This window comes from Nocardioides panaciterrulae (assembly GCF_013409645.1).
GTDB lineage: Bacteria > Actinomycetota > Actinomycetes > Propionibacteriales > Nocardioidaceae > Nocardioides > Nocardioides panaciterrulae.
In genome coordinates this window covers 280,802-336,535 of the sequence record NZ_JACCBG010000001.1, presented here as the reverse complement: position 1 = coordinate 336,535, position 55,734 = coordinate 280,802, and the positions used below count along the sequence as shown (strand labels likewise).

At 73.5% G+C, this 55,734-nt stretch carries 52 protein-coding genes and 1 pseudogene (2 of these 53 only partly in view); 28 read left to right on the top strand and 25 right to left on the bottom strand.

Translation table 11 applies throughout. The annotated features are described in order from the left end of the window. On the top strand, nt 1-358 hold the end of the coding sequence (locus tag BJZ21_RS01605) for an MBL fold metallo-hydrolase (RefSeq protein WP_218851225.1). The gene continues 554 nt to the left of window position 1, outside the view; the window shows 358 of its 912 coding nt (coding positions 555-912); its start codon lies beyond the left edge, outside the window; it ends in the stop codon at nt 356-358. A 28-nt stretch (nt 359-386) separates the two neighbouring features. Here the strand turns inward: BJZ21_RS01605 and BJZ21_RS01600 are convergent, their stop codons facing one another. Next, a complete protein-coding gene (locus BJZ21_RS01600) occupies nt 387-794 on the bottom strand; it encodes a hypothetical protein (protein ID WP_179662157.1) in 408 nt (135 codons plus the stop codon). Further along, nucleotides 791-1,576, bottom strand: coding sequence for a heavy metal-binding domain-containing protein (locus tag BJZ21_RS01595; RefSeq protein ID WP_179662156.1), 786 nt, complete (start codon nt 1,574-1,576; stop codon nt 791-793). The genes BJZ21_RS01600 and BJZ21_RS01595 overlap by 4 nt, the downstream gene beginning before the upstream one ends. 243 nt (nt 1,577-1,819) lie before the next feature. Here BJZ21_RS01595 and BJZ21_RS01590 point away from each other — a divergent pair, with 243 nt between their 5' ends. Next, on the top strand, nt 1,820-3,250 hold the full coding sequence (locus tag BJZ21_RS01590; protein WP_218851223.1) for a short-chain fatty acid transporter: 1,431 nt from the start codon (nt 1,820-1,822) through the stop codon (nt 3,248-3,250). On the opposite strand, the gene BJZ21_RS01585 is transcribed toward BJZ21_RS01590, so the two are convergent. After that, nucleotides 3,178-4,146: a LysR family transcriptional regulator gene (locus BJZ21_RS01585; protein ID WP_179662155.1), complete on the bottom strand. Its 969-nt coding sequence runs from the start codon at nt 4,144-4,146 to the stop codon at nt 3,178-3,180. The genes BJZ21_RS01590 and BJZ21_RS01585 overlap by 73 nt on opposite strands. An 84-nt stretch (nt 4,147-4,230) precedes the next feature. Here BJZ21_RS01585 and BJZ21_RS20715 point away from each other — a divergent pair. Continuing rightward, nucleotides 4,231-4,998: pseudogene (locus BJZ21_RS20715) on the top strand (EamA family transporter); the annotation flags it as partial. Between the two features lie 102 nt (nt 4,999-5,100). On the opposite strand, the gene BJZ21_RS01575 reads toward BJZ21_RS20715, so the two are convergent. Both BJZ21_RS01575 and BJZ21_RS01570 read right to left on the bottom strand, forming a co-directional pair. Further along, complete coding sequence (locus BJZ21_RS01575) at nt 5,101-5,772, bottom strand: response regulator (RefSeq protein WP_425490498.1); 672 nt, start codon at nt 5,770-5,772, stop codon at nt 5,101-5,103. Continuing rightward, the gene (locus BJZ21_RS01570) at nt 5,769-7,646 is read right to left on the bottom strand and encodes a histidine kinase (RefSeq protein ID WP_179662154.1); all 1,878 of its coding nucleotides are present in this window, start codon (nt 7,644-7,646) and stop codon (nt 5,769-5,771) included. The genes BJZ21_RS01575 and BJZ21_RS01570 overlap by 4 nt, the downstream gene beginning before the upstream one ends. A 161-nt stretch (nt 7,647-7,807) precedes the next feature. Between BJZ21_RS01570 and BJZ21_RS01565 the strand changes: the two genes are divergently transcribed. Together BJZ21_RS01565 and BJZ21_RS01560 are read left to right on the top strand one after the other, a co-directional pair. Beyond that, nucleotides 7,808-8,392, top strand: coding sequence for a hypothetical protein (locus tag BJZ21_RS01565; RefSeq protein WP_179662153.1), 585 nt, complete (start codon nt 7,808-7,810; stop codon nt 8,390-8,392). A 324-nt stretch (nt 8,393-8,716) separates the two neighbouring features. Beyond that, nucleotides 8,717-8,995 (top strand): YrhK family protein, encoded by a 279-nt coding sequence (locus tag BJZ21_RS01560; protein ID WP_179662152.1) that lies wholly within the window; start codon nt 8,717-8,719, stop codon nt 8,993-8,995. Nucleotides 8,996-9,011: 16 nt separating this feature from the next. Here the strand turns inward: BJZ21_RS01560 and BJZ21_RS01555 are convergent, their stop codons facing one another. The 4 genes from BJZ21_RS01555 to BJZ21_RS01545 all read right to left on the bottom strand — a co-directional run bounded on the left by BJZ21_RS01555 (nt 9,012) and on the right by BJZ21_RS01545 (nt 15,804). Beyond that, complete coding sequence (locus BJZ21_RS01555) at nt 9,012-10,154, bottom strand: Rossmann-fold NAD(P)-binding domain-containing protein (RefSeq protein ID WP_179662151.1); 1,143 nt, start codon at nt 10,152-10,154, stop codon at nt 9,012-9,014. After that, nucleotides 10,151-10,285: a hypothetical protein gene (locus BJZ21_RS21305; RefSeq protein WP_281380810.1), complete on the bottom strand. Its 135-nt coding sequence runs from the start codon at nt 10,283-10,285 to the stop codon at nt 10,151-10,153. The genes BJZ21_RS01555 and BJZ21_RS21305 overlap by 4 nt, the downstream gene beginning before the upstream one ends. 127 nt (nt 10,286-10,412) lie before the next feature. Further along, entirely contained in the window at nt 10,413-12,071 is a 1,659-nt protein-coding gene (locus BJZ21_RS01550; RefSeq protein WP_179662150.1) for an ABC-F family ATP-binding cassette domain-containing protein, read from the bottom strand. Nucleotides 12,072-12,360: 289 nt separating this feature from the next. Continuing rightward, on the bottom strand, nt 12,361-15,804 hold the full coding sequence (locus BJZ21_RS01545) for a bifunctional proline dehydrogenase/L-glutamate gamma-semialdehyde dehydrogenase (RefSeq protein WP_179662149.1): 3,444 nt from the start codon (nt 15,802-15,804) through the stop codon (nt 12,361-12,363). Between the two features lie 241 nt (nt 15,805-16,045). On the opposite strand from BJZ21_RS01545, the gene BJZ21_RS01540 reads away from it, so the two are divergent. From BJZ21_RS01540 to BJZ21_RS01500, 9 genes are all read left to right on the top strand, one after another. Next, the gene (locus tag BJZ21_RS01540) at nt 16,046-17,203 is read left to right on the top strand and encodes a branched-chain amino acid ABC transporter substrate-binding protein (RefSeq protein WP_179662148.1); all 1,158 of its coding nucleotides are present in this window, start codon (nt 16,046-16,048) and stop codon (nt 17,201-17,203) included. 47 nt (nt 17,204-17,250) lie between these two features. Then, nucleotides 17,251-18,144, top strand: a complete 894-nt coding sequence (locus BJZ21_RS01535) for a branched-chain amino acid ABC transporter permease (protein WP_179662147.1) — start codon at nt 17,251-17,253, stop codon at nt 18,142-18,144. Beyond that, nucleotides 18,144-19,187 carry a branched-chain amino acid ABC transporter permease gene (locus BJZ21_RS01530; RefSeq protein WP_179662146.1) on the top strand — a complete coding sequence of 348 codons (1,044 nt, stop codon included), beginning with the start codon at nt 18,144-18,146 and terminating at the stop codon, nt 19,185-19,187. The genes BJZ21_RS01535 and BJZ21_RS01530 overlap by 1 nt, the downstream gene beginning before the upstream one ends. Then, on the top strand, nt 19,184-20,011 hold the full coding sequence (locus BJZ21_RS01525; RefSeq protein ID WP_179662145.1) for an ATP-binding cassette domain-containing protein: 828 nt from the start codon (nt 19,184-19,186) through the stop codon (nt 20,009-20,011). Before BJZ21_RS01530 ends, BJZ21_RS01525 begins: the two co-directional genes overlap by 4 nt. Continuing rightward, nucleotides 19,998-20,708 carry an ABC transporter ATP-binding protein gene (locus BJZ21_RS01520; RefSeq protein ID WP_343051899.1) on the top strand — a complete coding sequence of 237 codons (711 nt, stop codon included), beginning with the start codon at nt 19,998-20,000 and terminating at the stop codon, nt 20,706-20,708. Before BJZ21_RS01525 ends, BJZ21_RS01520 begins: the two co-directional genes overlap by 14 nt. 125 nt (nt 20,709-20,833) lie before the next feature. After that, nucleotides 20,834-21,556, top strand: a complete 723-nt coding sequence (locus tag BJZ21_RS01515) for a GntR family transcriptional regulator (RefSeq protein WP_343051898.1) — start codon at nt 20,834-20,836, stop codon at nt 21,554-21,556. A gap of 181 nt (nt 21,557-21,737) precedes the next feature. Beyond that, nucleotides 21,738-22,394, top strand: a complete 657-nt coding sequence (locus BJZ21_RS01510) for a DUF222 domain-containing protein (RefSeq protein WP_179662144.1) — start codon at nt 21,738-21,740, stop codon at nt 22,392-22,394. Continuing rightward, the gene (locus BJZ21_RS01505; RefSeq protein ID WP_179662143.1) at nt 22,391-22,657 is read left to right on the top strand and encodes a hypothetical protein; all 267 of its coding nucleotides are present in this window, start codon (nt 22,391-22,393) and stop codon (nt 22,655-22,657) included. The genes BJZ21_RS01510 and BJZ21_RS01505 overlap by 4 nt, the downstream gene beginning before the upstream one ends. Before the next feature lie 54 nt (nt 22,658-22,711). After that, nucleotides 22,712-23,638, top strand: a complete 927-nt coding sequence (locus tag BJZ21_RS01500; protein ID WP_179662142.1) for an NAD-dependent epimerase/dehydratase family protein — start codon at nt 22,712-22,714, stop codon at nt 23,636-23,638. Nucleotides 23,639-23,650: 12 nt separating this feature from the next. Here BJZ21_RS01500 and BJZ21_RS01495 read toward each other — a convergent pair whose 3' ends face one another. The 3 genes from BJZ21_RS01495 to BJZ21_RS01485 form a co-directional block, all read right to left on the bottom strand. Next, nucleotides 23,651-25,171 (bottom strand): hypothetical protein, encoded by a 1,521-nt coding sequence (locus BJZ21_RS01495; RefSeq protein ID WP_179662141.1) that lies wholly within the window; start codon nt 25,169-25,171, stop codon nt 23,651-23,653. A gap of 68 nt (nt 25,172-25,239) precedes the next feature. Continuing rightward, entirely contained in the window at nt 25,240-25,992 is a 753-nt protein-coding gene (locus BJZ21_RS01490) for an ABC transporter permease (protein WP_179662140.1), read from the bottom strand. A gap of 21 nt (nt 25,993-26,013) precedes the next feature. After that, a complete protein-coding gene (locus BJZ21_RS01485; RefSeq protein ID WP_179662139.1) occupies nt 26,014-26,298 on the bottom strand; it encodes a DUF2218 domain-containing protein in 285 nt (94 codons plus the stop codon). Between the two features lie 199 nt (nt 26,299-26,497). On the opposite strand from BJZ21_RS01485, the gene pgm reads away from it, so the two are divergent. Further along, the gene (gene pgm, locus BJZ21_RS01480) at nt 26,498-28,138 is read left to right on the top strand and encodes a phosphoglucomutase (alpha-D-glucose-1,6-bisphosphate-dependent) (protein ID WP_179662138.1); all 1,641 of its coding nucleotides are present in this window, start codon (nt 26,498-26,500) and stop codon (nt 28,136-28,138) included. A 115-nt stretch (nt 28,139-28,253) separates the two neighbouring features. On the opposite strand, the gene BJZ21_RS01475 is transcribed toward pgm, so the two are convergent. Beyond that, complete coding sequence (locus BJZ21_RS01475; RefSeq protein ID WP_179662137.1) at nt 28,254-29,786, bottom strand: M20/M25/M40 family metallo-hydrolase; 1,533 nt, start codon at nt 29,784-29,786, stop codon at nt 28,254-28,256. Nucleotides 29,787-30,024: 238 nt separating this feature from the next. Between BJZ21_RS01475 and BJZ21_RS01470 the strand changes: the two genes are divergently transcribed. Further along, a complete protein-coding gene (locus tag BJZ21_RS01470; RefSeq protein WP_179662136.1) occupies nt 30,025-30,378 on the top strand; it encodes a hypothetical protein in 354 nt (117 codons plus the stop codon). Nucleotides 30,379-30,387: 9 nt separating this feature from the next. On the opposite strand, the gene BJZ21_RS01465 is transcribed toward BJZ21_RS01470, so the two are convergent. Further along, a complete protein-coding gene (locus BJZ21_RS01465) occupies nt 30,388-30,741 on the bottom strand; it encodes a DUF488 domain-containing protein (RefSeq protein ID WP_343051897.1) in 354 nt (117 codons plus the stop codon). Nucleotides 30,742-30,820: 79 nt separating this feature from the next. On the opposite strand from BJZ21_RS01465, the gene BJZ21_RS01460 reads away from it, so the two are divergent. Then, nucleotides 30,821-31,597: an SDR family oxidoreductase gene (locus tag BJZ21_RS01460; RefSeq protein WP_179662134.1), complete on the top strand. Its 777-nt coding sequence runs from the start codon at nt 30,821-30,823 to the stop codon at nt 31,595-31,597. A gap of 3 nt (nt 31,598-31,600) precedes the next feature. Here BJZ21_RS01460 and BJZ21_RS01455 read toward each other — a convergent pair whose 3' ends face one another. The 3 genes from BJZ21_RS01455 to BJZ21_RS01445 all read right to left on the bottom strand — a co-directional run bounded on the left by BJZ21_RS01455 (nt 31,601) and on the right by BJZ21_RS01445 (nt 33,368). Further along, entirely contained in the window at nt 31,601-32,068 is a 468-nt protein-coding gene (locus BJZ21_RS01455) for an allene oxide cyclase family protein (RefSeq protein WP_179662133.1), read from the bottom strand. Nucleotides 32,069-32,184: 116 nt separating this feature from the next. Next, on the bottom strand, nt 32,185-32,439 hold the full coding sequence (locus BJZ21_RS01450) for a hypothetical protein (RefSeq protein ID WP_179662132.1): 255 nt from the start codon (nt 32,437-32,439) through the stop codon (nt 32,185-32,187). Beyond that, nucleotides 32,436-33,368 (bottom strand): MmyB family transcriptional regulator, encoded by a 933-nt coding sequence (locus BJZ21_RS01445; protein WP_179662131.1) that lies wholly within the window; start codon nt 33,366-33,368, stop codon nt 32,436-32,438. Before BJZ21_RS01445 ends, BJZ21_RS01450 begins: the two co-directional genes overlap by 4 nt. Nucleotides 33,369-33,502: 134 nt before the next feature. Between BJZ21_RS01445 and BJZ21_RS01440 the strand changes: the two genes are divergently transcribed. Then, nucleotides 33,503-34,369, top strand: a complete 867-nt coding sequence (locus BJZ21_RS01440; RefSeq protein ID WP_179662130.1) for an oxidoreductase — start codon at nt 33,503-33,505, stop codon at nt 34,367-34,369. Nucleotides 34,370-34,444: 75 nt separating this feature from the next. Here the strand turns inward: BJZ21_RS01440 and BJZ21_RS01435 are convergent, their stop codons facing one another. Both BJZ21_RS01435 and BJZ21_RS01430 read right to left on the bottom strand, forming a co-directional pair. Then, nucleotides 34,445-35,689, bottom strand: a complete 1,245-nt coding sequence (locus tag BJZ21_RS01435) for a fatty acid desaturase family protein (protein ID WP_179662129.1) — start codon at nt 35,687-35,689, stop codon at nt 34,445-34,447. A 36-nt stretch (nt 35,690-35,725) separates the two neighbouring features. Then, nucleotides 35,726-36,886 (bottom strand): ferredoxin reductase, encoded by a 1,161-nt coding sequence (locus BJZ21_RS01430; RefSeq protein ID WP_179662128.1) that lies wholly within the window; start codon nt 36,884-36,886, stop codon nt 35,726-35,728. Between the two features lie 109 nt (nt 36,887-36,995). Here BJZ21_RS01430 and BJZ21_RS01425 point away from each other — a divergent pair, with 109 nt between their 5' ends. Then, nucleotides 36,996-38,189 (top strand): PucR family transcriptional regulator, encoded by a 1,194-nt coding sequence (locus BJZ21_RS01425; protein WP_343051896.1) that lies wholly within the window; start codon nt 36,996-36,998, stop codon nt 38,187-38,189. Nucleotides 38,190-38,261: 72 nt separating this feature from the next. Here the strand turns inward: BJZ21_RS01425 and BJZ21_RS01420 are convergent, their stop codons facing one another. Continuing rightward, a complete protein-coding gene (locus tag BJZ21_RS01420) occupies nt 38,262-39,290 on the bottom strand; it encodes a cation diffusion facilitator family transporter (RefSeq protein WP_343051895.1) in 1,029 nt (342 codons plus the stop codon). Nucleotides 39,291-39,398: 108 nt separating this feature from the next. On the opposite strand from BJZ21_RS01420, the gene BJZ21_RS01415 reads away from it, so the two are divergent. Further along, a complete protein-coding gene (locus BJZ21_RS01415) occupies nt 39,399-40,352 on the top strand; it encodes an SGNH/GDSL hydrolase family protein (protein WP_179662127.1) in 954 nt (317 codons plus the stop codon). A 27-nt stretch (nt 40,353-40,379) separates the two neighbouring features. On the opposite strand, the gene BJZ21_RS01410 is transcribed toward BJZ21_RS01415, so the two are convergent. Then, nucleotides 40,380-41,894: an amidohydrolase family protein gene (locus BJZ21_RS01410; RefSeq protein WP_179662126.1), complete on the bottom strand. Its 1,515-nt coding sequence runs from the start codon at nt 41,892-41,894 to the stop codon at nt 40,380-40,382. Nucleotides 41,895-41,971: 77 nt separating this feature from the next. Between BJZ21_RS01410 and BJZ21_RS01405 the strand changes: the two genes are divergently transcribed. Then, on the top strand, nt 41,972-42,613 hold the full coding sequence (locus tag BJZ21_RS01405) for a hypothetical protein (RefSeq protein ID WP_179662125.1): 642 nt from the start codon (nt 41,972-41,974) through the stop codon (nt 42,611-42,613). 9 nt (nt 42,614-42,622) lie between these two features. On the opposite strand, the gene BJZ21_RS01400 is transcribed toward BJZ21_RS01405, so the two are convergent. Beyond that, entirely contained in the window at nt 42,623-44,143 is a 1,521-nt protein-coding gene (locus BJZ21_RS01400; protein ID WP_218851612.1) for a serine/threonine-protein kinase, read from the bottom strand. 196 nt (nt 44,144-44,339) lie between these two features. Here BJZ21_RS01400 and BJZ21_RS01395 point away from each other — a divergent pair, with 196 nt between their 5' ends. The 7 genes from BJZ21_RS01395 to BJZ21_RS01365 all read left to right on the top strand — a co-directional run bounded on the left by BJZ21_RS01395 (nt 44,340) and on the right by BJZ21_RS01365 (nt 52,804). Then, nucleotides 44,340-45,239, top strand: coding sequence for an ABC transporter ATP-binding protein (locus BJZ21_RS01395; RefSeq protein WP_179662124.1), 900 nt, complete (start codon nt 44,340-44,342; stop codon nt 45,237-45,239). Then, complete coding sequence (locus BJZ21_RS01390) at nt 45,236-46,045, top strand: ABC transporter permease (protein ID WP_179662123.1); 810 nt, start codon at nt 45,236-45,238, stop codon at nt 46,043-46,045. Before BJZ21_RS01395 ends, BJZ21_RS01390 begins: the two co-directional genes overlap by 4 nt. Before the next feature lie 63 nt (nt 46,046-46,108). Further along, on the top strand, nt 46,109-46,675 hold the full coding sequence (locus BJZ21_RS01385; protein ID WP_179662122.1) for an RNA polymerase sigma factor: 567 nt from the start codon (nt 46,109-46,111) through the stop codon (nt 46,673-46,675). Beyond that, nucleotides 46,675-48,231 (top strand): M1 family metallopeptidase, encoded by a 1,557-nt coding sequence (locus BJZ21_RS01380; RefSeq protein WP_179662121.1) that lies wholly within the window; start codon nt 46,675-46,677, stop codon nt 48,229-48,231. The genes BJZ21_RS01385 and BJZ21_RS01380 overlap by 1 nt, the downstream gene beginning before the upstream one ends. Before the next feature lie 88 nt (nt 48,232-48,319). After that, complete coding sequence (locus tag BJZ21_RS01375; protein WP_179662120.1) at nt 48,320-49,330, top strand: NAD-dependent epimerase/dehydratase family protein; 1,011 nt, start codon at nt 48,320-48,322, stop codon at nt 49,328-49,330. A gap of 537 nt (nt 49,331-49,867) precedes the next feature. Next, on the top strand, nt 49,868-51,361 hold the full coding sequence (locus tag BJZ21_RS01370) for a carboxyl transferase domain-containing protein (protein ID WP_179662119.1): 1,494 nt from the start codon (nt 49,868-49,870) through the stop codon (nt 51,359-51,361). 171 nt (nt 51,362-51,532) lie between these two features. Next, nucleotides 51,533-52,804, top strand: coding sequence for an ArgE/DapE family deacylase (locus BJZ21_RS01365; protein ID WP_179662118.1), 1,272 nt, complete (start codon nt 51,533-51,535; stop codon nt 52,802-52,804). Between the two features lie 250 nt (nt 52,805-53,054). On the opposite strand, the gene BJZ21_RS01360 is transcribed toward BJZ21_RS01365, so the two are convergent. The 3 genes in view from BJZ21_RS01360 to pdhA are tightly spaced (at most 15 nt apart) and all read right to left on the bottom strand, a layout consistent with a single transcriptional unit that may run on beyond the window. Continuing rightward, on the bottom strand, nt 53,055-54,542 hold the full coding sequence (locus tag BJZ21_RS01360) for a dihydrolipoamide acetyltransferase family protein (RefSeq protein ID WP_179662117.1): 1,488 nt from the start codon (nt 54,540-54,542) through the stop codon (nt 53,055-53,057). 15 nt (nt 54,543-54,557) lie between these two features. Continuing rightward, a complete protein-coding gene (locus BJZ21_RS01355; RefSeq protein WP_179662116.1) occupies nt 54,558-55,547 on the bottom strand; it encodes an alpha-ketoacid dehydrogenase subunit beta in 990 nt (329 codons plus the stop codon). After that, nucleotides 55,547-55,734, bottom strand: partial view of a pyruvate dehydrogenase (acetyl-transferring) E1 component subunit alpha gene (gene pdhA / locus BJZ21_RS01350; protein WP_179662115.1) — the 3' portion only. It continues 988 nt past the right edge of the window; only the last 188 of its 1,176 coding nucleotides appear in the window; its start codon lies beyond the right edge, outside the window; the stop codon is at nt 55,547-55,549. Before pdhA ends, BJZ21_RS01355 begins: the two co-directional genes overlap by 1 nt.

The following is a 55,734-nucleotide window of genomic DNA, read 5'->3' as shown; positions in this document are numbered from 1 at the left end:
CCCCGGCCGGATCTACGTCACCGACTTCCCGGCGTTCGTCGACAGCATGGACCGGCTGGTCGAGCTCACCGAGGCGCGCACAGTCACGCACGTGCTCGGGTGCCACATCGAGATGACCCGAGAGCCACGGCGTGACTACCACTTCGGTTGCCGCTACCAGCCGGACGAGCCGCCGCTGCAGATGACGGTGGCCCAGCTGCGCGCGCTCCGCGACGCGGCCGTCTCGGTCGCCGGCCGGCCGGGCGTGCACCGCTTCGACGACTTCATCCTCTTCCACGGGATGGGCGTGCGGGCACAGCTGCCGCTGCTGGCGCGCGCGGCCGCCGGTCGCGCGCGGGACCTGTGGCGCCGTCGCTAGGTCCCGCGGCGGCCGGCCGCGAGCTCGGCTACGGCTGCCACCGCTCGGAGGACTCGCGGGCCGCGGTCAGCACCACCGCCGCCTCCGGCTGGCTCCCCTGGTCGAGCACGGTCGTCACCAGCAGCGGGGCGAGCGCGCCGGGCAGCCGGCCCGGGGGCAGCGGGTCCCGGGCGAGCACCACACCGCCGACGACGTGCGCGAGCACCGCCGGGTCGGTGAGCACGAGCTGGTGCTCGGCGTCGAGCCACACCGAGGCCGGCACGGCGGCCCTGAACAGCCCCCCGGGTCGTGCCGCCTCCACCCGGCTGCCCGGGATCCGGCCGATCAGGTCCCCGAGGCCGGGAACACCGAGGGCGCGCAGCACCGACGCCAGGACGGCCGTCACCTGCTGCTCGTCCGTCGGGTCGACGTACCCCTCCGGCGGCTGGAAGGTCATGACAGCGGCAGGACCAGCGTCGGCGTCACAGCGTTGCCGCTGCCGACCTTGCGCACCGCGGTGCCGGAGGTGAAGAACTCCAGCGTGTGGGTGCCCCACATCCACTCCGAGGCGGACCACTCGACGCCGGTGACGCCGTCGGCCTGCACCCGCTCGGCCTCCTGCTGCATCCGGGTCAGCGCGAGCTCCCGGGCGTCGTAGTAGCCCTGGGTCCACTGCGGCATCTCCACGTTGCGCCCGATCTGCTTCAGGGTCTGCAGCAGCCCCTGCGCCGCCACGTGCCAGACGCAGACACCCATGACGAACTCGACCGGCACGTGACCGGTCTGCAGCAGGGTGTAGAAGTCCTGCACGTTGAGGTGGCTGGTGAACGGCTTCCCGTCGGGGCGGCGGTAGGCGCCGGGGTCGTCCTTGGAGACCACCGAGGTGCCGACCGCGATGAACTCGATGTGGTCCGCGCTCAGCCCGTGCTGGCGGAAGGTCAGCCTGGTGCCCACGACGCCGTCGGCACCCACCTGCTCGGCCTCGGCGAGCATCCGGCCCATGGCGTTCATGCGGGCGGTGTACATCGCCTGGCTGAGCACCTGGAGCTCGACGGACTGGCGGAGGTTCTGCTGCTGCCAGCCGATGTGGAACACCGAGGAGCCCATCACGAACTCGCGCGGCGCGAACCCGGCGGTGTCGAGCAGCGCGAACTCGCTGACCGAGAGGTCGGAGGTCCACACTTTCCCGACCTCGCCCAGCCGGGCGGAGGCGATGGCGTCGGGCTGCAGCTCGGACATCGAGGCTCCTGGGCCGCTCGTGAGGAGGGCTCGTCCCGTCGGGTCGCGAACTCGGGCGGCCTCGACCCGGGGCCGCCCGGACCGAGTATGGCCCAGCTCACTCCCCGGGCGCTTCCACGACCCCCCGGAACTCGTCGTACCTCCGGTCCGGTCCGGGCGTCGCCTCGCTAAGGTGCCGTGCTGACCGGCACCCCGCTCGGGGAGGCCGCCCACCCCCGTGGGTAGACACGTCAGGAGCCCGAGATGAGCACCAGCCAGCAGCAGCAACCGGAGGCGCCCCCCACCGCCGGGCGAGACCGGCAGACCCCGATGCAGCGGTTCACCCGCCTGTGCGTCCGCTACGTCGAGCAGCTGATGCCGGATCCCTACCTGTTCGCGATCATCCTGACCCTGCTCGTGGTGGCGATGGTCTTCGTGTTCGTCCCGGGCGCGACCGTGACCGGCGTCGTCGACGGCTGGTACGCCGGGGTGTGGGGGCCGAGCAACATCTTCGCGTTCGCCATGGAGATGGTGCTGATCCTCGTCAGCGGCTACACGCTGGCCGAGGCCCCGCCGGTCAAGCGCGGGCTGACCTGGCTGGCGAGCAAGCCGCGGACCCAGACCCAGGGCGCCCTGCTGTGCTTCGTGTGCGCGGCCGTGGCCAGCCTGCTGAACTGGGGACTCGGCCTGGTCGTGGGCGCGCTGCTGGCCCGCCAGATCGCCGCCCGGCTGCGGGGCGCGAACTTCGGGTACATCGTCGCGGCCGGCTACATGGGCTACATGCTGTGGACCAACGGCCTGTCCAGCTCGATCGCGCTGGCGAACACCGACACCTCCAGCCCGCTCAACGTCATCTACTCGGTCACCCACCAGACCGTCCCGCTGAGCCTCACGGTGTTCCAGCCCTACAGCTACCTGGCCGTGCTGGTGGCGTTCGTGGCGCTGGCGTTCGCGATCCTGCGCATGTCCCCCAGCGACGCACCCGAGATCGACCCGGCCGTCTTCGAGCTCGACGCGGACGCCACGCCGGACACCGGCCGCCCGACCACGTTCGCCCAGCGGCTGGAGAACCTCTGGGTCCTCAACGTGATCTTCTTCCTCGCCGGTGCGGCGTACTTCGTGCACAGCGGGTTCGCGCTCAACATCGGCTCGATGGTCATGCTCTTCACGATCCTCGCCGCGCTGCTGCACTGGACGCCGATCCGGTTCATCCGGTCGTTCACCACCGCGGCCAAGACGTCCGGCCCGCTGCTCCTGCAGTACCCGTTGTACGGCGGCATCATCGGGCTGCTCGCCTACGCGCCCGCCCACGGCGTCCGCCCGCTGCAGGCGGTGATCGCCACCGCGCTGGTGTCCGGCGCCACGGCCACCACGCTGCCGTTCTTCAACTACCTCGGCTCGCTGATCATCTCGCTCTTCGTGCCCTCCGGCGGCGGTCACTGGGGCGTGCAGGGACCCGTCGCGGTCAGCGCCGCGGTGCAGCTGCACCAGACCTCGCCGGAGTACCTCGGCAAGGTCTCGATGTCGGTGGCGGCCGGCGAGGCGGTGGCCAACATGATCCAGCCGTTCTGGCTGCTGCCGGTGCTGGCGATCGCCCGGCTCAACGTCCGCCAGGTGATGGGCTACACGGTGCCCGCGTTCCTGATCGGGCTGGTCGTCTTCGGCGCCGCCTGTCTGGCGATGCCCTTCCTGTGAGCGCCGGCCGGCGGCGGCTCCGAGCCGCCGCCGGCAGGCCCGGCGAGTCGTTCCAGCACCGCCCGCAGCGGCGCCCACCGGTCCCGGCCCCGCCGGGTCACGGCGTAGGCACGTAGGCGCACCCGGGGCTCGGTGAGCGGCCGCACCGTCACGCCGCGCCGGGACGTCCGGCCCCGGGGCAGCAGCGCGACGCCCCGGCCGGCCGCGATGAGGTCTTCGACGAGGTCCAGCGCGTCCACCCGGTGCACCACCCGGGGCGTGAAGCCCGCCATCGACGCGAGCGTGCGCAGCACCTCCTCGTCGGCGGTGTGCCGGGAGTTCACGATCCAGTCGCGGCCGGCGTAGGCCGCGAACGGCGCCCGCCGCTCGGGGGTCGGCACGCCGAGCCCCCACTCGACCGCCCAGAGCGCGCTGACGTCGTGGTCGCTGCGCCAGGAGGCGGGGGCGAGGTCGTAGTCGTAGGCGAGCGCGAGGTCGACGTCGTCGCGATCCAACAGCTCCAGGGCCTCCGGCGGCTCGTGCTCGCGCAGCCGCACCTCGACGCCGGGATGGGTCCGCGCGAGGTCGTCGAGGGCGGGCACCAGCGAGCGCCGGATCGCGGTCGCGAACCCAGCCACCCGCACCACGCCGATCGGCTCGGCGGTCGGGTCCAGGTCCAGACGCGCGGCCTCGACCGCCGCGAGGATGGAGACCGCGTGCTCCGCCAGCCGGCGGCCGGCCGGCGTCAGGCGCACGCGCCGGCCGTCGGGCTCGACCAGCGCCGTCCCGGCGTCCCGGGCCAGCGCCGCGATCGCCTGGGAGACGTTCGACGTGCTGGTGCCCAGCTCGGCCGCAACCTCGTGCATCGAGCCGAGCCGGGAGAGCTCGAGCAGCATCTGCAGGCGGCGCAGGTCCATGCGGTCGATTGTTCAGTTCTCGTGAACACACTGTCCAGTCCGATCACGTGGACGTGAACAGCGTGGGCGCGTTCACTGGTGGGCATGTCGCGCCGCTCCCTCCACCCCTCCGCCCGTTCCTCCGCCCGCGCCGGCTCCTCGATGGCGGTGGCGTCGATGCTCTGCGTCCAGCTCGGCCTCGCCGCCTCGGTGGGGCTGGCCGGCCAGGTCGGCGCGGCGGGCACGGCGTGGCTCCGGTTGTTCTGGGCCGGCGTGCTGCTGCTCGTGGTGGTGCGGCCGCGCCCCTCGTCGTTCAGCCGCGAGACGCTGCGGGCCGGCGCGGCCCTCGGCGTGGTCACCGCCGGGGTGACGCTGCTCTTCATGGCCGCGGTCACCCGGCTGCCGCTCGGCACCGCCAGCGCCCTGGAGTTCCTCGGCCCGTTGGGCGTCGCCTCGACCCGCAGCCGGGGTCCCGCCCGGGCGTGGGCCGCCCTGGCCGGGGTCGGCGTGCTGTGTCTGACCCAGCCGTGGGCCGGCGCCGTGGACCCGGTCGGGGTCGGGTTCGCGCTCGGGGCGGCCGGCTGCTGGGCGGCGTACATCCTGCTGACCCAGCGGATCGGGGACGCGGTCAGCGGCGTGGGCGGGCTGGCGATCTCCATGCCGGTGGCCGCCGTGGTCGCCACGGTGGTGGCCGGGCCCGAGGTGATCGGGCGGCTCAGCCCGGAGCTTCTGCTCGCCGGGCTCGGCCTCGCGATCCTGCTGCCGGTGGTGCCGTTCAGCCTGGAGATGCTCGCACTGCGACGCCTCAGCACCGGCGCCTTCGGCACCCTGATGGCGCTCGAGCCCGGGTTCGCGCTGGTGATCGGATTCGTCGCGCTGCACCAGGCGCCGAACCCGCTCGCGGTGGCGGGCGTCGGCTTCGTGGTGGCCGCCGGCATCGGCGCCGAGCGCAGCGGGGCCCGACCCGACCGACCCTCAGGCCAGGCCGCTCTCGAGCGCGAGGATCGCGGCCTGGACCCGGTCGCGCAGGCCGAGCTTCATCAGCACCCGGGCGACGTGGGTCTTCACCGTCGTCTCGCCGATGAACAGCTCGGCCGCGATCTCGGCGTTCGACAGCCCGCGGCCCAGTAGCCCGAGCACCTCGGTCTCACGCTCGGTGAGCCGCCCGAGCTCCGTGGCGACGGCGCGCGGCGGCGCCCCGGCGTACCTGTCGACCAGGCGGCGGGTCAGGGCCGGCGCCAGCAGCGCGTCGACGCCGCGGGCGACCTGGCGGATCGCTGTGACGATGTCCTCGCCGGGCATGTCCTTGAGCAGGAAGCCCGCCGCGCCGGCGCGCATGGCGCGATAGACGTACTCGTCGAGGTCGAACGTCGTCAGCATCAGCACCCGGGTCGCGGCGCCGGCCGCCGCGATCCGCTCCATCGCCGCGAGCCCGTCGACCCCGGGCATCTGCACGTCGAGGAGGAGTACGTCGGGCCCGGTGGCCGCGACCAGCTCGACCGCCGCTGCGCCGTCGCAGGCCTCCCCGACCACCCGCAGGTCCGGCTCGCCCTCGACGATCATCCTCAGCCCGCTGCGCACCAGGGGCTGGTCGTCGGCCAGCGCCACCCCGATCGTCGGCGCCACCCCGATCGTCGGCGCGGTCACGACGCCGACACCACGACGGGCCCCGCAACGGCCCCCGCCACGGGCGCCCCGACCGGCCCCACGACCGGCCCCGCGGGCAGCAGCGCGCGCACCTCGAACCCGCCGTCCTCGCGGTTCCGCCAGGTCAGTCGGCCCGCGGCGGCGGTGACGCGCTCCCGCAGGCCGGCGAGCCCGCGGCCGGTGCCCGGACCGGAGCCGGGGGCGACCGGCGCCGAGTTGGCCACCACGATCTCCAGCCCCTCCGCCGTGCGGCGCACCGCGACGGACGCGCGCGCGCCGGGCGCGTGCCGGAGCACGTTGGTCAGTCCCTCCTGCACGACGCGGAAGGCGATCAGCCGCTGGGCCGGGTCGAGCGGTTCGTCGAGGTCGGCCTCGATCTCCAGGCCGGTGGCGCGGACCCGTTCGACGAGGGCCGCGGCGTCGGCCGCCTCCGCGTCCAGGGCCAGCGACGCCACGCCGGCGCGGGCCGCGGCGGCGGCGGTCCGCATCACCTCGCAGGCCCGCTCGGGGTCGGCGGCCGCGAGCCGGCGGGCGGCGCCGGCCTGCAGCGCCACGACCGTGAGGCTGTGGCCGATCGCGTCGTGGAGCTCGCGCGCCAGCCGCAACCGCTCCTCGACGACCGCCCGCGCGGAGGCGGTCGCCTCCTGCCGGGCGAGCAGGTCGTTGTTCGCCCGGGTCTGCTCGACCAGCCGGCTCGCCTCGTGGACGGCGAGCCCGCCCAGCCAGCACACCAGCAGCACGGTCACCGCACCGAGCGGGTCCGCGGTGCCCACACCGAGCACCTGGCCGAGCCAGCACACCGCCAGCCCGACGATCGCCGGGCGGCGGGTGGAGAGCGCGGCCACCACGAACGCCGCCCCGAACGCGAAGGCGGTCTCGCTCAGGCTGCCGTCGAGGGGGGCCACGAGGCGGGAGTACCCCGCCACCGCGAGCCAGGCGAGGGCGATCGCCGCCACCGGTCGCCGCCAGGCCAGGGCGAGCGGTGCGCCGGCCAGCACGCTGGCCGGCAGCAGCACCCAGCCCGGTGCGGTGGTCTCGAGCGCCCGGGACGACTCCGCGAACAACCCGACCACCACCGCGCCGGCCGCGACGGCCGTCCACGGCTGCGCCGCGGCGCGCACCGCCGCCAGGTGGTCGGGGGCGGGGACCTCCGCGACCGGGGCCGGCGCCACCGGCGCGGTGAGCGCGACGACCTCCTCCCGGGTCTGCCGGAGCAGGGCCCGCGCCGAGGTCTCGACCTCGTCCGGGTCGCCGGCGGACTCGGCCCGCGCGGCGAGCGCCTGCAGCCCGCCGACCAGGACCGGCTGCAACCTCTCGGCGGTCTGCACGCGCTCGGCCAGCACCGCGGACTCCTGCTGGGCGCGCAGCTGCCCCACGAGCCGCTCGCGCTGCTCCTCGAGGGTGCGCAGGCGCTGGTTGCGGATCCGCACCACCCGGCCGACCGCCGTGGGCATCAGGCCGACGAACACGCTCACGAAGAGCATGCCGCTGATCCGGTCCCAGCCACTGCGGGTGGTCGCGTCGGCGCCCACCACCACGACCAGGGGCAGCAGCACCCCGAGGGCCACGACCTTCCCGTCCGCGTGGGCACCGACGGAGTAGGACGCCAGCATCATCGCGAGGATCCACACCCCGGCGCCGTCCACGGCCTCGGGCCACAGCAGCGCCGTCACCGTGGTCCCGACCAGGCCGGCGACGCCGAGCACGCAGATCGACACGACCGGGTGGGCCCGGCGTACCGCGAGGCAGGCGAGCCACAGCGCCCCGGAGACGTCGAAGGCCAGCAGGGCGGGCGTGGCGTGGTAGCGGGCCACGGCCTCGGCGATCGCGGCCAGCACGAAGCCCAGGGCCACCACCGCGTCAAGCCTGCTCACGCGCCGCACCCGCTCAGCGTAGGTCTCCCGGGCGGCCGTGGGGTCCTCCTTCAGGAGGACGCCGCAAGCAGGACCCGCGGTCGGTCTGCGGGCGGACGACGGGGCGGCGCCGCGTTCGTAGCGTCCTGAGGGACCACACCCCACCTCAGGAAGGAAGACCCATGACCAGCACCAGCCTCACCGCTCCGAGCCGGGCGCAGTCCGACGCGACCTGGCTGCGGCTCGCACAGCTGTCCGTGGCCGCCAGCCTCGTCCCCCTCGTCGTCTTCGCGGTCGTCGGGACGTTCTTCACCACGATCAGCGAGGGCGACTTCAGGTACACCGCCGACTACTGGTACACCGCCATGGGGCTGCCGTTCGCCCTGGTGGGGATCGGTCTCGCGCTCGGGGTCCACAGGCTGCAGCACGGCGCGGACGGCCGGCTCGGCACGATCGGGGTCTGGGTGAACACGATCGCCCTCACCGAGCTGTTCGTGCAGCTGCTCGTCTCGGTCGCCATCGGCGCGGAGGTGCGCTGGGGCCCGTCGTACCCGATCTTCACGGTGTTGAGCTTCGTCGGCGTGGCGTTGCTGGCCGCCGGCTCGTGGCGGACCGGGCTGCTGCCGAGGTGGCTGCTGGGGCTCTGGCCGGCGCTCTGGATCCTCGGCACGTTCGCCGCGTCCGGCCCGATGCCGCTGCTGCTCGCCGGGTTCCTCGTCGCCTTCGGCGTGACGTTGACGCGGCGGGTCGCGGGCCGGGCCGGCTGAGCGCCCGCGGCCGTCAGCCGGGGATGCCCGCGCGCGTCGAGCTGCTGGCGCCGGAAGCCCGCGAGGTCCAGGAGCGGGGTCGCCCGGGCGATCCGACGGGGTAGTCCGTGACGATCCGGCCCCGCTACGCGTCAGTAAGGGGCCCAAACGTCACGGACTATCCCGCGCTCCCGGACCCGGTCCAGCTGGAGCGACGCGCGCCGGGCGCCGCGGCGGGGCGCCCTCCTGCGCGACGTGACGACGCTCGCCCGGTGCCCCACGCGTGAACCGGGTGGTCTCCGGGCACGGAGGGGCTGGCACAGTTCCCCGAACACCAGGAGAGTCATGACTTCCCAGAGCGCCCTGAAGCTCGACATCGGCCACGACGAGCTCGTCATCCGTCAGCGGTACGAAGCGCTCAGCATCGCCAACGACGTGGTCATCGCCCTGTGGTTCCTGGTCGGAAGCATCCTGTTCTTCTGGGAGTCCACGACCATGGCCGCGACCTGGTGCTTCCTGCTCGGCAGCATCGAGTTCCTGATCCGTCCGGTGATCCGCTTCGCGCGACAGGTGCACATCCGCCGGATCGGCGGGAGCGGGCTGGATCCGGCGAACGACTTCTAGCGGTCAGGCCTAGCGGTCAGGCCGCGTCGTACGGCGGGTGCACGCTCCGCCCCTGGAAGGCCAGGATCGCGGGATCGACCACCTGCCCGTCCCGGATCGCGATGGCCCGGCTCAGCGTCTCGTCCGCGTCCCAGGCGGTGCCGCCCTCGAGCATCGGCCGCAGGAACGGGAGCAACGCGCTGCTGTTCTCCCAGGTGGCCGAGCTCCACAGGTACGACGGGCTGTGGTCGACCGCGTAGTAGAGGACGTTGTCGCCCACCACGAAGGCCGGCTCCTCGAAGCTCGTCGGGCGCGCCCAGTCGAACCCCATGCCCAGGTCGCAGGACACGTCGACGATGACACTGCCGGGGCGGAACCCGGCCAGGTCGGTCGTCCGGAGGTACACCAGCGGCTTGGCGGGGTCCTGCAGCGTGCAGTTGACCACGATGTCCCGCTCGGCCAGGAAGGCCGCCAACGGCTCGCGGCCTCGCTCGGTGATCACGTGGTTCAGCTGCTCACCGTCCGGCTCGTGGTCGAACTGCCGGATCACCACCGAGTGGATCGGTGAGCCGACGGCCGCCACCGCGCGGTTGGTCAACACCACGACCTGGTGCACACCGTGCGCGTTGAGCGCGGTCACGGCCCCTCGCGCGGTCGCGCCGAACCCGATCACCACCGCGGTCAGACGCCGGCCGTAGTCCCCGGTCAGGCCCGCCAGCTGGAGCGCGTGGAGCACCGAGCAGTAGCCGGCGAGCTCGTTGTTCTTGTGGAACACGTGCAGGCCGACCCCGCCGTCCCGGGTCCAGTGGTTCATCGCCTCGAAGGCGACCACGGTCAGCCGCCGGTCGATGGCCAGCTGGGTGAGCTCCCGGTCCTGGACGCAGTGCGGCCAGCCCCACAGCACCTGCCCGGGGCCGAGCGCCGCGACGTCGGAGTGTTGCGGCTTCGGGAGCAGCACCACCTCGGAGTCGGCCAGGATCTCCGCGCGCGACGCGAACCCGGCGACGTGCTCGCTGAGCGCCTCGTCGGCGACGCCGAACCTGGCGCCGTACCCGTGCTCGAGCGTGAGGCGCGCCCGCAGGTCGGCGTCCAGGTGGGGCAGGTGCTCGGGGTGCAGCGGCAGTCGGTGCTCGTTCTCCTTCGCGGACGAGCCGATCACGCCGAGACCCAGGAGCGTCACTTCTTCTTCGGCGGGTGGATCTTGTCCGTGAGGGTCTCCTCGGCCCCGTGGCTGCGCTTCTCCGCGCGCTTCTCCTTGATGGACTTCCCGGACTTCTTGGACATGTTCTGTCGCGGCGACTTGTCGCTCATGGGGGAACTCTCTGAGAGGAAGCCTGAATGGCTCCGTGTCCCGACACTACGCCTTCCCGGGGCAGCGAGCCCCCTCCCAGGGGCGCCGTCGGGCCGGCCCGTCAGGTGTTCCCGTCAGGTGGGCCCGTCAGGTGGGCCCGTCTCCTCCGTGCCGGACGACGACCCGGCCGCCGTCGACGTGCCACCGCTGGTCGAGGCGCACGTTGGCGAGCAGCCGCCGGTCGTGGGAGACCAGCAGCAACGCGCCGTCGTAGGCCTCCAGCGCCTGCTCGAGCTGTTCGATGGCCGGCAGGTCGAGATGGTTGGTGGGCTCGTCGAGCACGAGCAGGTTGACGCCGCGGGCCTGCAGCAGCGCCATGGCCGCGCGGGTGCGCTCGCCGGGCGAGAGCCGGTCGACCCGGCTGGTGACCTGGTCGGCCTTCAGGCCGAACTTGGCGAGGAGCGTCCGCACCTCGGCCTGCGTCAGCTCCGGCACGACCGCCTCGAAGGCGGCCCCGAGCGGCAGCGCGTCGTCGAGTCCGGTGCGGGCCTGGTCGATCACGCCGACCGCGACGGAGGCACCCAGCGACGCCGTGCCCGTGTCCGGCGCGGTGTGGCCGAGGAGCAGCCGGAGCAGCGTGGTCTTGCCGGCCCCGTTGGGGCCGGTGATGCCGATCCGATCGCCGGCGCTCACCTGGGCGGAGACCGGGCCGAGCTCGAACCCGCCGAGTCCGAGGGTGGCCTGGTTGAGGGTGGCGACCACCGAGCTCGACCGCGGCGCCGCGGCGATGCCGAACTGCAGCGACCACTCCTTGCGCGGCTCCTCGACCTCCTCGAGCCGGGCGATCCGCGACTCCATCTGCCGCACCTTCTGGGCCTGCTTCTCCGACGACTCGGTGGCCGCGCGCCGGCGGACCTTGTCGTTGTCGGGGTTCTTCCGCATCGCGTTGCGCACCCCTTGCGAGCTCCACTCGCGCTGGGTGCGCGCCCGCGCCACCAGGTCGGCGCGGGTCTCGGCGTACTGCTCGTAGGCCTCCCGGGCATGGCGGCGGCCGACGGCGCGCTCCTCGAGGAACGCCTCGTAGCCGCCGTCGTAGACCGTGACCTGTCCCTGGGCCAGGTCGAGCTCGACGATCCGGGTGACACACCGAGCCAGGAACTCCCGGTCGTGCGAGACCAGCACGACGCCGCCGCGCAGGCCCTGCACGAAGGCCTCCAGCCGCGCGAGCCCGTCGAGGTCGAGGTCGTTGGTCGGCTCGTCGAGCAGCGCGACGTCGAACCGGCTGAGCAGCAGCGCGGCCAGCGCCACGCGCGCGGCCTGGCCACCGGAGAGCGAGGTCATCGGCGCATCGGTGCCGGCGTCGAGCCCGAGGTCGGCGAGCACCGGCCCGATCCGGTCCTCGAGGTCGGCCGCGCCGCTCGCCAGCCACCGGTCGAACGCGACGGCGTAGGCGTCGTGGGCCGCCGGCTCGTCCGAGGCGAGGCCCGCCGCGGTGGCCTCCATCGCCGCGGTCGCCTCGGCCGCGCCGGTACGCCGGGCCAGGTACTGCGCCACGGTCTCGCCGGGCACCCGCTCGTGCTCCTGAGGCAGCCAGCCGACGAAGGCGTCGCTCGGTGCGCACGCGACGGTGCCCGCGAACGGCGTCGCCGCCCCGGCGAGCAGGCCCAGCAGCGTCGACTTCCCGGCGCCGTTGGCGCCGACCACGCCGACCACGTCTCCGGGGGCGACGGTGAGGTCCAGCCCCTCGAACAGCACCCGGTGGCCGTGGCCGCCGGACAGCGCCTTGGCGACGAGGGTGGCGGTCATCGGGCGAGCCTAGGACACGCGCCCCCGGGCCCAGCTGGCCGGCGGGGCCGCGGTCAGGACCGGTCCCGCGCCCGCACCAGCCCGCCGAGCGTGCCGACGTACGCCGCGCCGCGACCGGGCCAGCAGCTGGTGCACTCCGTCCTCGAGACCGAGGATCTCGACTGCCCTCGCCAGCTGGTGCTGGGCGTTGGCGAGCGCCTGGGACCCGGCCGTCGCCTGGCGAGGTGCGGACGTGGTCGGAACGGTGATGGTCAGGACAGGTCTCCGTCTTCGAGGGGGATCGGCTGCGTCACAGCAGGCCATCGGTGAGGTGGTCAGGGGTGCCGAAGCGGTGGGCCGTGATGCTGATGGACTGCTCGCGCAGGAAGGGCAGCAGCTCGAGCCGGCCGGCCTCGGTGACCGGCTGGGCGTGCACCGACACGTCGGGACGGCCGTCGACGCTGCGCAGCAATGCGGGTCCATCGCCGCCCACGAGTCGCACGCGGGCTGACGCCATCGACCGCACCCGCGCAGCGAAGGCCTCGTCGGACTCGACCGTGAGGTGCACCGACCAACCGGTCAGGATCGACTCGAGCCGCACAGGCAGCGGCTCGGCCGTTGACACCTGCATCGCCGAGCCGGCGCGCCGCCCGGCTGCCAGCACCCGGATCAGATCGCCCAGGCCACCTCCGGTCGCACGGCGTACCACGACCGGGAGCGGGCGGTAGCGGAAGACGTTGCGCTCCGCCTCCAGCGCGGACGGATCGGTCGCGATGCCGAAATGGTCGAGCCAGGCCAGCTGGTCGCTCTCCAGCGCCCGGCTCAACGACATCAGCTCCTCGCCACCGACACCGGAGCCGGACGCGCAGGCCAACAGCTCTAGGGCATCGCCGGCCGGGGCCGCCCCACGCTCGGCTACGCCCGGAGTCCAGTCGCCCAGGCCCAACAGGTAGTTCGGTCCCCCGGCCTTGGTCCCGGTCCCGACTGCAGACTTCTTCCAGCCACCGAAGGGCTGACGGCGGACAATGGCGCCGGTGATCCCTCGGTTGACGTAGGCGTTCCCGGCTTCGACGCGTTCGAGCCAGATGGCGATCTCTTGACGGTCGAGCGAGTGCAGACCGGCCGTCAGTCCGTAGTCGACGCGATTCTGGAGCACGATGGCGTCCTCGAGGGATGCCGCCCTCATGATCCCGAGGACCGGACCGAAGTACTCGGTCAGGTGGAACTCGGAGCCCGCGACCACCCCGTCACGAACGCCGGGTGACCACAGGGTCCCGGTGTCGTCGAGCCGCTGCGGTTCGATCAACCATGACTCGCCGGCACCCAGTGTGGTGAGAGCAGACAACAGCTTCCCACTGGCCGGCTCGACGATCGGTCCCATCTGCGTGGTGGCCTCCGCCGGCCGGCCCACCGTCAGTGACGAGACGGCGTCAACCAGCTGCCGGGCGAAGCGTTCGGACTCTCCCACCGAACCGACCAGGATGACCAGTGAGGCCGCCGAGCACTTCTGCCCCGCGTGCCCGAAGGCGGACTGGGCCACGTCGGCGGCCGCGAGGTCGAGGTCAGCGCTCGGCGTCACGACGATGGCGTTCTTGCCGCTGGTCTCGGCCAGCAGGGGGAGGTCAGCGCGGAACGAGCGGAACAGCTCGGCTGTCTCGAAGCCGCCGGTCAGGATCAGCCGGTCGACCCGCGGATCGGCTACCAGCCGGCGACCCAGGTCGGACTCCTCGACGTGCACGAGGTGCAGCACGTCGCGAGGGATCCCGGCCTCCCACAACGCCTCCACCAGGACCGAACCACACCGCCGCGCCTGCGGTGCCGGCTTGATGATCACGGCCGAACCCGCTGCGAGCGCGGCGAGCGTGGATCCCGCCGGGATCGCCACGGGGAAGTTCCAGGGCGGCGTCACGACCGTCAGGGCGCACGGCACGAAGGTGGCACCGTCGACCGTCTCGAGCCCACGCGCCAGCTCGGCGTAGTAGCGGGCGAAGTCGATGGCCTCGGAGATCTCGGGATCGGACTGGTCCAGGGTCTTGCCGGTCTCCGAGGCCATCACCTCGGCCAGCTCGCCGCGCCGCTGCTCGAGCACGCGAGCAGCCTCCTCGAGGACCACGGCCCGCTCGGCCGCGGTACGCGCTGCCCAGTGCGGGGCCTGGGCGACCGCGGTGGCGAGGACCTGCTCGAGCGTGTCCTCGTCGGTGATGGTGCAGGCACGCACGGTGTCGACCCCGCGGGTCGAGCCGTCGACCTGCGCGAGGACGTTGCGGCCCCACTGCCGGTTCGGCTCCAGCGACGGGTCCGTGTCCGGGGTGTTGTAGAACCCGGAGCGGTCCTCGACGACCGGCTGCTCGAGGCGGTTCTGGCTGCGTCGCGGCGCGGGGACCGAGTCGTCGAGCGCGGCGAGGGAGGCGCGGAAGCGCATCTCCTCGCGGGCGAAGAGCTCGGAGTCGTCGTGCAGCTCGAAGACCGCCGACATGAAGTTCTCGTTGCTCGCCCCCTCCTCGAGGCGGCGGATGAGGTAGGCGATGGCGACGTCGAACTCCCCGGGGTGCACCACAGGGGTGTAGAGCAGCAGGTCGCCCACCTCGCGCCGGACCACCTCGGCCTGCCCCTGGGCCATCCCCAGGAGCATCTCGATGTCCATCTCCTCGCGAACGCCGCGCTCGCCGGCCAACAACCAGGCGAAGGCCAGGTCGAAGAGGTTGTGCCCGGCGACACCCAGCCGCACGTTGGCCACGTGCTCGGGCCGCAAGGCGTAGTCGATGACGCGCTTGTAGTGGGTGTCGGTGTCGACCTTCGTGCTCCACGTGGCCAGGGGCCAGCCGTGCAGGGACGCCTCCGCACGCTCCATCGGCAGGTTGGCGCCCTTGACGATGCGGACCTTGATCCGGGCTCCGCCCCTGGCGCGCCGCCGGGCCGCCCAGTCCTGCAGGTGCATCATCGCGGAGAGGGAGTCGGGGAGGTAGGCCTGCAGCACGATGCCGGCCTCGAGATCGAGCAGCGCGGGCTGGTCGAGCAGGCGGGTGAAGACTGCGATCGTCAGGTCGAGGTCCTTGTACTCCTCCATGTCGAGGTTGATGAACTTGCGGCCCGGTGCGGCGGCGGCACGCTGGTACAGGGGCGTGAGCTCGGCGACGACGTGGTCGACCGCGGCGTCGAACGCCCACGGCGAGTGGGGCGCGACCATGGACGAGACCTTGATCGAGACGTAGTCGACGTCGTCGCGTTCCAGCAGGTCGCGGGTGCCCTGGAGACGGCGAGCCGCCTCGGCCTGCCCCAGGACGGCCTCCCCCAGCAGGTTGACGTTGAGCCGTGCGCCGCGCTTGCTGACCTCGGCGATGGACCGGCCCAGCCGCGCCGGCGTCGCGTCGATGATCAGGTGGGACACCATCGAGCGCAGCGTGCGGCGTACGACGGGGATCACCAGTCGCGGCGCGATCTGGCCGGCGACTCCGCCGAGGCGGACAGCGGCGCGCAGGTGCCACGGCAGGAAGGCCGGGGCGTCGCGGGCGAGCAGGGCGAAGTTGCGCGCCGCCACGCGCGCGTCCTCCGGACGGATGACCCGATCGACGAACCCCACCGTGAAGTCCAGACCGGCCGGGTCCCGCAGCACGGCGGCCAACCGACTCGCCGCCGCGTCGTCAGGGATCTGCGCAGCCTCGCGCAACCACCGACGGACGAGCTCGACGCAGGCCTCGGCGAGGTCCTGGTTGGCCGACGGCGTCGGCAGCGGGTGACGGATCTCAGTGGTCATGGGCGTCTCAGTTCTGGAGGGACTCGGGACGGTCTCGACGCGGCGTGCGTCGCGGCGTCGGGCGCGGATGCCCCGACGTACCGGCTCCCGGCGGTCAGCGCCGAGGGCGTTGACAGCCGGACTCGCGTGAGTAATATGCCACACATCACACATCAGAGGTAAGACAGGTCACACCTTCTGAGTGCTCTCGGTGAACTCCCTCGACCAGCACCCCCGGCCCACCACGAAAGTGAGCACGTCCATGCAGTCTCGAAAGCTCCTCCTCGCCGCCACCCTGACGCTCGGCGCACTGTCCCTGACCGCCTGCGGACAGGGCCTGGGCAGCGGCAGCACAGCCGACGGCTCGGGACCCATCACGATCGGCATGGTCGTGCCCCTCTCCGGCAGCAGCTCGGCCATCGGGCCCTACATGCAGAACGGCGCCCAGCTGGCCGTGAACGAGATCAACGCCGACGGCGGCATCGACGGTCGCGACGTCAAGCTGGAGGTCGCCGACGGTGCCTGCGACCCCAAGACGGCCGTGGCCGCCGCCAACAAGCTCGTCTCGTCGGACATCGCCGCCTCCGTGGGCGGCTACTGCTCCGGCGCCACTCTCCCGACGCTGCCGGTGTTCGCCAAGCAGGACATCCCCATGATCATCCCGGCCGCCAACTCCACCCAGCTGGTCGAGCAGAAGCTCCCGAACGTCTTCCTCATCAACGGCACCGGAGCCCAGCAGGCCCAGGCGGCCATGAAGTGGTTCGACAAGGAGGGCGCCTCGGCGGTCAGCCTGGTCGACGACAACACCAGCTACTCGGTCGACATCGCCGACAAGACCGCCGCCCTGCTCAAGGAGTCGGGTGGACCCGACCTCGCGGGGCGGGTCTCGGTGACCGCCGGCGAGAGCGACTACAGCGCCAACGTCAACGCGATCATCACCTCGCACCCGGACTTCGTCTACTGGACCGGTTACTACCAGGAGGGCGGCCTGATCATCCGCCAGCTCCGCCAGGCGGGCTACCAGGGCCCGATCATGGTCGGCGACGGGAGCGTCGACGGCTCGCTGGTCCAGATCGCCGGCGAGAAGCAGGCCCAGGGGGTCTTCGCCACGATGACCCAGACCCCCGACACCCTCACCAACGCGAGCGGCTGGATCGCCGACTACAAGAAGGCCTTCGGTGCCGACCCCGGACCGTTCTCGACCCAGTCCTACGACGCGGTGCGCGTGGCTGCCAAGGCCATCGAGGACGCCGGGTCCACCGACGGGAAGAAGATGATCTCCGCCCTGGAGGCCCTCAAGGACTTCCACCTGTTCTCCGGACCGCTGACCTTCACCCCTGAGCACACGCTCTCGTCCGGTGGCTTCGTCATCCTGAAGGTCAAGGGCACCAAGTTCGAGCTCGAGGACGACCTGTCGTAGGGGTCGACGTCCACGACCCTCATCGACCCTCACACGACAGGACCCTCATGTCCCAACTGATCTGGAACGGGCTGTTCGTCGGCTCCTTCTACGGGCTGGTCGCCCTCGGCTACAGCATGGTCTACGGCATCATCAAGCTGCTGAACTTCGCCCACGGCGACATCTACATGCTCGGCGCGTTCGGCGGGTTCGCCGTCCTCGGGCTGCTGGGTGGCGTCATCGGGACGACCAGCTTCGTCGCGCTGTTGATCGTGCTCGTGATCGCCATGCTCCTCACCGGAGCGTTCGGGGTGCTCCTGGAGCGGGTCGCCTATCGACCTCTCCGGGGCGCCCCGCGCCTGTCCATCCTCATCACCGCGGTCGGCGCCTCCTTCGCCATCGAGTACGGCGTGAGGCTCGTGGCCGGACCCAACCCCCGCGTGTACCCCCTGCGTATCGGCGGGGAGAGCATCGACGTCCTGGGGGCGCGCATCACCTGGGAGCAGGTGGCGCTGATCGGCATCGCCTTCGCGCTGATGATCGGGCTCAACCTCTACATCCTGCGCACCAGCGAGGGCCGCGCCATGCGGGCCATCGCTCTCGACCCCAAGGCCTCGCTGCTCATGGGCATCAACGTCGACCGGGTGATATCCCGGGTGTTCTTCCTCGGCTCGGCCCTGGCCGGCGCCGCCGGGGTGATGGCGGGGGCCTACTACGGCAAGATCGACTTCCTGATGGGCTTCGTGATCGGCCTCAAGGCGTTCACCGCGGCCGTGATCGGTGGCATCGGCAACTTCCCCGGCGCCATGCTCGGTGGCCTGTTGCTCGGCCTGCTCGAGTCGTTCGGGACCCAGTGGCTGGGAGGTGAGTGGCGTGACGTGTTCACGTTCGCCGTCCTCATCCTCCTGCTCTCGGTCCGGCCGACGGGCCTGCTCGGCGAGCGCGTCACGGAGCGTGTCTGATGGCCACCACGACAAACACCGGCACCCGCACACGACCGGGCTCGGACCAGAACCTCATCAGCCGCGCGCTGTCCAGCCGCGGCCTCGGGGTGGCCGCACTCGCGTTCGCCCTGCTGTTCCCCTTCGTCATCGCGACGCCGTACGCCCTGAGCGTGATGACGTCGGCAGCGATCTACGTGATGCTCGCCGTCGGCCTGAACATCGTGGTCGGCTACTGCGGCCTGCTTGACCTGGGCTTCGCAGCCTTCTTCGCAGTCGGCGCGTACACCAGTGGTGTGATCTCGACCGAGTTCGACATCCCGATCCTGGCCACGATCCCGGCCGTCATCGTGGTGACCGTCGTCGCCGGGCTGATCATCGGGGGGCCGACGCTGCGCCTGCGCAGCGACTACCTGGCGATCGTGACGCTCGGCTTCGGCGAGATCATCCGCATCACGGCGAACAACCTGGACATCACCGGTGGCCCCTCGGGCATCTTCGGTATCCCCGGCATCGATCTCTTCGGTCTCGACCTCAGCTCCCCGGCGGCGTTCTACTACTTCGTCGTCGTGGTCGTCACGATCGCCGTCATCGGTGCGGCACGGCTGGGCAGGTCCCGACTGGGACGCGCCTGGCGGTTCATCCGCGAGGACGAGGATGCCGCGGAGGCGATGGGCGTGCACACCTACCGCGTCAAGCTGGCGGCCTACATCGCCGGCGCGGTGTGGGGCGGCCTGGCCGGCATGCTGTTCGGGGTCCAGCTGACCGCCATCTCGCCGGCCAGCTTCACCTTCCTGCAGTCGGCACTGATCCTGATGGCCGTCGTGCTCGGCGGCATGGGGAGCACCCCGGGCGTGATCGCGGGAGCGCTGTTCGTCAGCCTGGCCCCCGAGCTCCTGCGGGGCGCTGCCGACTACCGGTACTTCGCCTTCGGCCTCATCCTCATCACCGTCATCATCTTCCGCCCGCAGGGCGTGTGGCCGGTGCGCGCGAGGGAGAAGGAACGACCCGACCAGGGTGATCCCGACCCTCACGGCGCGCTCGCGAAGGAGGCGATCTCGTGAGCACCACGTTGCTCAGCGTCAAGGGTCTCCATCTCGCCTTCGGCGGCATCAAGGCAGTGGACGGACTGACGTTCGAGGTCCACGAGGGGGAGATCGTCTCGGTCATCGGCCCCAACGGTGCCGGCAAGACGTCCGCGTTCAACTGCATCACCGGCTTCTACAGCCCCACCGACGGGAGCGTGGTGGTCGCGGGAAAGGACGTCACCAACCAGCGTCCGGCCCGCATCGCGCAGGCCGGTGTGAGCCGCACGTTCCAGAACCTCCGGCTGTTCGGTGACCTCACGGTGCTCGACAACGTGCGTGCCGGCATGCACCTGCGACTCAAGCAGAGCGCGCTCGACGCCCTGCTGCACACGCCACGGTTCCGCCGCAGCGAGGAGCAGTGCACGACCGAGGCCCACGAATGGCTGGACTTCGTCGGTCTCACCGCCCCACGGGGCGTGCCGGCGAAGAACCTGTCGTACGGCGATCAGCGGCGCGTCGAGATCGCCCGTGCCCTGGCCAGACGACCGCGGCTCCTGCTGCTCGATGAACCCGGTGCCGGGCTGAACCACTCGGAGAAGAACGAGCTGCTCGACCTGATCCGCCGCATTCGTGACCTCGGCACCGGCCTGGTGCTGATCGAGCACGACATGGGGCTGGTCATGGAGGTCTCCGACCGAATCGTGGTGCTGAACTTCGGCAAGGAGATCGCCGACGGCTCACCGGGCGAGATCAAGACCAACCCCCGGGTCATCGAGGCTTACCTCGGGACCGAGGAGGAACCAACCGCCGATATCGCGTCGGCCGTCGACGAGGAGCAGACGCACCGTGCCAGTTCTTGAGATGCGCGACGTCGAGGTGTTCTACGGCAAGGTGCAAGCGCTGCGCGGCATGTCCCTGCACGTCGAGGAGGGTGAGATCGTCGCCGTGCTGGGCAACAACGGGGCCGGCAAGACCACGACTCTGGCGACCATCTCGGGACTCGAGCGCGCGACCTCCGGGAGCATCCGTTACCAGGACCGGGACATCACCACCGCCCGCCCGTGGACCACGGTCGCCGACGGCCTGGTCCACGTCCCCGAGGGTCGACGGATCTTCAGCACCATGTCGGTGCTGGAGAACCTGCAGCTCGGCGGATTCCTGGTCGATGACAAGAAGGTGGTCAAGCAACGCATCGACCACGTGTACGACCTGCTGCCACGTCTGGCAGCAAGGTCCTCGCAGCAGGGCGGCACGCTGTCGGGGGGCGAGCAACAGATGGTCGCCATCGGGCGCGCCCTCGTGGCCGATCCGACGATGCTGATGCTCGACGAGCCCTCCATGGGGCTGGCCCCCCTCGTCGTGGCCTCGGTGATGGAGGTCATCGGCCAGATCAACCAGTCCGGGACCTCGGTGCTGTTGGTCGAGCAGAACGCCCGAGCCGCCCTGCGGATCGCCGACCGCGCGTACGTGATCGCGAGCGGTGCGGTCACCATCGAAGGCGCCGCAGCCGAGCTGTCGACCGACAAGCGCATCGTCGATGCGTACCTTGGAGCCTAGGAGCGGCGAATCCAGGCCTTCAGGGTGAGCACCAGGGCGAGTCGACGCAGATAGCATCAGCCTTGCTGATGTGGGGCAGGATCAGCCCGCTTCCCGTCAGCGCACCTGGCCAAAGGAGAGCGTCGGTGTCTCGGAAAAGCATTCTGCACCTGTCCTCGGGGGGGGTCAACAGTCCCCGGAGCCTGCGCGAACAGGTTCTCGATGCCTTGCGCTCAGCACTGATCGCCACCGAGCTCGAGCCGGGCACCGTCTACTCCGTGCCCGCGCTCGCGGCCGAGTTCGGCGTGTCCCCGACGCCGGTGCGCGAGGCGATGCTCGACCTGGTCCAGCAGGGCATGGTCGAGCCGGTACGCAACAAGGGGTTCCGGGTCACGGAGCTGTCCGATCGCGAGCTGGACGAGCTGACGGAGATCAGGGCGCTCATCGAGCCGCCGGCGATCGCCCGGATCACCCGCGAGGTGGAGCGCGCGAGAGTCGAGGCGCTGTACCCCGACGCGCAACGCATCATTGTCGCGGCCGAGGCCAACGACCTGATCGCTTTCGTCGCCGCAGACCTGAGCTTCCATCTGGGGCTACTGTCGCTGCTGGGCAACCGCACCCTGGTCGACGTGGTACGCGACCTGAAGATGCGCTCGCGCCTGTACGACCTGCCGGAGATGGCGGCGCGCGGCGAGGTCGGAGAGTGCGCCGAGGGGCACATCACCCTGCTCGACAAGATCTGTTCGGGCGACGCCGACGCAGCCGAGTCCGAGATGTTGCGGCATCTCGCCCAGGTGCGCGGAGTCTGGGCCGGGCGTTCGTCACGTGCCGCGCTGGACCGCCTCGACGCGTCCCGCTCGCTCTCCTGACCCCGCCCCTACGCGAGGCGATGCGCTCGTGGACGGCCTTCGTGCCGAGTCAGCGGACCGTGCTGACGGAACCGCTCGTCGACGAGGATGCAGGTGATCCGGTAGTCGAGCTCGAGTCACTCCACAGGCGGGTTGATCGGTGGGCACCGCGTTGTCGGTGGCCGGTCCTAGGGTCAGGGACATGGTCGATTCCGGGCACGTCACAGGGGCAGGCAGTCCGGCCGGCGGGCCCGCGCCGCTGCCTGGGACGCTGCCCGCCGAGCCGCCCTCGGCGGAGGCGATCGAGGGCTGGATCGCCGCACTGCAGGCCGACTGCCCGGACCTGGGCGACGCGGAGCGGATCGACCGGATCCGCTCCCTGGAGCGCCTCAAGTGCGTCGCGGGGTCGGCCCAGGCGGAGCTGACCGCCGACGTCGACACCTCCCAACGCGCCCGGGCCGCCGCCGCCGGCGAGCCACAGGCCCGGCAGGGCCGCGGCATCGCCTCCCAGATCGCACTGGCCCGCCGCGAGTCCCCACACCGCGGCCAGACCCACCTCGGCCTCGCCAAGGTCCTGCGCAGCGAACTGCCAGCCACCAGGGCCGCCTTCCGGACCGGACGCATCACCGAGTGGGTGGCCACGATCATCGCCCGCGAGACCGCCTGCCTCTCGCTCGAGGACCGCCGCCGCGTCGACGCCGAGGTCGCCGGCGACCCGGCCGCCCTCGAGGCGATGGGCGAGCGCGAGCTCACCGGCCTGCTCCAGAAGCGGGCGGCCGCCCTGGATCCGGCCTCGGTGGCCCGACGGCGCCGGCGGGCGGAGTCCGACCGGCGCACCACCCTGCGCCGGACACCATGACGTTGTTCAGTGCCTGCCTGCCGGTCAAGGACGGCGTCGCCGTGCACGCCGCGCTGCTCCGAGAAGCCGACCGGCTCGGGGCCGCCGGCGACCCCCGCAGCCGCGGCGGACCCCGCCACACCATCGAGACCACCACACCGACCGGGCACCGCTACCGGTCCACCGCACCACCGGCCCGGAGCACGACGCCGCCCCCACGCCGGTTCCTGATCCCGCTGCTCTTCGGCCGACCCCAACGCACCCACGAGCCCGATGCCGCCTGAGGCTGCGCGACTCGCAACAGCAGTGCGGCTTGGGCCGCGTGCCAAGGTGGCCCGATGACCGACCAGAGCCTCTCCCCGTCCCCCGTCGTCGTGGTCACCGGAGCCAACGGGCTCGTCGGGTCCCGCGTGTGCACCGCCCTGGTCGACCGGGGGCTGCGGGTGCGCGCGGTGGTACGCCGAGCCGGCGCCGCCCCGGCCGGACCGGGCGTCGAGGAGCGGGTCGGCGAGTTCCACGACCCGTCCTTCGCCGCCTCGGTCGTCGCCGGCGCCGACGCCGTGGTGACCACGGTCCACCCGATGGGCTCCGACCGCGCCGCCCAGCACCGGATCGGCGTCGAGGGCACGCCCGTGATCGCGCGCGCGGCCCGCGATGCCGGCGTCGCGCGCCTGGTCCACGTCTCCACCGCCGCGGTCTACGACCGCTCCCCGGGCGCGGGCGACGTCGACGAGTCCGCGACCCTGGTCGGTGATGACGGCGGCGACTACCCGGTGACCAAGCGCGACACCGACGCCGCCCTGGCACGGGTCGACGGCCTCACCCGGATCCTGGTCCGGCCACCGGCGATCCTCGGCGCCGGCGACAGCTCGGTCTGGAACACCCTGCGCCCGGCCGCGATGCGCGACGACGAGGAAGCACGCCGTGCCGCACCGGACCAGAGCTTCCCCTGGGTGCACGTCGACGACCTCGTGACGCTTATCGCCGACCTCGCAGCCGGCCGGGTGGGCGTCGCCGAGGACCCCGCCAGCGGGCCGGTCGAGGGCGGCTGCACCGCCGTCAACGTCGCCGCCGACCCCGCGCGGCTGCGGGACTACTACGAGACCGTCACCGGCGCCCTGGGCGTCGAGCCGGTGTGGCAGGACACCCCCGCCTGGACCGGCCGGCTCCTGTCCGAGCGGGCGCGGAAGTGGGGCTGGAGCCCCAAGGTCGACCTCGACGGGGCGCTGGCCGAGATCGCCGAGGGGCTGCACGCGTCCCGCTGACCGTGCGGCGGCTCAGGACCGGTCCCGCACCCGCACCAGCCCGCCGAGCGTGCCGACGTACGCCGCGCCGCCGGCGCCGAGCGTGACCTGTCCGTACGACGGGTCCCGCAGCCAGCCCAGCCCGGCGCGGACCCTGAAGGCGGTCCGGCCGGAACGCACGTCGATCGCGGTGAGGTACCACGCGTCCGCGCCCCACCGGCTGTGCGGCTTCGTCCAGGTGTAGAGCAGCCCGGTGGCCAGCGACAGCGCGGGCTGCACGGAGGGCGCCACCTCCGCCGACGTCCACCGCACCGAGCACTCCCCGCCGACGACGTCGACCCGCGCCAGCCCACCGTCGGTCGTGCGGCCCAGCACGGTGGCCAGCGGCCCGGCGTACCCGTGGGAGTTCGAGACCACCACGCCCGACCCGACCGGGACCAGCACGCCCTGCGTCGCCCCCGCGTCGTCGCCGAAGACCGCCTGCCGGCACACCAGGTCGCCGGTGGCCGCGCGATAGACCTCGACGTGCATCTGCGGGTCCGCGTTGTCGGTGATGGCGACCAGGCCGCCCGGCAGGACCACCGGGGTGGTGCCGCTGCCCTGGCTCGGCTGGCCGGACCTGCGCCGGCTGCCCCGGTCGTAGGCCGCCCGCCAGGCCACCCGCGGCGGACCGTCCCGCCGCGCGCCGGCGGTGAGCCGGTACAGCGCGTGGGTGGTGACCACGAAGGCGCCGGAGCGGTCGACCGCGAGCGGTTCGGCGACCTCCTCCGCCAGGTCCACGGTGCGCGCCGGGCCGGTCGGGCCGGCGACGACCCCGACCCGGCCGGCCGCGGTGGCGAACCACAGCACGCCCGCCGGACCGGGCTCGACGCTGGTCACGCAGTCCGACGCGGGCACCACCCGCCGCAGGTCGTGGCTCGCCACCGTCGTCAGGTCGGCGTGCCCGTCGGCGTCGGCGGTGTCGACGACCAGCAGCCGGCGGTCCGCGGTCGCGACCACTGCCCGGCCGTGGTCGTCGAGCGCGACGCCCGACCCGGCGCAGCCGTCGGCCGCCGGCAGCTCCTTGGTCGCCGCGACGTGCAGCGAGTCCGGGTCGACCACCCGCAGCGACCGGCCTCCGGGGCCGGCGCAGACGCCGACCAGCCGCCGCCGGGCGTCGACGGCGAGCGAGGCGCACTGCTGCAGCCCGAACCATGCGGTGTCGACGGTCGGCGACTCGCCCACCGGGCCCCGCACCGGGGTCGTGGGGTCGGGGCGCGAACGACCGCCGCCGTCCAGCGGCCGCGGCGTGAACGGCCGCCCGGCGTACCCGCCCGTCACCAGCGCGCCCGGCCCCGGCGGGATCGGCAGCCAGCCGTCCGGCACCACCAGCACCAGGCCGGTGAGCAGCAGCACCGCACCGACGGCGTACGCCGTGGCCCGCCGGCCGGGCCGCAGCCACGCCCGCACGCGACGGGACGCGAGCGCGGCCAGCCCGAGCAGCAGCACCCACGGGCCCAGGGCGAGCCAGAGGAGCCCCACGCCCCCCAGGACGAGCGTGCGCTGGAACCTCACGCGTCACAGGCTAGAGGGGACGCGTGCCCCCGGACGCGCCCCCGCGCGGTCCCGCGCTCACGATCCGGTCACCCCTCGACCTGGGCCGGGAGGTACGGCGTGCGCCCGGCCAGCCGGGTGACCACGATGCCGGTGACCGTCATCGTCAGCGCGATGCCGGCCAGCACCACGAGCTGGAACTGCGCGGCCTGCGCCGGGCTGGCCCCGCCGAACAGGGCGCCGACGAACGCGCCGGGCAGCGTCACCACCCCGGTGGACTTGGTCTGGTCCAGCGTGGGCAGCAGCGACTCGCGCACCGCCTCGCGCCCGATCTCCTCGTGCGCCTGGGCCGGGGTGGCACCCAGCGCCAACCACGCCTCGAGCTCGCCGACTTTGGCCCGGGTGCCGCGCAGGAAGTTGCGCCCGGCCAGCGTCGCGGCGGTCATCGAGTTGCCGATGACGATCCCGCCGACCGCCACCAGGTAGCGCACCTGCAGGTCGACCAGGTGCAGGGCGAACACGACGACCAGCGTGAGCAGCGCGCCCGACAGCACCCCGAGCGCCGCCGTACGTCGGCCGTGGCGGAGCTCCGCGAGCCGCCCCATCGCGGTCCACGAGGCGGTGGTGAGCATCAGCGCGACGAACGCGACGACCGTCCACGGCACGTCGAGGATGCCGCGCAGCAGCAGCGCGATCACGGTCAGCTGCACCACCGCGCGGAGGATCGCCCACAGCGGGAACAGCCCCAGCCCGACCCCGTCCCAGCGCAGCAGCAGCAGCGTCAGGCCGGTGAGCACCAGCAGGCCGGCCACGAACTGCGCATAGCCGGACGGATCAGTCACCCGGGCATCATGCCCGACGCGTCACACGTGCCAGACCAGGTTGAGCTCCTCGCGCTGGCCGAACCGTTCGAGGTGCGCCTTGACCACCTGCGCGAACCGCGCGGCGTCGTCGCCCTCGGGCACGGTGACCTCGACCTCGAGGGCGCCGTCGGCCGGTCGCAGGACCAGCACCTGGCCGGTGTGCCAGCGCTGGACCGTGGCGCCGGCCTCGTCGGCGACCGGGCCACGCTCGGACCAGTGGCTGACCAGCTGCCTGGCGTAGCGCTCGGGCCGGTCGGTCGCCATCGTGCCGTTCACCGTCGTCATTGTCGCCTCCCCGTCGTGTGGCTCAGGTGTACCCAGCAGCGCCGAGAACCATCCCCGTCCGGCGCCTCCGGTGAGGGGATTCTGCCCGACGCTGCCGTGGGCGCAAGGGCCGTTCGGACGTCGTTCCGCCCCCGGCCGGGCGCCGACGACCCGCGGCGGCCGTGGCCGCGGCGACGGCGCGGGCGGCATGATGGGCGCCATGGCCGACTCTCGCGCAGGACAGCCCGCCCAGCCCTCGGACCTCGTCGACGTCGCCCACCTGGTGACGGCGTACTACACCGGGGTCCCCGACCCCGACGACGTGGACCAGCAGGTCGCGTTCGGCACCAGCGGGCACCGCGGCTCGTCGCTGCGGACCGCGTTCAACGAGACCCACATCCTCGCCACGACCCAGGCGATCTGCGACTACCGGCGCGAGCAGGGGTACGACGGGCCGCTGTTCCTGGGCCGCGACACCCACGGGCTCTCCGAGCCGGCGTGGGCCACCGCGCTGGAGGTGCTGGCCGCCAACGAGGTGACCGTGCTCGTGGACGCCGCCGACGGCTACACGCCGACCCCGGGGGTGTCCCACGCGATCCTGCGCGCCAACGCCCGGCGGACCACGGGCTCGGGACTGGCCGACGGCATCGTGGTCACGCCCTCGCACAACCCGCCCAGCGACGGGGGCTTCAAGTACAACCCCCCGCACGGCGGACCGGCCGACACCGACGCGACCTCGGCGATCGCGAAGCGGGCCAACGAGCTGATCCGCGAGGGGCTGGCCGGGGTGCAGCGGGTCCCCTTCGCGCGGGCCCGGGCGGCGGCCTCGTCGTACGACTTCCTGGGCACCTATGTCGACGACCTGCCGAACGTCGTCGACCTGGCCGCGGTCCGCGAGGCCGGCGTGCGGATCGGGGCCGACCCGCTGGGCGGCGCGAGCGTGGACTACTGGGGCGCGATCGCCGAGCGGCACGGCCTGGAGCTCACCGTGGTCAACCCGCTGGTCGACCCGACCTGGCGGTTCATGACGCTGGACTGGGACGGCAAGATCCGGATGGACTGCTCCTCCCCCGACGCGATGGCCTCGCTGATCGCCCAGCGCGACGCCTACGACCTCGCCACCGGAAACGACGCCGACGCCGACCGGCACGGCATCGTCACCCCCGACGCCGGGCTGATGAACCCCAACCACTTCCTCGCGGTCGCGATCGGGCACCTCTTCGGCGGGGCCCGGCCGGGCTGGCCGGAGGCCGCGCGGATCGGCAAGACGCTGGTGAGCTCCTCGATGATCGACCGGGTCGCGGAGTCGCTGGGCAAGCCGCTGGTGGAGGTGCCGGTCGGGTTCAAGTGGTTCGTGCCGGGCCTGCTCGACGGCTCGTTCGGCTTCGGCGGCGAGGAGTCGGCCGGCGCGTCGTTCCTGCGCATGGACGGCACCACCTGGACCACCGACAAGGACGGCATCCTGCTGGCGCTGCTGGCCTCGGAGATCCTGGCCCGGACCGGGCAGACCCCCTCCGAGCACTACGCGGCGCTGGTCGAGCGGCACGGCGACCCGGCGTACGCCCGCATCGACGCCCCCGCCGACCGGGAGCAGAAGGCCCGGCTGGCCGCGCTGTCGGCCGAGGACGTCGACGCCACCGAGCTGGCCGGGGAGAAGATCACCGCCAAGCTCACCGAGGCGCCCGGCAACGGCGCGAAGCTCGGCGGGCTGAAGGTCCTCACCGAGTCGGCGTGGTTCGCCGCCCGCCCGTCGGGCACCGAGGACGTCTACAAGATCTACGCCGAGTCCTTCCGCGGCCCCGACCACCTCGCGCAGGTGCAGGCCGAGGCCCGCGAGGTGGTCTCGGCCGCGCTGGGTTGAGCGGCCGCCGGCCCGGCACCCGCGCCGCCGCGGAGAGGCACCGTCCCGGGTCGGGACGGTGCCTCTCGCGGGGCGCGGCCCATGCCGCCGAAGAGGCGCCGGCGCGCCGGCTGGCTCAGACGCGGAACCGGTCGAACACCCGGTACATGAAGTCGGTGCCCTTGCGCAGCGCGTCGACGTAGATCGCCTCGTTGTTGCCGTGCATGGCGACCAGCTGGGCGTTGTCGATGACGTAGGGGTAGACGCCGTAGCCCGGGATGTCGTGCTCGCGCCAGGGGTGCAGGCTGGTGCCCGCCTCGAAGAGGGCGGGGGCGAACACGGCGCCGGGATAGGTCTTGGCCGCCGCCTTCGCGATCGCGTGGTAGAGCGGGGTGTCGATGTCGGCCGGCGGCGTGGCCCAGGACTTGTCGAGCTGGTCGAGGTACTCCGCCTCGGAGCTGCCCTCCGGGGTGGCCAGGGCCACCGTGATGTCCCGGTGGGCGAGCATGGACCGGACCTGCGCCAGGAACGCGCGCGGCTTCTGCCCGCCGGGGATGCCCCGGCAGTTGACCCGCACGTGGGCGGTCGAGGGGATGACGTTCTCCTTGTAGCCGGCGTCCTCGATGACGAAGGCGGCGGTGGTCCGCAACAGCGCCGAGTGCAGCCACGGGTAGTCCGAGCGTGCCACCACCACGCGCGCGGCCCGCTCCAGCGCGGGCCGCGAGTGCGCCTTGAGCATCAGCCTGATGGCCCGGGCGAAGGTCGGGTCGGCGGTGGCCCGGGCGAGCGCCGCGAAGTACTCCCTCGTCACCGGCGTCAGCTGCACGGGCGCCAGCCACCCGGCCAGCTCCTCGATGCCACGGGAGAGCTTCACGATCGCCGCGTCGGGGTTCGGCTTGGAGGAGTGGGTCGCGGTGCCGTTCGCGGTGAGGTCGAGGTTGAAGTAGACCTTGTCCTGACGCGTCACCGTGATCAGCATCGGCGTCGTCTTGTCGTGCTGGGCCAGGAACCAGCCGCCCTCGGTGAGCACCATCCCGGCGTCGAGCTTGTCCCAGTGCTGCTGCGCGAGCCAGCTCGAGCCGTAGCTGCCGGCCTCCTCGTCGCAGTCGGTGAGCACGATGATGTCGCGCTCGAACGTGCCGCCCTCGTCGATGTGGCGCAACAGGCCCGACACCGACGCGGCGTCCATGCCCTTCATGTCCAGCGCCCCACGGCCGAAGATCTGCCCGTTCTCGACGGTGCCGACGAACGGGTCGGTGCGCCACTTGTCCTTCTCGACCGGCACGACGTCGGAGTGGCCGAGCACCAGCACCGGCGCCGCCGAGGTGGTGCCCTTGATCCGGGCGATCAGGTGGACGTTGTCCGGCTGCGGCGTGGGGATCAGCTCCGTGGAGACGCCGGCGGCGTTCCAGACCCCCTGGAGCATCTCGGCGAACGGTCGGGTCTTGCCGCCGTTCCCGAAGTTCTGGGTGTCGTAGGAGATCATCCGCTTGAGCAGGTCCAGCGAGTCCAGGTCCGCCGGATTGACGTCGACCGCCGGTGCGCTGGCGAGAACCCGCGACGGATCGAAGACCCGGCTTCCGGTGAGCCCGACCGCGCCCACCGCGGCCAGGCCACCCCCCAGGAGTGAGCGACGACTGAACAACTGGGTCGGTTGCGACTGCCTCATCTTGTTGCCTTCCCGAGAGAGATGTGGACCCCCACATCACCCCTCGGGGTCGGCACCGGTCAACGAGGCGGCGGCGCTCTTGCGACGAGTGGTGGCTCGGAGGCGACGAACGGGGACGGCCTCCGTGTCGGATGGGCCGACAGCGGGTACGAGGCAGCGTGGAGACGACGCGATGACGACGACCGATGAACCCGCGGCCCGGCGGGGTGAAGCTCCCAGCCCGAGCCAGGCGTTCGGCGTGGCGCTCAATGCCCTGGTCGGGAACGTCGCCACGAGGCTGGAGCGCACGGCAGCGGGCTGGGCCGACAGGCTCGAGTCCGTGGCCGGGTCCGGCGGCGTGGCTCAGCGGGCGGGTGCCGAGGGGGTCAAGGCGCAGCTGCGCGGCAAGAACCCGGCCCGGGCGGTCCTCAAGGGCGTGTGGCAGGAGGGATCGCCCGCGGTGCGGGCGGCGGTCGTCACCGCGGCGGTCGGCGGCGTCGTACTGCTGCTGCTGTCGCCGGCGCTGCTGCTCGTCTACCTGTTGAGCTGGCTCGTGATCGCGGCGGTGCACCGGGCGCAGACGACCCGGCAGCGCCGAGCCGCGGCAACGTGACGCCGCCGGTCAGGCGAGCAGGTCCCGCAGGACGACGGCCTGGTTGTGCTCGGTGTCCCTGGCGCTGTAGACCAGCGTGACCACCGGATGCTCCCGGAGGCGGGAGGCGAGCTGCGCCAGGGCCTCGGACCCCTTCAGCTCGGCGCGATAGCGGTCCGCGAACTCGTCGAACCTCGACGGGTCGTGCCCGAACCAGCGCCGCAGCTCGGTCGACGGGCCGGCGTCCCTGATCCACTCGTCGAGGGTTGCATCGTCCTTGCTGACGCCGCGAGGCCAGAGCCGGTCCACCAGGATCCGGTAGCCGTCGCTTCCTGCCGGGTCGTCGTACACGCGCTTGATGCGTAGGTGATGCCTGCTCCCCACACCTCGAGCGTAGGTCAGCGGCTGTCGTCCGCACCGGCACGACGGCTCCTCGCGCCGTGGGCCGCCTAGCATCGACGAGATGGCACCAGCAGGAAGCACCAAGCGGCTGGCCGTGGCCGGGGCGACCGGGCTGATCGGCTCGCAGGTGGTGCGGCTCGCCTCGGCGGCCGGTCACGAGGTGGTCCCCCTCAGCCGGAGCACCGGCGTCGACCTCACCGATCCGGACGCCGTCGGTGACCGGCTCGTCGGCGTGGACGCCGTCGTCGACGTCACGCGCTCCCCCTCGATGGTCGAGGAGGAGGCGGTCGACTTCTTCACCACGGTGGCGACGACCCTCGCGACGGCGGCCCGGTCGGCCGGGGTGCCGCGCACGGTCGTGCTCTCCATCGTCGGGGTCGAGCAGAGCCAGGACTTCGGGTGGTACGTCGCGACGCTGGCGCACGAACGCGTCACGCGCGAGCACGCGCCGGGGGCGCGGGTGCTGCGCGCCACCCAGTTCCACGAGTTCCCCGGCCAGGTGCTCGACCGGGCCAGGCACGGGCGGCGGGCGCAGGTCATGGCCATGCCCACGCAGCCCGTGGCCTCGGTCGAGGTGGCGCGGCTGCTGGTCGAGATGGCCACCGGCCCGGAGCAGGGCGACCTGGAGCTCGCCGGGCCGCGGCAGGAGGACCTGGTCGATCTCGTGCGCCGGTGGGTGGCGCTGCGCGGCGACGACGTCGAGGTCGAGCCCGTCCCGGCGCCGGCGAGCATCGCCGGCGGGTCGGTGCTGCCCGGCCCTGGCGCCCTCGTCAGGGGCATCGACTGGGAGACCTGGGCGCGAGCAGCGGTGGCGCCCGCCGAGCCAGGCTCTCCGTGAGGGTCAGCGCCGCACCACGAAGGCGAACGTGTACGCCGTGCCCTGCTTGTTGCGTGCGTGCAGGTGCATCACGCCCCGGGCCCGCGAGTAGGCGCCGGTCCCGCCGGTGATGGCGAGCGTCGAGTCGCGGTGGTCGTAGAACGGTCCCTGCACGACGAGCGAGCCGTGGGGCAGCCGGGTCGTCCAGGAGCACTCCCAGGCCTTGCCGACGACCGTGCGGATGCAGGAGCCGTTGTCGTGCCCGATCCGCTTGGTGTCGGCGCGGTTGAAGATCGGGTTGGCGAAGGTGAGCAGGTCGCCCACGCTGTCCCCCTTCCGACCGGTGTCGGTGACCGTGTCCGACACGGCGTGCTCGACGACGGTGATGTGCCGCCCGCCGGTGGCCGCGCTCGCGGCGGTTGCGCCGACCGAGACCGCCCCCGCGGCCACGGTCGCCGCCAGGGTGCCGGCGGCGAGGAGCTTGCTGGTCATGGTGCCCTCCCCACTTCCCGGGGCCCGGGGCGGACGTCTCCCGCCCACCTCCAGTAGAGACCGCGGGCCGGACCGGGAGCCAGCCCCGATCCGGGCGGTTCGGCGCCTGACCCGCCTCACTCGGGTGGGTTCGCCCCCAGGAACCGGATCTCCTCCTTGTCGAGGCGCGCCTGCACCCGGCGCAGCACGATGTCGTCGATGCGCTGCTGGTCGCGCAGCTCGAGGAGCGCCTCGCGCCGCCGGCCGATGAGGGCGAGCAAGAGGCTGCGGTAGTCGTTGTCGTCGTGCTGCACGATCGGGTCGCCGTCCGAGCCTGCCGACGTCAGCAGCCTGCGCTGCTTGCCCAGCTCGTAGCGCACCCGCTCGATCACCCGCTCCTCGCTGCCGAGCTCCTCGGCGGTGCTGTCGAGGGCGTCGATGGCGGCGTCGAGGGAGTGCTCGTCGTGAGCTCCTCGCCCGATCGGGTGCGCGGGGCCGGCGGCGCCGCGACGGCCAGCGACCCCAGCAGTGCCAGCTTCTCCGCGCTCTCCGACCCGGGCTCGGCGTGGTAGACGACCATCACCTGGTCCTCGGCGCCCTCGACGCCCAGCTTGGCCAGGTCGAGCGTGAGGTCGCCGAGCTGCGGGTGGGCCATCCGCGTCGACTTGCTGCCGATGGCCTTCACGTCGTGCCGCGCCCACACCCGCCGGAACTCCTCGCTGGCGAGCGAGAGCTCACCGACCAGCTGCACGACCCGTGGGTCGTCGACGTCGCCGCCCACGCGCCGGCGGAAACCGGCCACCAGGCGGGGCAGCGTCCGCTCCCAGTCGGGGTGGAGCGCCCGCTCGGCGGGGTCGAGGAAGAGTGAGCGGAGCCGGTTCTCGCCCGCACGGAGCGTGGGCGAGAGCGCCGCGGCGAGCGGGTTCACCGCGAGCACGTCGAGGTAGCGGCCCTCGACGAACGCGGGCAGGCCCAACCCCGCCACGAGGCGCGCGATGTCGGGCGGCACCACCTCCGGGCGCGGGCGGGGCCGTCGAGCCCGGGGCCGGGGAGTGCCCAGCTTGAGCAGGTAGTCGGTGGCGGCGGGCTCGAGCTGGAGCACCCGGGCCAGCGCGTCCAGCACCTGCGTGGACGGCCGTCGGTCGCGGCCCTGCTCGAGGCGCAGGTAGTAGTCCGCGCTGATGCCGGCGAGCATCGCCACCTCCTCGCGCCGCAGCCCCGGGACCCGTCGTAGGCCGCCGGCCGGCAGCCCCACGCTCTCCGGCGACACCAGCTCCCGCCTGGCCCGCAGGTAGTCGCCCAGCAGGTTGTCCTCGCTCACCCCTCCACGGTAGCCACGGTCACCCGCGCCTCCCTGGCCCTGTCACTCCCAGGATCGAGGGGACCTTCTCCCGGTCGCCGTCCCCCCGCACGGTGGAGCACGCACACCCACCGAGTGCAGCGAGAGGACAACCCATGACTGTGACGACGAGTGCCGCCGACACCTTCACGATGGCCGAGGACCTGACGGTGACCCGCATGGGGTACGGCGCGATGCAGCTGGCCGGCCCCCACGTCTTCGGGCCGCCCCGCGACCGCGACGCCGCGCTCGCCGTGCTGCGCGAGGCCGTGGACCTCGGCATCACCCACATCGACACCAGCGACTTCTACGGACCGCACGTCGTCAACCAGCTGATCCGCGAGGCGCTGCACCCCTACCCGGGCGGGCTGCACCTCGTCACCAAGGTCGGCGCCGCCAGGGACGCCGCCGGTGGCTGGCCGGCCGCCCTGGGGGCCGACCAGCTGCGCCGAGCCGTGGAGGAGAACCTGGAGAACCTCGGCCTCGACGTGCTCGACCTGGTCAACCTCCGACTCGGGGCCGACGGTGCTCCGGCCGACCTGCAGGTGGCCGAGCCGTTCGAGACGTTGGCGCAGCTGCAGCAGGAGGGGCTGGTCCGGCACCTCGGGCTGAGCAACGTCTCGGCCGCCCAGGTGACGCAGGCGCAGGCGGTCGCGCCGGTCGTCTGCGTGCAGAACCACTACAACGTGGCGCACCGCCACGACGACGCACTGGTCGACTCGCTGGCGGAGCAGGACATCGCCTACGTGCCGTTCTTCCCCCTCGGCGGCTTCACCCCGCTGCAGGCCCGGGAGCTCGACACCGTGGCGGCGGACCTCGGCGCGACGCCGATGGCCGTGGCGCTGGCCTGGCTGCTGCAGCGCTCGCCCAACATCCTGCTGATCCCCGGCACCTCGTCGGTCGCGCACCTGCGCGAGAACGTCGCGGCCGCGGCGCTCACGCTGCCCGCCGAGGCGCTCGCCACGCTCGACGCCATCGGCTGAACCGCCGGAGAGACGTCATACGGACCGAGGTCTCCAGACCACGATCCGTATGACGCCAGCCGGAGCCCCGGAGGGTCAGGCGGCGCGGGGCGCCTCGGCCTGCTGCGCCTTGCGGGCCTGCTGGGTCAGCCGGGCCTGGGCGGCGCGGCGGACCTTGGGCCCCTTGGTGGCCATGCCGTAGAGCAGCTTGAGCTGCGAGGGCAGGTTCTTGGCGTTCGTGGTCGCCAGCCAGCCGTTGGGCAGCGAGAGCCGGACCACCTTGTGCCACGCGCTCGCCACCTGCTTGGGCAGCGGCGCGGCGTGGTAGTTCAGGTCGTACTTCTCGAAGAGCGCCTGGACCTTCGGCGCGATCTCGCCGTACCGGTTGCTCGGCAGGTCCGGGAAGAGGTGGTGCTCGATCTGGTGCGAGAGGTTGCCGCTCATCAGGTGCATCGCCTTGGACCCGGAGATGTTCGCGGAGCCGAGCATCTGCCGGACGTACCACTCCCCGCGGGTCTCGCCCTCGATCGAGCGCTTCTCGAAGGTCTCGACCCCCTCGGGGAAGTGGCCGCACATGATGATCGAGTGGCTCCACAGGTTGCGGACCACGTTGGCGGTGAAGTTCGCGGCCAGCGTGGACAGGAACGACCCGGTGGGCAGCGAGAGCAGCGGGTGGACGACGTAGTCCTTGGTGGCCTGCTTGCGGACCTTGGCGAGGACCTGCTTGAGCCGGCGCTGGAAGTCGGGGTCCTTGGTCTGCTTCTTCTTCATCGCGGCCCCGAGCTCGAGGTCGTAGGCGGCGATGCCGTACTCGAAGAAGCAGGCGTTGATGAAGTTCCACACCGGCTGGAGCAGGTACATCGGCACCCACGGCTGGTCCTCGTCGACGCGCATGATGCCGTAGCCGAGGTCGTTGTCCTTGCCGATCACGTTGGTGTACGTGTGGTGCAGCTGGTTGTGCGAGTGCTGCCACTGCTCGGCCGGGCTCGCCATGTCCCAGTCCCAGGTCGTGGAGTGGATCTTGGGGTCGCGCATCCAGTCCCACTGGCCGTGCAGGATGTTGTGGCCGATCTCCATGTTGTCGAGGATCTTGGCCACGCTCAGGCCGACCGTCCCGAGGATCCACAGCGGCGGCAGGGCGCTGCCGAGCAGCACCGCGCGGCTGCCGAGCTCGAGCCGGCGCTGGACGGCGATCACCCGGCGGATGTACGCCGCGTCACTCTCGCCGCGCGCGTCGAGGATGTCCTGGCGGATCGCGTCGAGCTCGACGCCGATCTGCTCGATGTCCTCGGGGGTCAGGTGGGCGATGGGGCTGACGGGCTTCTTCGAGATGACGGTCATGGTGGGGCCTCTCGTCGGTGGGACAGCGGGCGTCGGTCAGTGGTCGAGGTGGCAGTCGCCGGCGGCGGCGCTGATGCAGGTCTGGATGGCGACGCCGTCGCCCGGGGCGGCGGTGGTGATCTCGCCGTTGCGCAGGTCGCGCACGGCGCCCTCGCGCAGGGGCAGCACGCAGCCGAAGCAGATGCCCATCCGGCACCCGCTCGGCATCAGCACCCCCGCGGACTCCGCGGCGTCGAGGATCGGGGTGGCGCCGTCGGCCTGCACCACCGTCCCGGACCTCGCGAAGGTGAGCGAGCCGCCGCCCGCGCCGTCCGGGTCGGCGGCCAGCGTGACCGCCTTGAACCGCTCGAGGTGCAGCGGCAGCCCGCGGCCAGCGTGGTGCTCCTCGAGCGCGTCGAGCAGGCCCACGGGCCCGCAGGCGTACGTCGTGCGCTCGTCGAGGTCGGGCACGATCTCGTCGAGGTCGGCGACGTCCAGCCGTCCCCGGGTGTCGGTGTGCAGCTCGACCAGGCGCAGCCAGCCGAGCGCGGCGTACCGGCGCAGCTCCTCGCCGAAGATCACCTCCGAGCGCGACAGCGCCGAGTGCAGCAGCACGATGTCGACGCCCTCGGCGACGGGGAGCGGCTCGGCCCGGGAGAACAGGTTGCGCAGCATCCCGATCACCGGCGTGATCCCGGAGCCGGCGGTCACCATCAGCAGCTTGCGCGGCAGCGGGCTCGGCAGCACGAAGTCGCCCTCGGCCTGGCCGAGGTGGACCATCTGTCCCGGGCGCACCCGGTGCACCAGGTGCTGGGAGACGACGCCGCCGGGGATCGCCTTGACGGTGATGCTCAGGCAGCGATCGGAGAGCGGCCCGTGGGTCAGCGAGTAGGTGCGCCACAGCCGCACGCCGTCGACGTCGACGCCGACGCGGAGGTACTGGCCGGGCACGTGGCCGGCCCAGTCCCGGCCCGGCCGGATCAGCAGCGTCGCCGCGTCGGCGGTCTCGCGGCGGACCGCGACGACGCGGCCGCGCAGCGTGGCGCCCGCACGCAGCGGGTGGAAGACGTCGAGCACGTCGTCGATCTCGAGCGGGGTCACGGCCGCCTCGACGAACCGGCGCAGGCCGGCCCTCAGGCCGCGCGGCTGCGCAGCGGCGTCGGGCGGGGTGGTGCCGGACGTCGCTCCGGAGACACGGGGGGTGACTTCGGTGCTCATGGACTCCAGTGTCCTTCATCGGAGGGCGTAAAGTCCTGTCCGAGAGACGTGAAGCCACCGGTGATCTTTGTTCGCACGGAACAGTCAGGAGCCCAGAGTGCCTCGAGCCGTGACGCACCCCACCTCCCCCGCGGGAACTCGGCGCACCGCCGGCCACCGGCTGCAGCTCCCGGCCGCCGCGGTGGCGGAGATGCGCGCCCGGCTCCCGGTCGTCGCGGACGCCACCGTCGCCGCGATCCTCGAGGAGGTCCCCGGCTACGAGGGCGCGCTGACCGGGTCCATGGGCGAGAACATCCGCAACGCGGTGCAGCTCGCGCTGGGCGGCTTCTTGTCGCTGGCCAGCGGCCGCCGCGGCGCGGACCCGCGGACGCCGGCCGCCCCGGCCGTGGAGGGGGCCTACCAGCTCGGCCGCGGCGAGGCCCGCAGCGGCCGCACCACCGAGGCGCTGCTGGCGGCGTACCGGGTGGGCGCCCGGGTGTCCTGGCGGCAGATGTCCACCACGGCGGTGGAGGTCGGCGTGCCGGCCCAGACGCTCGCCGACTTCGCCGAGCTGGTCTTCGCCTACATCGACGAGCTCTCCGCGGCCAGCGTCGCCGGGCACGCCGACGAGCTCGCCACCACCGGGCGGGTCCGCCAGCGGCTGCTCGACCGGGTGACCCGCCAGCTGCTGCAGGGCGCCCCGGCCGAGACCGTCCGGGGCTCCGCGGAGCGGGCGGGCTGGGAGCCACCCACCACGCTCACCGCAGTGCTCGTGCCCGAGGCGCAGCTGCGCCCGGTGCTGGCCGGGCTGTCCACCCGGACCCTCGTCGCCCGCGACCTCACCGAGCTCGAGGACCACGCCGTGCTGCTGGTCCCGGACGCCCACGAGCGTCGCCGGCCGGCGCTGCTGCGCACCCTGCTCGGCCGGGGTGCGGTCGCCGGGCCGGCCCGGCCCTGGCTGGAGGTGCACGGCTCCTTCGAGCGGGTGCTGCGGGCCCGGGCGCTCGACATCCTCGACGACACCGAGACCCACCTCGCCGAGCTGGTGCTCCGCGCGGACCCCGAGGCGCTCGCCGACCTGCGCGCGCAGGCGCTCGCCCCGTTGGCGACGCTGCGGCCGGCGGCGGCCGAGAAGCTCACCGACACGCTGCGCTCTTGGCTGCTCCACCACGGCCGGCGCGAGGACGTCGCGGCCGAGCTGTTCGTCCACCCGCAGACAGTGCGCTACCGGATGGGGCAGCTGCGCGAGCTCTACGGCGACCGGCTCGACGACCCCGCCCAGGTGCTGGCGCTGACGATCGCGCTGGGCGCCGACCGCGCCTGACGGTCTCGCCCGGGCGCCGGGCCGGGCGCTGGGCCCGGCGCCGGGCCGGGCGACGCCGGAGGACCGGACCGCTCAGGCCCGGGCGGCCTTGCTGCCCGTCGGCTGCTCCGCGGTCAGCGCCTTGTCCTCGGGGTGGGAGAGGGTGAGCACGGCGTCCTCGATGAGGTCGTTGTCCTCCACCTCCTTCTCGAGCTCGCGCAGCCGGCGGGCCAGGTCGGGCTCGGCGTCGTCGCCGGTCAGGTCGACGGCGGCCACGACGAACAGCCGGCTGGGCCCGACCCACTCCACGTGCAGGTAGGTCACCCGGTCGATGGCCGGGTGGTCGCACAGCCCGGCCAGCACCCGCCGGCGCATCTCGGGGGACCCCTCCCCGAGCAGGTAGTCCATGTTGCGTCGCATCAGGAACACCGCCACGAACGCCAGCAGCACGCCGATCGCGATCGACCCCACCGCGTCCCACCAGGCCTGGCCGGTGAGCTGGTGCATGCCGATCCCGGCGGCCGCGAAGAGGATGCCGAGCAGCGCGGAGAAGTCCTCGAAGAAGACCGCCCGCAGCGTGGGGTTCGACGTACGCTCCACGAACCGCAGCGGGTGCATGCCCCAGCGCTGCGACGCGCCGTGCACCTGGCGGGAGGCCTGCAGGAACGACGTGCCCTCCAGCACGAACGCGATCGCGAGGATCACGTAGTTCCAGCCGAAGCTCGGCGGCTCCGGCTCCGCGAACAGCGCGTTGACGCCGTGCCAGATCGACACGACCGCACCGGCCGAGAACAGGCCGAAGGCCGCGACCAGCGACCAGACGTAGGTCAGCCGCCCGTAGCCGCGCGGGTGCTTCTCGTCGCGCGGCTTGCGGCCCCGCTTCTCGGCGATCAGCAGGAACACCTCGTTGCCGGTGTCCGCCCAGGAGTGTGCGGCCTCCGCCACCATCGAGGCCGAGCCCGTCAGGAAGCCCGCGAGGGTCTTCGCCACCGCGAGCGCCGCGTTGGCGATCAGCGCGACGATGACCGTCAGCGACGACTCCCCGCCCTTGGTCTGGTCGTCGGGGACGTCGACCGGCACCGGGCCGGCGGCGTCGTCGTTGCTGGTCCGCTGCGTCGTCACCCCAGGGTCCTACCCAGTCCCGCGGGTCCTCACGCCCCGCCCGGGCCGGAACGCCGGCCGGGCCGGATCGCTGGCCGGGCCGGCGTAGCGTGTCGGGAGGAGGCGGCGATGAGACAGCGGGCACGACGCGGCGTGGCCGCCGCCCTGCTCACGCTCGCGCTCGGCGCGGCCACCGGGTGCTCGGGCGGGCCCGCCTCGGACGGCTCGGGGGCCGCGGCGGCCAAGCCCCGGACCTCGGCGGGCGCCGGGACGGGACGCCCCGACGGGCCGGCCCCCGGACGGTCACCCCGGCACCGGGCGAGGTACGTCGCGCTCGGCGACTCCTACACCGCGGCGCCGCTGGTGCCGCCGACCGAGTTCCGCAGCGGCTGCCTGCGTTCGGGCCGCAACTATCCCGCGCGGGTGGCCGCCCGGTCACCGCGCACGCGGCTCGTCGACGTCAGCTGCAGCGGCGCGGACACCGCGTCGATGACCCACTCGCAGCGGATCGGCGACGGGCGGGTGCCGCCGCAGCTCGACGCCGTCACCCGGCGTACCGCGCTGGTGACGCTCGGCATCGGGGGCAACGACTTCGGGCTGTTCGGCACCCTGGTCGGCGAGTGCACGCGGCTGCGCAGCAGCGACCCGACCGGCTCGCCGTGCCGGGACCGGTTCACGGCCGGCGGCACCGACCTGCTCGCGCAGGACCTGCCGCGGATCCGGGACCACGTCGCGGGCGTGGTCGCCAGGATCCACCGGCGGGCGCCGCACGCCCGGATCGTCGTGGTCGGCTACCCGCAGATCATCCCCGCGCACGGCACCTGCCCGCGGCTGCTGCCGCTGGCCACCGGCGACTACCGCTGGGCCCGGCGGGTCAACGAGGGCCTCGCCTCGGCCGTACGCCGGGGATCACGGCGGGCGGACGCCTACGTCGACGTCTTCGGCCACACCCGCCACCACGACATCTGCGCGCGGCACCCCTGGATCAACGGGCAGGTCACGGACCCGAATCGCGCGCTGGCCTATCACCCGTTCGCGGTCGAGCAGGCCGTCGTCGCCCGGCTGGTGCTCGACGCGGCCTGACCGGCGCGGCTCCCGGGCCGGCCCGGCTCACCGGTCGTCGTGGACGACCCGCCCGGCGACGAGGGTGGCCGCGACCGGCATCGTGCGCAGCTGCTGGGCCAGCGAGCCGGAATCGGGGTCGGAACCGGGGGCGATCGGGTCGCGGTCGAGCAGCACCAGGTCGCCGGGGTGGCCCGGCGCGACCGTGCCCCAGCCGTCGGTCGAGGCGGCGAGGGCCTCGCGCGGGGTCAGCGCGTGCTCGGGGTGCCACGGGTCGCGCTCGTCGGCGCTGCGGTGGACGGCGGCGGCGATCGCCAGCCACGGGTCGAGCGCCGAGACCGGTGCGTCGGAGCCCATCGCCAGCTCGACCCCGTCGTCGAGCATCCAGCGGAACGCGAAGCACCGCGCGGAGCGCTCCCCCCAGATCCGCTCGGTCAGGTCGCGGTCGTCGAGCAGGTGCGCGGGCTGGATGCTGGCGCGGATGCCGAGCTCGGCCATCCGGCGCACGTCCTCGCGCCGGGCCATCTGGGCGTGCTCGATCGAGCCGCGGGCGCCGGTGCCGGCGTACGCCTCCAACGCCTCGGCCACCGCCGCGTCGCCGATCGCGTGCGTGGCCACCTCGAGGCCGCACGCGTCGGCCCGCGCCAGCAGCGCGCGCAGCTCGTCGCCGGACAGGTTGGGCTGGCCGGAGGGGTACTCCAGCCGGTGCGCGTCGGCGTACGGCTCGCAGCACCAGGCGGTGCGGGTGTTCAGCGAGCCGTCGCTGATGATCTTCAGCGGCCCCATCCGCAGCCGCTCGTCGCCGCCCGGCAGCACGTCGCCGGTGCGCAGCCCGGCGCCGATCACGTCCTCGAGGCTCTCGGCGTAGGTCGCCATCCGGATCCGGAGCAGGTCCGCGCCCGCCGCCCAGCGCGCGGCCCACTCCGCGGCTCCGCCGCTGAACTCGAAGTCGACGATGCCCACGACGCCCAGCGAGGCGGCGTGCTCGAGCGTGCGGCGGTAGGCCTCGGGGGAGGTGCCGTCGTCACCGACCAGCGTCGAGAGCCGGGCGTACGCCGCGAACCACTCCGCCTCGCGCACCACCGAGTCCCGCACCGGCAGCGCGAGGTGCAGCAGCGCGATCGTGTTCAGCCAGGCGTGGTGCCCGTCGCCGCTGATCAGCACCACCGGGGTGTCCCCGGAGACGGCGTCGAGCTCGGAGACCGTGACGTCGCGGTCCCAGCCGCCCGAGCGGTGGCCCCAGCCGATCACCGGGTGGCCGGGCCACTCGGCGATCCGGTCGGCGACCATCCGGGTCGCGTCCTCCGGCGACCGCGCGGCCGCCAGGTCCAGCCGCTGCGAGGCCAGCGTCCACTGGCCCAGGTGCACGTGCTGGTCCCACAGGCCCGGCACCAGCCAGCGGCCCTGCGCGTCGGACTCGACGGCCCCGGCCGGCCGGTCCAGGGCCGGCCCGACGGCGGTCACGGTCCCGTCCTCGACGAGCACGTCGACCGGTCGGTCGACGCCCTGCTCACCGGGCGCGAGCGGGACCGGGCGGGCGTTGCGGATCAGGTGGCTGCTCACGCTGCGCACGCTAACGCTGCCCCGCGGCACGCCGCCGAGGGGGCTGCCGGGGTGCCGGTCCGGCTACGGTGGGCGCCATGGGGATGCGGGGACTCGGGGTCGCGCTCGTCCTCGCGCTCCTCGGAGGCGTGGGCGGGTACGCCGTGGGCGTGCTGCAGCGCGACCAGCCGGCCGTGATCGCCAGCGCCGCGCCGGTGCCCGCCTCGAAGCCGTCGCTGCCGGTGGACCCCGAGCGACCGTTCTCGGACTACATCGACTACCCGGCGCTGGAGCCGGCCCTGGACTACAAGCGGCACACGCTCGGCGACCCGCCGTACGCCTGGAGCTACCGGGCGCCGAAGTACTGGGCCCCCACCCAGGAGTACATCGACGAGATCCGTTGGCGGCCCGCCGGCGAGCCCCAGGTGGGCGGCTACAGCCTCCGGGTCAAGCTGATCTCGGAGAACAAGACCCCCGAGCAGATGGTGGCGCAGAAGCTCGCGGCCGTGCAGGGCGGCTACGACGACGTCGAGGTCATCGGCCGGACCCCGCACCTGCTGTCGTTCAGCTACCGCGACCCGACCACCAACACCCAGCGGTTCAACACCTTCCAGTGGTTCACGATCCCCGGGGAGAGCGTCGCGAAGTTCGAGATGTCGGTCGTCGGCCGTGACCTCGACCGCGCGGGCCTCGACGACCTCGAGGAGCAGGTGGCCAGCAGCGTCACCAAGATCCAGTGACGCCGCCGGTCAGATGCCGGAGGTGTCCACGCTGTCGAGGACCTCGTTGGCGGTGGCCCGGTCCGCGCTGCGGATCTGCACCCACAGCAGCAGGTTCTGGGCCACCTGGACCACCCGCTCGACGGTGACGCCTCCGGGGCAGGCGCTGTAGACGACCGTCATCGACGAGCCGAGGTCGCCCTGGTCGTCGATCGGGGGCTGGGCCTGCTGGCACTCGGGGTGCCCCGGCACCTTGCTGGGCAGCCGGGTGCCCGGCAGCACGCCGAGGAAGACCCCCTGCGCCCGGGACCGCGGCCGGTTCCAGTCTCGCCGGGTGCCGACCGAGAGCGCGGCGTACCGGACCTCGCCGCCCGCGCCGGCCTCGCTGCCCGCGCCGGCCTCGCTGCCCGCGCCGCCCTCACTGCCCAGGCCGGTCGGCGGCAGCCAGCCGTCCCGGCCCACCGCCCGCCGCCACGCGTCGGGGACCGTGACGCTGAGCTCCCCGCGCGCGTCGGTGAGCGTCACCTCGGCGTCGGTGTGCTGCTCGACGGCGTAGCCGGCCCCGGCGCCGACCACGAGCGCGACCAGCCCGGCGCCGGCGGCGAGCGCCCGGCGGCCGCGCCGCCGGGGCGGCGACCCGGGGGCGGGGAGCTCGCCGGAGGGGGGCCGCGCGGAGGGGGCTGCGCCGGGCTGGGTCAGGTGCGGGTCGCGCGGCAGCGAGGGAGGCGCTCCGGCGGGCGTGGTGCCGTCGAAGGCGGCGCCCAGCGCCGCGACGAACGTGGCGACGTCGGGCCAGCGGTCCTCACGGTCCGGCGCCAGGCCGCGCAGGACCACGGCCTCGACCTGCTCGGAGAACGGCCGCTCCGGCGTGGAGAGCCGGGGCGGGGGCGCGGGGGCGGCCGCGGCGGCGAGCGAGCCGTGGGCGTACGGCGGCCGGCCGGCCAGCAGCAGGTGGGCCAGCGAGGCCAGGGAGTACTGGTCGGCGCGCGCGTCCAGCCCCTCCCCCCGCGCCTGCTCGGGCGCGACGAACGACGGGGTGCCGGCGATCATGGTCAGCCGCGAGGAGACGTCGAGCGCCTTGCCCAGGCCCAGGTCGCCGACCATCGCGCGCACCTCGCCGGAGCGCACGGTCCGGAACAGCACGTTGGCCGGCTTCACGTCGCGGTGCAGGATGTCGCGCTGGTGCAGCGCCTCCAGGCCGGCCCCGACCTGGCGTACGACCTCCAGCGCCTGCTCGGGCGCCAGCCCGTCGACCTCGAGCCGGTCGGCCAGCGTGCCCTGGTCGGCGTACGCCATCACCAGGTAGGGGCGGCCGTCGTCGAGCTCGCCGGCGTCGTAGACCGGCACCACGTGCGGCGACTCGACCTTGCGCAGGTAGCGCCCCTCCTCGAGGAACCGCCGGCGCACGTGCCCGTCGCCGGCCCAGTTGTCGGCGAGCACCTTCACCGCGACCGGCGAGTCCAGGTGCTCGTCGTAGGCCAGCCACACCGTCGCGAAGCCGCCGGCCCCGATGCGGCGGCGCACGGCGTAGCGACCGAGGCGGGCTGGCATGGACACGGACGCATTATGGCCCCCGTCACCGGCCCCCGGCCGGAGCCAGGGCCGGGCCCGGGGCCGGAGAGGGGCCGGGGCCCGGGGCCGGAGCCGCCTCGGGGTCGACCCCGAGCCGTCCCCGGGGCGGTTTCCGGGGTGGGGACCCGCGTCCTCCCCGATGTGCGCAGCCCCGCCGCGGCGGGATCGTGGTCGCATGATCACGATCGATGGCCTCACCAGGCGATACGGCGACTTCACCGCCGTCGACGACGTCAGCTTCACCGCACGACCCGGACGGGTCACCGGCTTCCTCGGCCCCAACGGCGCCGGGAAGTCCACGACCATGCGGGTCCTGGTCGGCCTCACCCCGGCCGGCGCGGGCACTGCGACGGTCCGCGGCCGGCGGTACGCCGACCTGCCGAACCCCGGCCGCGAGGTCGGCGTGCTGCTCGACGCCTCGGCGCAGCACGCTGGCCGCACCGGCCGCGAGATCCTCGGCGTGGCCGCCCACACGATGGGCCTGCCGAAGCGCCGCGTCGAGGAGATGCTGGAGCTGGTCAGCCTGAGCCCCGCGGAGTCGCGGCGCCGGGTGCGGCACTACTCGCTGGGCATGCGGCAGCGGCTCGGCATCGCCACCGCGCTGCTCGGCGACCCCGACGTGCTGGTGCTCGACGAGCCGGCCAACGGCCTGGACCCCGCCGGCATCCGCTGGATGCGGGACCTGCTGCGGGACTTCGCCGACCGCGGCGGCACGGTGCTGCTCTCCTCGCACCTGCTGCACGAGATCGAGGTCGTCGCCGACGACCTGGTCGTCATCGGGCACGGGCGGATCGTCGCGCGGGGCACCAAGGCCGAGCTGCTCGCCGCCGCCGGCACCCTGGTCCGCTCGACCGCCCGCGCCGAGCTGGCCCGGGCGCTGGGCGCCTCCGGCATCACCCACACCGACCACGGCCCCGACGCACTGCGCGCCGACGCCGACCCCGGCCTCGTGGGCGAGGTCGCCCTCGCCGCCGGGATCGCGCTGCACGAGCTGCGGCCGGCCGACGGCGCCGGGCTCGAGGAGATGTTCCTCGAGCTCACCGCCGACACCCAACGAGAAGGAGCGGTCGCATGACCAGCACGACCCTGACCCCCGAGACCGCCGAGGCCGCGCGCCCGCGAGCGGTCCCGGGGTCCATCCCGCTGTCCCGCCTGGTGGCCGTCGAGGCCCGCAAGAGCTTCGACACCCGCTCCGGCCTCTGGCTCCTGGCCAGCATCGCGATCCTCGCGGTCCTGGCCACGGCCGCGACGATCCTGTTCGCGCCGGCCGACCAGCTCGACTACGAGGCCTTCGCGTCCGCGATCGGCTTCCCGATGGCGGTCGTGCTGCCGATGATCGCGGTGCTGTCGGTGGCCAGCGAGTGGAGCCAGCGCACCGGCCTCACGTCGTTCACCCTGGTGCCGCACCGCGGCCGGGTGATCACCGCCAAGCTCGTGGTCACCCTCGCCGTCGGTGTCGTGTCGATGCTGCTCGCGGCGGTGATCGGCGCGGTCGGCAACCTCGTCGGCCCCGCGCTCCGGGGCACCGACCCGGTCTGGAACCTCGGCGCCACCGAGCTGGCCTACGTCGTGCTCGGCAACGTGCTGGGCATGCTGGTCGGCTTCATGCTCGGGGTCCTGGTCCGCAACTCCGCCGCCGCGATCGTGGGCTACTTCGTCTACGGCTTCGTGCTGCCGCCGCTGTCGATGCTGCTGGCCGCGAACCAGCACTGGTTCGCGCAGGCCCAGCCCTGGGTGGACTTCAACTTCGCGCAGGGCAACCTCTTCAACGACGCGATGGGGGCCGCGCAGTGGGCCCAGCTGGGCGTGACCGGGCTGGTCTGGCTGGCGCTCCCGCTGGCGGTCGGACTGCGGGTGCTGCTGCGCTCGGAGGTGAAGTAGCCGTGACCCGACCGAGACCGAAGTAGGTGGTCCGGTCGGGTCCGCGTGGGTGAGGATGAGGCCATGCACGGGGACACGCAGCACGCACCCACCGCCGACGAGATCGACGACCTCGCCCGCGCGGCACGCGACGGCGACCGGGCGGCGCTGGAGGACCTGCTCGCGGCGGTGCGCCCCCGGACGCTCAACGTCTGCCGGGGCGTGCTGCCCTACTCCTCGGACGCCGAGGACGCCTGCCAGGAGGCGCTGCTCAACGTCGCGAACAAGATCGGCACCTGGAACGCCCGAGGCCGGTTCACCACCTGGCTGCACGTGGTCGCGCTGAACTCCGCCCGCAGCACCTACCGCCGGATGAAGAACCAGGCCGTGGCCAGCGACGTGCTGCCGCTGGAGAAGCCGGACCCACGGACGACCAGCGTGATCGCCGGCACCCGGCTGGACCTGCTCGACGCGATGGAGACCATCGAGCGCGACCACCCGCAGTTCGTCGAGCCGCTGATGCTGCGCGACGTCTACGGGCTCTCCTACGAGGAGATCGCCGAGCAGGTCGGCGTGCCGCTGGGCACCGTCAAGGCGCAGATCCACCACGGCCGCAAGCTGGCCCGGCCGCTGCTGCGGCCCCAGGACTGATGCGCCGCACGTGGTCGGCGCCGGGCCGGCCCGGCGCCCCGGCCGGGCTGCTGCCCCGGGCGCTGGCGGGCACGCTGGCCGGGGTGCTGCTGCTCGGCGGGCTCTCGGCGTGCACGTCGGGCTCCTCCGACGGCTCCCCCAGCGCCTCGCCGTCGGCGGGGTCGGGCGGGTCGGCGGGGTCGGGCGCGACCGAGGTGCAGCCCGCGGCCTCGCGGGACACGGTCGCCACCGACGACCCCGCGCTGGACGCGGCGGTCAGCTCGCCGGTCGAGGACGACGTCTACCCCGAGGTCGGTGACCCGGGCGTCGACGCCCTGCACTACGGGCTGGACCTGCGGTGGAGCCCCGCGGCCACCCGGCTCACGGCCACGGAGTCGCTGGTGTTCCGCGCGACCGCCGACGCCCGGGACGTCCGGCTCGACCTCGGGGACGCCCTCGAGGTGCGCGCGGTGACGGTCGACGGCCGGACCGCGTCGTACGACCACCCGGGCAAGGAGCTGGTCGTGCACGTCCCGGTCACGAAGGACCAGCGCTACACGATGGTGCTCGCCTACGGCGGGACCCCGCTGCCGGCCGCGGCGCCGACGACCCGGTCCGACTTCAGCACCCTCGGCTGGACGACCGAGGCCGACGGCTCGGTGTGGACGATGCAGGAGCCCTACGGCGCCTACACCTGGTACGCCGTGAACGACCAGCCCTCGGACAAGGCGCTCTACGACTTCACGATCTCCACGACCTCGGGGATGACCGGCATCGCCAACGGCACCCTGAGGTCGATGACCCGGCAGGGCGCGACCATGGTGACCCGCTGGCACCTCGACGAGCCTGCTTCGTCGTACCTCACCACGATCGCGATCGGCCGCTACCGGCCGTTCAAGGACCGCTCCGCGAGCGGCGTGCCGGTGACCTACTGGGTCCCGGCGACCAACCCGCGGATCCGCCGCGGCCTGCGGCCGGCCGCCGACGAGCTCGGCTGGATCGAGAACAAGCTCGGCCCCTACCCGTTCTCCTCGCTCGGCATCGTGCTGGTGCACTCCCGGAGCGGGATGGAGACCCAGACCATGCTCACACTCGGGATCGGCGACTACACGACCTCGCCGGAGGTGATCGTCCACGAGATGGTGCACCAGTGGTACGGCGACGAGGTCACCCCCGCCACTTGGACCGGGCTGTGGATGAGCGAGGGCATGGCGATGTACCTGCAGGGGCTGTGGCAGTCCGAGCGCGGCCACACCCCGATGTCGGAGAGCCTGCACCGGTGGCGCGCCAGCGAGCCGGGGCTGGAGGAGCAGTTCGGGCCGCCAGCGGACTACGACCCCGCGACGTTCGGCGAGAGCAACGCCTACTACGGGCCGGCGCTGATGTGGGACGCGTTGCGCCGACGGCTCGGGGACCGGGAGTTCTGGTCGCTGGTCCGGGCGTGGCCGAAGGCCCACGAGGACGGCAACGCCTCCTACGACGAGATCGTCTCCTGGTTCTCCCAGCACAGCGGGCAGGACCTGCGGCCGCTCTTCGACTCCTACCTGCTCGGCCGGGGCGGCCGGGCCGGCCGCTGACCCGCCGCTGCCGTCCGCGGGCCGATCTCCCGTCCGCCGAGAGCGGAAAGCCTTGCCCCGGCGCGGCCTCGCCCAGTTGGGTGGTGGCATGAGGCTCCTGGTGCTGGGTGGATCGGTGTTCCTGTCGCGGGCGGTGGCCGAGGAGGCGGTCCGGCGCGGCCACGAGGTGACCTGCGCGTGCCGGGGCACCTCCGGGTCGGTGCCCTCGGGCGCCCGGCAGGTGGTCGCGGACCGGTCGGTGGGGCTGCCCGCCGAGCTCGACGGTGCGTACGACGCGGTGGTCGACGTGGCCCGACACCCGTCCTGGGTGCGCGCGGCGGTCGCGCGGTTCCCCGACGCCCACTGGGTGTTCGTGTCGACGATCAACGTCTACGCCGACGACGCGACCCCCGGCGGCGGCCCCGGGACGCTGCCGCTGCGCGAGCCGGTCCACGAGGACGTCGACCTGCACGAGGACCCGGAGGCCTACGGCCCGATGAAGGTCGCCTGCGAGCAGGCCGTGCTCGACCGCGCGGCCTCCGCCGCGGTGGTGCGGCCCGGGCTGATCGTGGGCCCGGGCGACCCCTCGGGGCGGTTCGCCTACTGGCCGGCCCGGCTGGCCGACACCGGCGACCACCCCGAGGTGCTGCTGCCGGGGTCGGCCGACGCCACCGTGCAGGTGATCGACGTGCGCGACCTCGCGGCCTGGCTGGTCAGGCTCGCCGAGGAGCGCCGCACCGGCACCTTCGACGGCACCGGGCAGGCGACGACCCGGGCGGCGTTCACCGACGCGGTCGCGGCCGCCGCCCGTGAGCTCGGCCGGCACGACCCGACCACCACGACGTTCACCGCCGTGCCGCAGGAGTTCCTGCTGGAGCAGGACGTGCAGCCGTGGACGGGCCCGCGGTCGGTGCCGGTCTGGCTGCCGCTGCCGGAGTACGCCGGGCTGATGGCCCACGACGTCACCGCGTCCTACGACGCCGGGCTGGTGACCCGCCCGCTCGCCGAGACCGCCCGCGACACGCTGCTCTGGCTGGACGCCGAGCCCGACGCCCCGGTCACCGGCTGGTCGCGCGCGGACGAGGCGGAGGTGCTCGCCGCCTGGCACGCCCGCGGCTGAGGGCACACCTGGGTGGTGGACGAACGTTCGACCACCACCCAGCACCATCCGGCAGCCCCCAGCAACGTCCGGCACCGCCCGGGGCGCGAACGCCGCAACCCACCGGTGGGCCGTTCCGCCGCGCGCGGACGAGGCGGAGGTGCTGGCCGCCTGGCACCCCCGCCGCTGAGGACACCCTCCTTGGTGGACGAACGTTCGACCACCACCCAGCACCATCCGGCAGCCCCCAGCAACGTCCGGCACCGCCCGAGGCGCGAACGCCGCAACCCACCGGTGGGCCGTTCCGCCGCGCGCGGACGAGGCGGAGGTGCTCGCCGCCTGGCACCCCCGCCGCTGACGGCACCCCTCCTTGGTGGACGAACGTTCGACCACCACCCGGCACCACCCGGCACCACCCGGCACCGCCCGGACCGCCCGGGGGCGCGAGCGCCGCGACCGATCCGTCGCTGTTCCGGCGCACTCCCACGAAGCCGACCCTGAAGCGACGGCAACCTATGACGTCCGCGGCGACCCGGACCGGGCAGTAGCCTCGGGGAGGTGACGAACCGCCCGCGCCCCGCGCGCCTCTCGGCCCGCCAGCTCCTCGACCTGGTCCTCGACGAGGGGTCGTGGTCCTCGTGGGACACCCCGCCGGTGCGCCGCGAGGTCTCGGCCGGGTACGCCGCCGAGCTGGCCGCGGCCGAGCAGAAGAGCGGTGTCGACGAGTCGGTGCTGACCGGCGAGGGCCTGATGCACGGGCGCCGGGTCGCGGTGCTGATGGGCGAGTTCGCGTTCCTGGCCGGCTCGATCGGCCGCGACGCCGCGGACCGGCTGGTCGACGCGATCGAGCGGGCCACCCGGGAGGGGCTGCCGCTGCTCGCGGGCCCGGTCAGCGGCGGCACCCGGATGCAGGAGGGCACGCCGGCGTTCGTCCAGATGGTCCGGATCTCCCAGGCGGTGGCCGCGCACAAGGCCGCGGGGCTGCCGTACCTCGTCTACCTGCGCCACCCCACCACCGGCGGGGTGATGGCGTCGTGGGGGTCGCTGGGCCACGTGACCGTCGCCGAGCCGGGGGCGCTGGTGGGGTTCCTCGGACCGCGCGTCTACGAGGCGCTCTACGGCCGGCCGTTCCCCGAGGACGTGCAGACCGCGGAGAACCTCTACGCCCACGGCATCATCGACGCGGTCGTCGCGCCGCAGGAGATCGCCGGCATCCTGGACCGGGCGCTGACGATCCTGCTCGCGCCCCGGCACGGGATCCGGCCGGTGCCCGCCCCGGTCCCGCTCACCGAGCTGCCGGACGTGGAGACCTGGGACGCCGTCACCCGGTCGCGCCGCGCGGACCGGCCCGGCGTACGTCGGCTGCTGCGCTACGCCGCCAGCGACGTGATCCCGCTCAACGGCACCGGCCAGGGCGAGCAGGACCCCGGCCTGCTGCTGGCGCTCGTGCGGTTCGGCGAGGCGCCGTGCGTGTTCCTCGGCCAGGACCGCCGCGGCCAGACCGCTGACCACCCGATGGGCCCCGAGGCGCTGCGCGAGGCCCGCCGCGGGATGCGGCTCGCCTCCGAGCTCGGGCTGCCGCTGGTCACCGTGATCGACACCCAGGGCGCCGCGCTGTCCCCGGCGGCGGAGAACGGCGGCCTGGCCGGCGAGATCGCCCGCTGCCTCTCCGACCTGGTCATGCTCGACGCGCCGACGCTGTGCCTGATGCTCGGCGAGGGCAACGGCGGCGGGGCGCTCGCGCTGCTGCCCGCGGACCGGGTGGTCGCCGCCCAGCACGCCTGGCTCTCCCCGCTCCCGCCCGAGGGCGCCAGCGCGATCGTGCACCGCGACACCGCGCACGCCCCGGAGATGGCGCGCGCCCAGAAGGTGCGGGCCCTGGACCTCCAGCAGCTCGGCATCGTGGACCGGATCGTCGTGGAGACCCCCGACGCCGCCGACGAGCCCGAGGAGTTCTGCCGCCGGGTCGGCGCGGTCCTCGAGCACGAGCTCGCCGCGCTGCTCGAGAGCGGGCCCGGCTCCCCCGCCGACCGGGCCCGCCGCTACGCCTGACCGCGCCGCGGTCGTTCTCCGGACCGACGGCCCCGGGCCGCAGACGCCGGCCCGCGGCGGCCTCGGGAACCGCCGGCCCCGCGAACCCGGGGGGCTCCTCGTCGATTCCGCGAACAGGAGGAGCCGCGGCGCCCTACGCTCGGGCATCCCCGCACGCCCGAAGGATCCCGCATGGCCCAGCGCGACCTCTCGGAGGCCGAGCTGCGCGCGCTGGCGTTCGTCGACGAGCGCGAGCTGGTCCGCGACCTGCTCGACCTCCTCGCGGTGCCCAGCATCAGCGGCAGTGACGCCGAGAGCGACCTGCAGCACCGGATCGCCAAGCAGGTCCGCGAGCTCGACCTCGACGTGGACCTCTGGCCGCTCGACCTGCCCACGCTGACCTCGGACCCGACCTGGCCGGGGTGGGAGGTGCCGCGCACCGAGGCCTGGGGGCTGGTCGCCGGCCGCGGCGAGGGCACGCCGGCGCTGGTGCTGCAGGGCCACGTCGACGTGGTGCCCGCCGGGGACCGCAGCCAGTGGCGCACCGACCCGTTCTCCCCCACCGTCGAGGGCCGCCTGGTGCACGGGCGCGGCGCCTGCGACATGAAGGCCGGCGTGGCCGCCAACCTCGCGGCCGTGCGCGCGGTTCGGGCCGCCGGGATCGAGCTGCCCCGGGCCTTCGCCCTGCACTTCGTCATCGGCGAGGAGGACGGCGGCACCGGCGCGTTCGCCACGCTGCGCCGTGGCCACACCGGCGAGGCCTGCGTGATCACCGAGCCCACCAGCGGCACCCTCACCACCGCCAACGCGGGCGCGCTCACGTTCGAGATCACCGTGCCGGGCCGGGCCACGCACGCGAGCACGTCGTACGCCGGGGTCAGTGCTTTCGAGGCGTTCCTGCCCGTGCACGCCGCGTTGGGCCGGCTCGAAGAGCGCCGCAACGCCGAGGTGCACCGGCTGATGGGCGAGTACCCGCTCGCCTACCCGCTCTCACTCGGCACCGTGCGCTGCGGCGACTGGGCCAGCAGCGTGCCCGACCTGCTGGTCGCCGAGGGCCGGCTCGGCGTCGCGCTGGGCGAGGAGCCCGACGACGCCCGCGCCGAGCTCGAGGAGGCCGTGGCCGAAGCCGCGCTCGGACACCTGTGGCTGCGCGACCACCCGCCGGTGGTGCGCTGGACCGGCGGGCAGTTCGCCAGCGGTTCCTACGACGCGGCCTCGCCGCTGCTCGACGTGGTCGCCGGCGCCCACGCCGACGTCACCGGCGGCCCGCGGCCGCGGGAGCGCGGGGCGCCGTACGGCTCGGACCTGCGCCTCTATGCCGGGGCGGGCATCCCGACCCTGCACTACGGGCCGGGCGACGTCCGGCTGGCCCACGGGCCGGAGGAGTCGGTGGCGGTCGACGAGCTGCTCGCCGTCACCGAGACCCTGGTGCTCACCCTGCTGCGCTGCTGCGCTCCTAGCTGACCCACCCCAGCCCGCCCAGCCCGCCGAGCCCGCCGAGTCGGCGCTCGTTGACACGCCCCGGCCCGCCGAGTCGGCGCTCGTTGACACGCCCCAGGCCGCCGAGTCGGCGCTCGTTGACACGTTGACCGTCAACCTGCGCCGACTCGACGTGTCCTGAGCGTCAACCTGCGCCGACTCGACGTGTCCTGGACGTCAACCTGCGCCGACTCGGCGTGTTCTGGGTGTCAACCTGCGCCGACTCGGCGGGTCCTCAGAAGAGCAGCGCGGAGGCCGGGTCCTCGAGGATGCCGGCCACGTCGGCGAGGAAGCGCGAGCCCTTCTCGCCGTCGATGTGGCGGTGGTCGAAGGACAGCGCGAGCGTGGTGAGCTGCCGGATCGCCAGCTCATCGCCGCCGTCGGCGCCGGTGACCACCCACGGCTGCTTGCGGACCGTGCCGAAGCACAGGATCGCCGACTCGCCGGGGTTGATGATCGGGGTGCCCGCGTCGACGCCGAAGACGCCGACGTTGGTGATCGTGAACGTGCCGCCGCTCATCTCCGCCGGCTGCGTCCTGCCCTGGCGGGCGACGTCGGCGAGCTGGTTGAGCGCCTGGCCGAGCTCGAGCAGCGAGAGCGAGTCGGCGTCCTTGACGTTCGGCACGACCAGCCCGCGCGGCGTGGCCGCGGCGATGCCGAGGTTCACGTAGTGCTTGTGCACGACCTCCTGGGCGGCCTCGTCCCAGAACGAGTTGATCTCCGGCGTGCGCTTCATCGCCAGCATCACCGCGCGGGAGAGCACCAGCAGCGGCGAGACGCGGACGTCGCGGAACTCGCGGCGCGCCTTGAGCCGCTCGACGAACTCCATCGTGCGGGTGACGTCGACGGTGATCCACTCGGTGACGTGCGGGGCGGTGAAGGCCGACTGGCTCATCGCCTGCGCCATCATCTTGCGCACGCCCTTGATCGGCTCGCGGGTCTCGCGCTGGCCGCCACCCCGGCCGGCGTACGCACCGGTCGCGGCGGGAGCCACCGGCGCCGCCCCGGCCCCGGACGCCGCCTGCTCCACGTCGGCCCGGGTGACGGTGCCGTTCGGACCGGTGGGGGTGAGCGTGGCGAGGTCGATGCCGAGGTCCTTGGCGAGCTTGCGCACCGGCGGCTTGGCCAGCGCCCGGCTCTCGGCGGGCGAGGTGGCCCGCTCCGGCACCAGCGCGTGGGCCCGCTCGCTCGGCTCGGCGACCCGGGCCGACGTCGCCGGCACGGCCGGCTCGTCGGACTCCTGCACCTCCCCGGACCGGGCGCCGCCGGGCGCGAACGCACCCTGGACCTGCATCTGGGTGGCGGCGCCGGCCTCGGTCGACGGCGAGGCGGCGCCCTTGCGGGCGCGGCGCTTCGCGGCCACCTCGCGGGGGCCGTAGCCGACCAGCGTCGGGTTGCCCTCCGGCGGCACGTTGGTGTCGATCGGCTCGTGGGTGTCGGGCCCCTTGACGGCCGGCGCCGGCCCGGCAGGGGCCGCGGCCGCCTCGGCCGCGTCGCCGACCGCGATGATCGGGGTGCCGACGGGCACGGTCTCGCCCTCGGGCACCAGCAGGGCGGTGACCGTGCCGGCGTACGGCGACGGCAGCTCGACCAGCGACTTGGCGGTCTCGATCTCGACGACGATGTCGTTGATCGCGATCGTGTCGCCGACCTTGACCTTCCACGAGACGATCTCGGCCTCGGTGAGGCCCTCACCGACGTCGGGCAGCTTGAACTCAGGCATGGGACTCCCGTCCGATCAGAAGGCGAGCGAGCGGTCGACGGCGTCGAGCACCCGGTCGAGGTCGGGGAGGAAGTCCTCCTCGATCCGCGAGGCGGGGTACGGCGTGTCGAAGCCTCCGACGCGCAGCACCGGGGCCTCCAGGGAGTAGAAGCACTCCTCGGTGATCCGCGCCGACACCTCCGCACCCATGCCGAGGTTGACGTGCGCCTCGTGGGCGATGACCGCCCGGCCGGTGCGTCGCACCGACTCCAGCACCGGGCCCATGTCCAGCGGCGAGAGCGTGCGCAGGTCGATGACCTCCAGCGAGGTGCCGTCGGTGGCCGCGGCCTCGGCGGCGGCCATCGCGATCTTCACCATCGGCCCGTAGGCGATCACGGTGGCGTCGGTGCCCTGCCGGATCACCCGCGAGCTGAACAGCGGCTCGGGGGTGGCGCTCTCGTCGAGCTCGGCCTTGTCGGCGTGGTACTGCCGCTTGGGCTCGAGGAAGATCACCGGGTCGTCACAGGCGATGGCCTGCTGGATCATCCAGTAGCCGTCGACCGGGTTGGAGCACGCGACCACCTTCAGCCCCGGGGTGTGCGCGAACTGCGCCTCCGGCGACTCGCTGTGGTGCTCGACCGCGCCGATGCCGCCGCCGAACGGGATCCGGATCACCATCGGCATCTTCGAGCGGCCCTGGCTGCGGAAGTGCATCTTCGCGACCTGGCAGACGATCTGGTCGTACGCCGGGTAGACGAAGCCGTCGAACTGGATCTCGACCACCGGGCGGTAGCCGCGCAGCGCCAGCCCGACCGCGGTGCCGACGATGCCGGACTCCGCGAGCGGGCTGTCGATGACCCGGTCCTCGCCGAAGTCCTTCTGCAGGCCGTCGGTGATGCGGAAGACGCCGCCGAGCTTGCCGACGTCCTCGCCCATGATGAGGACCTTGGGGTCGTCCTCCATCGCCTTCCGCAGGCCCATGTTGAGGCCCTTGGCGAGCGTGATCCGCTGCGCGTTGCCGGCCATCAGTGGGCCCCCTCGAAGCTCTCGAGGTACGCCGCGAAGCCGTCCCGCTCCGCGGCGAGCTCGTCGGTCATCTCGGCGTACACGTGGTCGAACATGCTCAGCGGCGACGGGTCGGGCAGCGCCCGGCAGCCCTCGCGCAGGTGGTGGCCGAGCTCGTCGGCCTCGGTGCGGACGGCCGCGAAGAAGT

What these genes read in the sequence shown, in the direction of transcription:
- BJZ21_RS01600 (WP_179662157.1), bottom strand. Translation starts at nt 794, where the DNA reads ATGACCTTCCAGCCGCCGGAGGGGTACGTCGACCCGACGGACGAGCAG.
- BJZ21_RS01595 (WP_179662156.1), bottom strand. Translation starts at nt 1,576, where the DNA reads ATGTCCGAGCTGCAGCCCGACGCCATCGCCTCCGCCCGGCTGGGCGAG.
- BJZ21_RS01590 (WP_218851223.1), top strand. Translation starts at nt 1,820, where the DNA reads ATGAGCACCAGCCAGCAGCAGCAACCGGAGGCGCCCCCCACCGCCGGG.
- BJZ21_RS01585 (WP_179662155.1), bottom strand. Translation starts at nt 4,146, where the DNA reads ATGGACCTGCGCCGCCTGCAGATGCTGCTCGAGCTCTCCCGGCTCGGC.
- BJZ21_RS01565 (WP_179662153.1), top strand. Translation starts at nt 7,808, where the DNA reads ATGACCAGCACCAGCCTCACCGCTCCGAGCCGGGCGCAGTCCGACGCG.
- BJZ21_RS01560 (WP_179662152.1), top strand. Translation starts at nt 8,717, where the DNA reads ATGACTTCCCAGAGCGCCCTGAAGCTCGACATCGGCCACGACGAGCTC.
- BJZ21_RS21305 (WP_281380810.1), bottom strand. Translation starts at nt 10,285, where the DNA reads ATGAGCGACAAGTCGCCGCGACAGAACATGTCCAAGAAGTCCGGGAAG.
- BJZ21_RS01550 (WP_179662150.1), bottom strand. Translation starts at nt 12,071, where the DNA reads ATGACCGCCACCCTCGTCGCCAAGGCGCTGTCCGGCGGCCACGGCCAC.
- BJZ21_RS01545 (WP_179662149.1), bottom strand. Translation starts at nt 15,804, where the DNA reads ATGACCACTGAGATCCGTCACCCGCTGCCGACGCCGTCGGCCAACCAG.
- BJZ21_RS01540 (WP_179662148.1), top strand. Translation starts at nt 16,046, where the DNA reads ATGCAGTCTCGAAAGCTCCTCCTCGCCGCCACCCTGACGCTCGGCGCA.
- BJZ21_RS01535 (WP_179662147.1), top strand. Translation starts at nt 17,251, where the DNA reads ATGTCCCAACTGATCTGGAACGGGCTGTTCGTCGGCTCCTTCTACGGG.
- BJZ21_RS01530 (WP_179662146.1), top strand. Translation starts at nt 18,144, where the DNA reads ATGGCCACCACGACAAACACCGGCACCCGCACACGACCGGGCTCGGAC.
- BJZ21_RS01510 (WP_179662144.1), top strand. Translation starts at nt 21,738, where the DNA reads ATGGTCGATTCCGGGCACGTCACAGGGGCAGGCAGTCCGGCCGGCGGG.
- BJZ21_RS01505 (WP_179662143.1), top strand. Translation starts at nt 22,391, where the DNA reads ATGACGTTGTTCAGTGCCTGCCTGCCGGTCAAGGACGGCGTCGCCGTG.
- BJZ21_RS01500 (WP_179662142.1), top strand. Translation starts at nt 22,712, where the DNA reads ATGACCGACCAGAGCCTCTCCCCGTCCCCCGTCGTCGTGGTCACCGGA.
- BJZ21_RS01485 (WP_179662139.1), bottom strand. Translation starts at nt 26,298, where the DNA reads ATGACGACGGTGAACGGCACGATGGCGACCGACCGGCCCGAGCGCTAC.
- pgm (WP_179662138.1), top strand. Translation starts at nt 26,498, where the DNA reads ATGGCCGACTCTCGCGCAGGACAGCCCGCCCAGCCCTCGGACCTCGTC.
- BJZ21_RS01475 (WP_179662137.1), bottom strand. Translation starts at nt 29,786, where the DNA reads ATGAGGCAGTCGCAACCGACCCAGTTGTTCAGTCGTCGCTCACTCCTG.
- BJZ21_RS01460 (WP_179662134.1), top strand. Translation starts at nt 30,821, where the DNA reads ATGGCACCAGCAGGAAGCACCAAGCGGCTGGCCGTGGCCGGGGCGACC.
- BJZ21_RS01455 (WP_179662133.1), bottom strand. Translation starts at nt 32,068, where the DNA reads ATGACCAGCAAGCTCCTCGCCGCCGGCACCCTGGCGGCGACCGTGGCC.
- BJZ21_RS01440 (WP_179662130.1), top strand. Translation starts at nt 33,503, where the DNA reads ATGACTGTGACGACGAGTGCCGCCGACACCTTCACGATGGCCGAGGAC.
- BJZ21_RS01435 (WP_179662129.1), bottom strand. Translation starts at nt 35,689, where the DNA reads ATGACCGTCATCTCGAAGAAGCCCGTCAGCCCCATCGCCCACCTGACC.
- BJZ21_RS01430 (WP_179662128.1), bottom strand. Translation starts at nt 36,886, where the DNA reads ATGAGCACCGAAGTCACCCCCCGTGTCTCCGGAGCGACGTCCGGCACC.
- BJZ21_RS01415 (WP_179662127.1), top strand. Translation starts at nt 39,399, where the DNA reads ATGAGACAGCGGGCACGACGCGGCGTGGCCGCCGCCCTGCTCACGCTC.
- BJZ21_RS01405 (WP_179662125.1), top strand. Translation starts at nt 41,972, where the DNA reads ATGGGGATGCGGGGACTCGGGGTCGCGCTCGTCCTCGCGCTCCTCGGA.
- BJZ21_RS01400 (WP_218851612.1), bottom strand. Translation starts at nt 44,143, where the DNA reads ATGCCAGCCCGCCTCGGTCGCTACGCCGTGCGCCGCCGCATCGGGGCC.
- BJZ21_RS01395 (WP_179662124.1), top strand. Translation starts at nt 44,340, where the DNA reads ATGATCACGATCGATGGCCTCACCAGGCGATACGGCGACTTCACCGCC.
- BJZ21_RS01390 (WP_179662123.1), top strand. Translation starts at nt 45,236, where the DNA reads ATGACCAGCACGACCCTGACCCCCGAGACCGCCGAGGCCGCGCGCCCG.
- BJZ21_RS01385 (WP_179662122.1), top strand. Translation starts at nt 46,109, where the DNA reads ATGCACGGGGACACGCAGCACGCACCCACCGCCGACGAGATCGACGAC.
- BJZ21_RS01380 (WP_179662121.1), top strand. Translation starts at nt 46,675, where the DNA reads ATGCGCCGCACGTGGTCGGCGCCGGGCCGGCCCGGCGCCCCGGCCGGG.
- BJZ21_RS01375 (WP_179662120.1), top strand. Translation starts at nt 48,320, where the DNA reads ATGAGGCTCCTGGTGCTGGGTGGATCGGTGTTCCTGTCGCGGGCGGTG.
- BJZ21_RS01365 (WP_179662118.1), top strand. Translation starts at nt 51,533, where the DNA reads ATGGCCCAGCGCGACCTCTCGGAGGCCGAGCTGCGCGCGCTGGCGTTC.
- BJZ21_RS01360 (WP_179662117.1), bottom strand. Translation starts at nt 54,542, where the DNA reads ATGCCTGAGTTCAAGCTGCCCGACGTCGGTGAGGGCCTCACCGAGGCC.
- BJZ21_RS01355 (WP_179662116.1), bottom strand. Translation starts at nt 55,547, where the DNA reads ATGGCCGGCAACGCGCAGCGGATCACGCTCGCCAAGGGCCTCAACATG.